General features: G+C 60.7%; 40 protein-coding genes and 1 tRNA gene (1 of these 41 running past the window's edge). 26 read left to right on the top strand and 15 right to left on the bottom strand.

Going from position 1 to position 41860, the window contains the following annotated elements; genetic code table 11:
* Positions 1 to 1025, top strand: a 1025-nt coding sequence (locus HMPREF2875_RS07955) for an HNH endonuclease signature motif containing protein (RefSeq protein WP_141754599.1), incomplete at its 5' end; no start/stop codon positions are given.
* Positions 1026 to 1316: 291 nt separating this feature from the next.
* Here HMPREF2875_RS07955 and HMPREF2875_RS07950 read toward each other — a convergent pair.
* Positions 1317 to 2657: a dicarboxylate/amino acid:cation symporter gene (locus tag HMPREF2875_RS07950; RefSeq protein ID WP_070671897.1), complete on the bottom strand. Its 1341-nt coding sequence runs from the start codon at positions 2655 to 2657 to the stop codon at positions 1317 to 1319.
* Positions 2658 to 2773: 116 nt separating this feature from the next.
* The gene (locus HMPREF2875_RS07945) at positions 2774 to 3844 is read right to left on the bottom strand and encodes a lipoate--protein ligase family protein (RefSeq protein ID WP_070671977.1); all 1071 of its coding nucleotides are present in this window, start codon (positions 3842 to 3844) and stop codon (positions 2774 to 2776) included.
* A gap of 480 nt (positions 3845 to 4324) precedes the next feature.
* Here HMPREF2875_RS07945 and HMPREF2875_RS07940 point away from each other — a divergent pair, with 480 nt between their 5' ends.
* The 4 genes from HMPREF2875_RS07940 (at position 4325) to nrfD (ending at position 10746) form a co-directional block, all read left to right on the top strand.
* Positions 4325 to 5230 (top strand): PRC and DUF2382 domain-containing protein, encoded by a 906-nt coding sequence (locus tag HMPREF2875_RS07940; RefSeq protein WP_070671895.1) that lies wholly within the window; start codon positions 4325 to 4327, stop codon positions 5228 to 5230.
* Positions 5231 to 5333: 103 nt separating this feature from the next.
* Positions 5334 to 8606 (top strand): formate dehydrogenase-N subunit alpha, encoded by a 3273-nt coding sequence (fdnG, locus tag HMPREF2875_RS07930; protein WP_246817072.1) that lies wholly within the window; start codon positions 5334 to 5336, stop codon positions 8604 to 8606.
* A 5-nt stretch (positions 8607 to 8611) separates the two neighbouring features.
* Positions 8612 to 9655 (top strand): 4Fe-4S dicluster domain-containing protein, encoded by a 1044-nt coding sequence (locus HMPREF2875_RS07925; protein WP_070671889.1) that lies wholly within the window; start codon positions 8612 to 8614, stop codon positions 9653 to 9655.
* Positions 9652 to 10746 carry an NrfD/PsrC family molybdoenzyme membrane anchor subunit gene (nrfD, locus tag HMPREF2875_RS07920; protein ID WP_070671887.1) on the top strand — a complete coding sequence of 365 codons (1095 nt, stop codon included), beginning with the start codon at positions 9652 to 9654 and terminating at the stop codon, positions 10744 to 10746. The genes HMPREF2875_RS07925 and nrfD overlap by 4 nt, the downstream gene beginning before the upstream one ends.
* Here the strand turns inward: nrfD and selD are convergent.
* Entirely contained in the window at positions 10736 to 11710 is a 975-nt protein-coding gene (gene selD / locus HMPREF2875_RS07915) for a selenide, water dikinase SelD (protein ID WP_070671886.1), read from the bottom strand. The genes nrfD and selD overlap by 11 nt on opposite strands.
* A 35-nt stretch (positions 11711 to 11745) precedes the next feature.
* Here selD and HMPREF2875_RS07910 point away from each other — a divergent pair.
* From HMPREF2875_RS07910 to HMPREF2875_RS07895, 4 genes are all read left to right on the top strand, one after another.
* A tRNA-Sec gene (locus HMPREF2875_RS07910) sits at positions 11746 to 11840 on the top strand.
* 21 nt (positions 11841 to 11861) lie between these two features.
* Positions 11862 to 13148, top strand: coding sequence for an L-seryl-tRNA(Sec) selenium transferase (gene selA, locus HMPREF2875_RS07905; RefSeq protein WP_070671884.1), 1287 nt, complete (start codon positions 11862 to 11864; stop codon positions 13146 to 13148).
* Positions 13149 to 14915 carry a selenocysteine-specific translation elongation factor gene (gene selB, locus HMPREF2875_RS07900; RefSeq protein WP_070671882.1) on the top strand — a complete coding sequence of 589 codons (1767 nt, stop codon included), beginning with the start codon at positions 13149 to 13151 and terminating at the stop codon, positions 14913 to 14915. It abuts the gene before it with no gap.
* A gap of 374 nt (positions 14916 to 15289) precedes the next feature.
* Positions 15290 to 15589: a HigA family addiction module antitoxin gene (locus HMPREF2875_RS07895; RefSeq protein ID WP_070671880.1), complete on the top strand. Its 300-nt coding sequence runs from the start codon at positions 15290 to 15292 to the stop codon at positions 15587 to 15589.
* Between the two features lie 208 nt (positions 15590 to 15797).
* Here HMPREF2875_RS07895 and HMPREF2875_RS07890 read toward each other — a convergent pair whose 3' ends face one another.
* The gene (locus tag HMPREF2875_RS07890) at positions 15798 to 16616 is read right to left on the bottom strand and encodes a hypothetical protein (RefSeq protein WP_070671878.1); all 819 of its coding nucleotides are present in this window, start codon (positions 16614 to 16616) and stop codon (positions 15798 to 15800) included.
* 125 nt (positions 16617 to 16741) lie between these two features.
* Between HMPREF2875_RS07890 and zupT the strand changes: the two genes are divergently transcribed.
* A complete protein-coding gene (zupT, locus tag HMPREF2875_RS07885) occupies positions 16742 to 17539 on the top strand; it encodes a zinc transporter ZupT (RefSeq protein ID WP_070671876.1) in 798 nt (265 codons plus the stop codon).
* Between the two features lie 3 nt (positions 17540 to 17542).
* Here zupT and HMPREF2875_RS07880 read toward each other — a convergent pair whose 3' ends face one another.
* The 3 genes from HMPREF2875_RS07880 to HMPREF2875_RS07870 are packed head-to-tail and all read right to left on the bottom strand — an operon-like array spanning position 17543 to position 19766.
* Complete coding sequence (locus HMPREF2875_RS07880; RefSeq protein WP_070671874.1) at positions 17543 to 18463, bottom strand: DUF808 domain-containing protein; 921 nt, start codon at positions 18461 to 18463, stop codon at positions 17543 to 17545.
* Between the two features lie 44 nt (positions 18464 to 18507).
* Positions 18508 to 19044 (bottom strand): ribonuclease FAU-1 family protein, encoded by a 537-nt coding sequence (locus HMPREF2875_RS07875; RefSeq protein WP_070671872.1) that lies wholly within the window; start codon positions 19042 to 19044, stop codon positions 18508 to 18510.
* Positions 19044 to 19766, bottom strand: coding sequence for an Rv1157c family protein (locus tag HMPREF2875_RS07870; RefSeq protein ID WP_070671870.1), 723 nt, complete (start codon positions 19764 to 19766; stop codon positions 19044 to 19046). Before HMPREF2875_RS07870 ends, HMPREF2875_RS07875 begins: the two co-directional genes overlap by 1 nt.
* Before the next feature lie 248 nt (positions 19767 to 20014).
* Between HMPREF2875_RS07870 and typA the strand changes: the two genes are divergently transcribed.
* The 8 genes from typA (at position 20015) to HMPREF2875_RS07830 (ending at position 27724) form a co-directional block, all read left to right on the top strand.
* A complete protein-coding gene (gene typA / locus HMPREF2875_RS07865; protein ID WP_070671867.1) occupies positions 20015 to 21925 on the top strand; it encodes a translational GTPase TypA in 1911 nt (636 codons plus the stop codon).
* 20 nt (positions 21926 to 21945) lie between these two features.
* Positions 21946 to 23547, top strand: a complete 1602-nt coding sequence (locus HMPREF2875_RS07860; protein ID WP_070671865.1) for an ABC transporter family substrate-binding protein — start codon at positions 21946 to 21948, stop codon at positions 23545 to 23547.
* Positions 23537 to 24406: a PIG-L family deacetylase gene (locus tag HMPREF2875_RS07855; protein ID WP_070671863.1), complete on the top strand. Its 870-nt coding sequence runs from the start codon at positions 23537 to 23539 to the stop codon at positions 24404 to 24406. The genes HMPREF2875_RS07860 and HMPREF2875_RS07855 overlap by 11 nt, the downstream gene beginning before the upstream one ends.
* Positions 24403 to 24795 (top strand): hypothetical protein, encoded by a 393-nt coding sequence (locus HMPREF2875_RS07850; protein ID WP_070671862.1) that lies wholly within the window; start codon positions 24403 to 24405, stop codon positions 24793 to 24795. The genes HMPREF2875_RS07855 and HMPREF2875_RS07850 overlap by 4 nt, the downstream gene beginning before the upstream one ends.
* 50 nt (positions 24796 to 24845) lie before the next feature.
* The gene (gene fdxA / locus HMPREF2875_RS07845) at positions 24846 to 25169 is read left to right on the top strand and encodes a ferredoxin (protein ID WP_005327491.1); all 324 of its coding nucleotides are present in this window, start codon (positions 24846 to 24848) and stop codon (positions 25167 to 25169) included.
* Positions 25170 to 25172: 3 nt separating this feature from the next.
* A complete protein-coding gene (gene dapC / locus HMPREF2875_RS07840) occupies positions 25173 to 26258 on the top strand; it encodes a succinyldiaminopimelate transaminase (RefSeq protein WP_070671860.1) in 1086 nt (361 codons plus the stop codon).
* Positions 26259 to 27083 (top strand): pseudouridine synthase, encoded by an 825-nt coding sequence (locus tag HMPREF2875_RS07835; RefSeq protein ID WP_070671857.1) that lies wholly within the window; start codon positions 26259 to 26261, stop codon positions 27081 to 27083. It begins immediately after the preceding gene.
* A 77-nt stretch (positions 27084 to 27160) separates the two neighbouring features.
* Positions 27161 to 27724, top strand: a complete 564-nt coding sequence (locus HMPREF2875_RS07830) for a GtrA family protein (protein WP_070671856.1) — start codon at positions 27161 to 27163, stop codon at positions 27722 to 27724.
* Positions 27725 to 28106: 382 nt separating this feature from the next.
* Here the strand turns inward: HMPREF2875_RS07830 and HMPREF2875_RS07825 are convergent, their stop codons facing one another.
* From HMPREF2875_RS07825 to HMPREF2875_RS07800, 6 genes are all read right to left on the bottom strand, one after another.
* Entirely contained in the window at positions 28107 to 28577 is a 471-nt protein-coding gene (locus HMPREF2875_RS07825) for a hypothetical protein (RefSeq protein ID WP_070671975.1), read from the bottom strand.
* Positions 28570 to 28779: a helix-turn-helix transcriptional regulator gene (locus tag HMPREF2875_RS13830; protein ID WP_070671854.1), complete on the bottom strand. Its 210-nt coding sequence runs from the start codon at positions 28777 to 28779 to the stop codon at positions 28570 to 28572. The genes HMPREF2875_RS07825 and HMPREF2875_RS13830 overlap by 8 nt, the downstream gene beginning before the upstream one ends.
* 57 nt (positions 28780 to 28836) lie before the next feature.
* Positions 28837 to 29694 carry a DUF559 domain-containing protein gene (locus HMPREF2875_RS07815; protein WP_070671852.1) on the bottom strand — a complete coding sequence of 286 codons (858 nt, stop codon included), beginning with the start codon at positions 29692 to 29694 and terminating at the stop codon, positions 28837 to 28839.
* A 495-nt stretch (positions 29695 to 30189) separates the two neighbouring features.
* The gene (locus HMPREF2875_RS07810) at positions 30190 to 31620 is read right to left on the bottom strand and encodes an amino acid permease (protein WP_070671850.1); all 1431 of its coding nucleotides are present in this window, start codon (positions 31618 to 31620) and stop codon (positions 30190 to 30192) included.
* Positions 31621 to 31707: 87 nt separating this feature from the next.
* On the bottom strand, positions 31708 to 32679 hold the full coding sequence (gene dapD / locus HMPREF2875_RS07805) for a 2,3,4,5-tetrahydropyridine-2,6-dicarboxylate N-succinyltransferase (protein ID WP_070671847.1): 972 nt from the start codon (positions 32677 to 32679) through the stop codon (positions 31708 to 31710).
* Positions 32680 to 32697: 18 nt separating this feature from the next.
* A complete protein-coding gene (locus HMPREF2875_RS07800) occupies positions 32698 to 34056 on the bottom strand; it encodes an amino acid permease (protein WP_070671846.1) in 1359 nt (452 codons plus the stop codon).
* Positions 34057 to 34146: 90 nt separating this feature from the next.
* Between HMPREF2875_RS07800 and dapE the strand changes: the two genes are divergently transcribed.
* The 7 genes from dapE to HMPREF2875_RS07765 are packed head-to-tail and all read left to right on the top strand — an operon-like array spanning position 34147 to position 39005.
* Positions 34147 to 35235, top strand: a complete 1089-nt coding sequence (dapE, locus tag HMPREF2875_RS07795) for a succinyl-diaminopimelate desuccinylase (protein ID WP_070671845.1) — start codon at positions 34147 to 34149, stop codon at positions 35233 to 35235.
* Between the two features lie 6 nt (positions 35236 to 35241).
* Positions 35242 to 36012, top strand: coding sequence for an LOG family protein (locus tag HMPREF2875_RS07790; protein WP_039674823.1), 771 nt, complete (start codon positions 35242 to 35244; stop codon positions 36010 to 36012).
* Positions 36013 to 36038: 26 nt separating this feature from the next.
* Complete coding sequence (gene folP / locus HMPREF2875_RS07785) at positions 36039 to 36851, top strand: dihydropteroate synthase (RefSeq protein ID WP_210388174.1); 813 nt, start codon at positions 36039 to 36041, stop codon at positions 36849 to 36851.
* Positions 36848 to 37579, top strand: coding sequence for a glucosyl-3-phosphoglycerate synthase (locus tag HMPREF2875_RS07780; protein ID WP_070671842.1), 732 nt, complete (start codon positions 36848 to 36850; stop codon positions 37577 to 37579). Before folP ends, HMPREF2875_RS07780 begins: the two co-directional genes overlap by 4 nt.
* A gap of 3 nt (positions 37580 to 37582) precedes the next feature.
* Positions 37583 to 37897: a DivIVA domain-containing protein gene (locus HMPREF2875_RS07775; protein WP_070671840.1), complete on the top strand. Its 315-nt coding sequence runs from the start codon at positions 37583 to 37585 to the stop codon at positions 37895 to 37897.
* A gap of 40 nt (positions 37898 to 37937) precedes the next feature.
* Positions 37938 to 38105: a DUF3117 domain-containing protein gene (locus HMPREF2875_RS07770; RefSeq protein ID WP_070671838.1), complete on the top strand. Its 168-nt coding sequence runs from the start codon at positions 37938 to 37940 to the stop codon at positions 38103 to 38105.
* Between the two features lie 9 nt (positions 38106 to 38114).
* Positions 38115 to 39005, top strand: a complete 891-nt coding sequence (locus HMPREF2875_RS07765) for a methyltransferase domain-containing protein (RefSeq protein ID WP_070671836.1) — start codon at positions 38115 to 38117, stop codon at positions 39003 to 39005.
* A gap of 21 nt (positions 39006 to 39026) precedes the next feature.
* Here HMPREF2875_RS07765 and HMPREF2875_RS07760 read toward each other — a convergent pair whose 3' ends face one another.
* Together HMPREF2875_RS07760 and glgA are read right to left on the bottom strand one after the other, a co-directional pair.
* Positions 39027 to 40484 (bottom strand): GH32 C-terminal domain-containing protein, encoded by a 1458-nt coding sequence (locus HMPREF2875_RS07760; protein WP_070671834.1) that lies wholly within the window; start codon positions 40482 to 40484, stop codon positions 39027 to 39029.
* Positions 40485 to 40495: 11 nt separating this feature from the next.
* The gene (glgA, locus tag HMPREF2875_RS07755) at positions 40496 to 41656 is read right to left on the bottom strand and encodes a glycogen synthase (protein WP_070671832.1); all 1161 of its coding nucleotides are present in this window, start codon (positions 41654 to 41656) and stop codon (positions 40496 to 40498) included.
* A gap of 142 nt (positions 41657 to 41798) precedes the next feature.
* Between glgA and glgC the strand changes: the two genes are divergently transcribed.
* On the top strand, positions 41799 to 41860 hold the beginning of the coding sequence (gene glgC, locus HMPREF2875_RS07750; protein ID WP_070671973.1) for a glucose-1-phosphate adenylyltransferase. It continues 1156 nt past the right edge of the window; 62 of the gene's 1218 nt are visible here — the first part of the coding sequence; its start codon is at positions 41799 to 41801; its stop codon lies off the right edge, out of view.

Raw genomic sequence — 41860 nt, 5'->3', positions numbered from 1 at the left:
ATGTGCTTGATATCGAATCCCTTATCGCTATTGACCAGCCCATGTCAGCTCTTGCCGGGCCTACTACTGCCACACTGGCGCTTATTGATGGCATGCTGGCTGACTATTTCACCCCCACCAAACCCAACCAGGCTTTTCCCACCCGCGCCCAAATTCGCCGCAAAGTCCGCGACCTGTGCAAAGCACTTGATGACACCATCGCCTATCGGGACACTCGCCCGAAAGATACCTACACGTTCTACTCCAATGGCACTACAGCGTGGCTTGAGCTTGGAGTCGATGAGAACACCGGCATTCAACTTGATGCCTTCATCCGTAAAACCGCCGCCCGAGAAGGCCTCAGCCTTACCGAGGCCATAAAGAAACTTCTCAGCGGTGATATCACCCCACCGGCAACTGTTATCCTCAATACTTATAGAGCTTGTGATGTTGACAATGCCCCAACCTATGTTGAGGGCTTTGGGTGGAAAGCCGCCCCCATGTCGCACGATAAACAACGCGACCTGTCTAAACCTAGTGAGGAAACTGATTCTTATCGCCCGGGTGTGGGCATGCGTAAAGAAGTCGAAGGACGAGACGGCACCTGCCGCATCGACGGATGTACTGAACCAGCCCACCACACCCAGCTTGATCACCGACACAACTATGCCGATGGTGGTGCCACTCATCCCAGTAACTTGGCGTGTTTGTGCCAGAAGCATCACAACATGAAAACTGATGGCACTCTTTACTACCTTCTGGACCCCAATAGCGGGGATATTATCTGGCTATTTCAAGACGGCACCTGGTGTATGACCGAGCCAGAAGGACCATTAGCGCCTAAGCAGAAACGCTGGGCCCAAACCGTTGGCCAACACATCACCACCACCCGCACACGCATAAGAGAAGAAGCCCAAAGACTCAAACAAGCCCTCGACGACTACCACCAACAACAAGAAGAAACCCAAGCAGCAGGAACCGAAGCAACAGAAGCCGCAGCCCAAAGCGGCGAAAACGCCGACACCACCGACGACATCCCCTTCTAAACTCCCAGCCGTCGAATAAAACGACGAAGACACCCCGAGAATCCATTCAATAACTCAGGACACGGAAAAAGACTCGTCGTCCCACACGACGACACAAAGATTTTGAGTATTAGCTCTATGGAGCAAAGCGCAAAATGAGCGCGTCGTTTGAAACGACGAAGGGGAGAGGGTGCACGATTCTGGAGGGAGATAGAAAGGAGCCTCCCTAACGGCCAAAGGTCGGCGCAAATTCTTGGGCGGAACTTTTGAGAGTTGGGGAGTTTAGACTGCCGGAGTATGCCCGGCGGGGGGTTAGGCAGAGATGCCTACGTGCTGCTTCTCGTCGTCATTCATGATGCTGGAGACACCGTTTTCGGCAGCGTCCCACGTGGCCTGGTCCTGAATCCCAGCGCGCTTGGCCACAATGGTGGCGCACAGGGATTGCCCGGTGACGTTGACGGCGGTGCGGCCCATATCGATGATGGGCTCGATGGCGAGCAGAAGGCCAACGCCGGCCAGCGGAAGGCCCAGGGTGGAAAGGGTCAGCGTGAGCATCACGGTCGCGCCGGTGGTGCCAGCGGTAGCGGCGGAACCGATGACGGAAACGAAGATGATGAGAAGGTACTGGGTCAGCGAAAGGTCAATGCCGTAGAACTGAGCAATGAAGATTGCCGCTATGGCCGGGTAGACGGAGGCACAGCCATCCATTTTGGTCGTCGCACCCAGCGGGATGGCGAAGGAAGCGTACTCGCGCGGCACGCCCATAGCCTTCTCAGTGAAGCGTTCAGTGACGGGCATGACACCCATGGAGGAGCGGGTGACAAAGCCGAGGGAGAACACCGGCCATACACGTTTGTAGAAGCCGATGACGGGAATGCGGTTATAGATGAGTACAGCTGGGTACACGACGACGATAACGAGAGCGAGTCCCACATACATTGCCAAGACAAACTTGCCCAAGGAGCTCATGGCATCCCAGCCGTAGGTGGCCACGGCCTTACCGATGAGGGCCGCGGTGCCGATGGGGGCGAGGCGAATGATCCACCACAGGACCACCTGGATGACCTTGAGGAAGGATTCGGTAAAGCGGAGGAAAGGATCGGCGGCCTTACCGGCCTTCACAGCGGCGATACCCAGCGCCAGGGAAATGACGAGGAGCTGGAGTGCGCCAAAGCTGAGGGAAACAGAGTCGTCGCTAAAGGACGCGGTGAGTCCGAAGAAGTTGGAGGGGACGAGCTGCTGAAGGAAAGCAGTCCAGGAACCGACGTGGGAAGGATCGGCGGCGGTGGAGGCGTCGACAGTCGTGCCCACACCCGGCTTCATCACGAGTGCTACCAGGATGCCGGCGAGAACCGAGAAGAAAGCCGTGATGGCAAACCAGACGAGGGTGGAGATGGCGAGCGAAGCAGCATTTGCCACCTTGCGCAGGTTCGCCACAGAGGTAACCACGGCGGCGAAGATAAGGGGCGGGACCATTACCTTGAGGAGCTGGACGTAGGCGCCGCCGATGCCGGAGAGGGTATCGGAGAGCCAGGAGGACTCCATGCCGGAAGCAATGAATCCGAGGATAAGGCCAATGATGAGGCCGGCGATGACTTGAGCGCCAAAGCCGGTGGCCCATGAGGGCAGAGTGCGGGAGGAAGTATCAGACACGAGAAATTCCTTCTAGACAGTGTTGTATAGAAAAGACCAATTGGTTCGCATGATGCGAACAGATCGGTTCGCTAGAGATATCAACACAGTACGCTGGATGTAAATTCCCACGCAACTTAAGGAATGCGCTTAGTCCAGGCTTCGGTGAGGAATTTGGTGTCGACGAGGCGGTGGGCGTCGGCAAGCGTGGCGTCGGAAAGCTCAGCGTCGATTGCGCCATAACGAGTGGCAAACTCGTGAACCATAGTGTCGATGATCTTCTCGCGCGGCACGCCGGTCTGTCGGCGCAGTGGATCGACGCGCTTCTTTGCGCTGGCCAGCCCCTTGGATGAGACCTTGACCTTGCCGATGCGCAAGACCTCCAGCATCTTGTCTGCATCAATGTCGTAGCTCATTGTGGTGTGGTGCAGCACCGCACCTTGGCGCCGCTTCTGGGCCGCGCCACCAATCTTGCCGCCGTCCGACGTGATGTCATTGATCGGCACATACCACGCATTCACGCCAAGCTTGCTCAGTGCGGCGAGTACCCACTGGTCGAGGTACTCATAGCTGGCCTCGTAAGAATAGCCGGCTACGAGGGACTCCGGCGCGTACAGGGAATATGTCACGCAGTTGCCGCCTTCCATAAACATGGCGCCACCGCCGGAGATGCGGCGCACGGGGATGATGCCGTGCTTGTCGACGCCCTCCTGATCCAGCTCATTGGCATAGGACTGGTACGAACCGAACACGACTGCTTTGTCTTCCCACTCCCAGAAGCGGAGCGTGGGTCCCCGTTTTCCTTCAGCAACTTCATTGAGAAGGACTTCGTCGAGAGCGACATTGACCGGAGTGGGAAGAACGCCGGGTCGCAAGATCTCCCATGAATGGTCGGTGAAATCGGTGCCATCGGACAACGCTCTCTTGACTGTCGTTGCGAGGTGCTGGGTGTCAAAGCCATGGAGAGCCACGGGCGCGTCGATGCGTTCCAAGGCGGCGTCGAGGCGGGATTGGATGTCGGCGGTGCTCGAGGCGGTGGTGAGGCCGACGAGGGCTGGGCTAAGGGCGTCGTAGGCTTCTTCGGGTTCAAGGAAGAAGTCGCCAGAGATTGTGGCGTTGGTAATGGCGTTAGCGGAATCTACGTCGATATCGACGACGAGGAGTTTGCCGCCGGGGACCTTGAGTTCAAAGTGTCTATGTGTGCTCATGATGTTCAGGGTACCTAGAGGGGTAGAAGTGTTCGTTTCCTGGTAGACCATTACGGGTAATTTCTGAGATTTAGGGGTACCGGTCGGGGATTGGAATTTCCTGTGGAGGGGGTAGGGGTTTGCGTGGAAAGTTGGTGTCATCGCCAGTGGGATAGAGGTGCAGGTTGCCTGACTGTCATGCGGGATAGCGATTGTCTGTCGCTTCGCTTTGATCAAAGGGGGTGCGCAAAACGGTCCACTATGGTGCATAAATGATTGCGTTATTCAATCGTTATAGGTTATGTGACCTGCGACAAAGGCGTGAAAACTCATCAAATTGGGTCACCGAGGTGGCGAGTTGTTGATTTGTCCGTATCGTGGAGTCCAGAGCAAACGAAAAAGCAAATCGCCACCCCCTACATCCTTAATATCGGGGGTGGCGCTCGACTGGAAAAGTTTGCCACCGATAGATAGACCAATTGTAGAAAGGTTTAAAGAACAATGGGTAAGAACATCAAGGATCTTTTCGACGCAACCGCATACGACAAGGCCGGCGAGAAGCTCGGCTCCGTCAAGGAGGTCTTCGTTGACGAGCAGACCGGCCAGCCGACCTTCGTTGAGGTCAACCACGGCCTGTTCGGCATGAACTCCAGCCTGGTTCCGCTTCGCGGCCACGACTTCAATGGTGATGACCTCAAGCTGGCGTTCTCCAAGGACCGTATCGAGGACGCTCCGGACTTCGACTCCGATAAGCCGCTGACCCCGGAGGCTCAGTCCGATATCTTTAAGCACTACAACCTGGAGAACGCTCAGGACGTCACCACCTACCGCGACGAGCGTACTGGTACCACCACCGGCGCTGGTGTTGCCGGTGCAGGTGCTGGTGTTGCAGGCGCTGGCGTTGCCGGTGCTGGCGCAGGTGCACACGCTAAGGACGAGACCGTTACCACTGACCGCGTTGAGACCGACCGCGCCGCTGCTACCGACACCACCGCAGGTGCTACCGCTGGCCACAACATCACCAACAACGACGGTGAGCTCATCCGTTCCGAGGAGCGCCTCGATGTAAACAAGGAGCGCGTTGCTACCGGTGAGGCACGTCTGCGCAAGTACGTCGTGACCGACACCGAGACCGTTGAGGTTCCGGTCGAGCGCGAAGAGGTTCGCGTCGAGCGTACCCCGATCTCTGAGGCTGACGCCGCTAACTTCACCGGCACCATCGGTGACAACACCACCGAAGAGGCTTCCGTCACCCTGCACGAGGAGCGCGTCAACGTCGAGAAGAAGACTGTCCCGGTGGAGAAGGTCAACCTGTCCAAGGAGACCATCCAGGACACTGAGACCCACACCGAGGAGCTGCGCAAGGAGCAGATTGATACCGACGGTATCACTGACACCCGCAAGTAAATTGGGATAAAGAAAAGGGCTTGAAGCTAGATGGCTTCAGGCCCTTTTTGTGATTATCGAGGGCGTCTAGCAAATCGGGGTAGAAGGAAGTAGATTTGAGGGCATGTCTCGATTTAGTCCGCTGAACTGGCCAGTCGTGCGCCAGATCCGTAACAAGGATGCCTTCGGTCGCGACGTGTCGACGCAGTCGGCACAAAGCGAGGAACTTCGCGGCCGCACTGTCGACGCGGACCGTGTGGTGCAATCGGTGTGCCCTTACTGCGCGGTGGGCTGCTCCCAGCGTGTCTACGTTAAGGATGATCGCGTCATCCAGATTGAGGGCGACCCAGATTCCCCGATTTCCCGTGGCCGTTTGTGCCCGAAGGGTTCTGCTTCCGAGCAGCTGATTAACTCTTCTTCGCGCGTCACCACGATTAAGTACCGTGCCCCTTATGCCACCGAGTGGCAAGAGCTCGATGAAGAGACCGCGATGAACATGATTGCGGATCGCTTTGTGGAATCGCGAAAGAGGCATTGGGAGGACGTCGATAAGCAGGGGCGTCCCCTCAACCGCACCATGGGCATCGCCGGACTGGGTGGTGCGACGCTGGACAATGAGGAGAATTACCTCATTAAGAAGTTGTTTACGGCAACCGGCGCGATTCAGGTCGAAAACCAGGCGCGCATATGACACTCCGCCACCGTTCCTAGTCTAGGAACGTCGTTTGGCCGCGGCGGCGCAACCCAACCGCTGCAGGATATGGCGAATGCGGACTGCATCGTCATTGAGGGTTCTAACATGGCTGAGTGCCACCCCGTGGGTTTCCAGTGGGTGGTTGAAGCCAAGAAACGTGGTGCACGCATTATCCACGTGGATCCGCGCTACACGCGCACATCTGCGTTTGCGAACCGTCACATCGGTATTCGCGGTGGAACGGACGTGGTACTGCTTGGTGCAATCATCAAGTACGTGCTGGATAATGACCTGTATTTCCACGATTACGTGGTGAATTACACGAATGCGGCGTCCATTATTTCCTCCGATTTCCAGGACACGGAAGACCTTGAGGGTCTGTTCTCTGGCTATGACTCGGAGACCGGCAAGTACGTCACCGATTCGTGGCAATACGTGCAAAAACCTGAGGGTTCCTCGTGGAATGTTGAGAAGGACCCGACCCTTCAGGACCCGAACTCCGTCTTCCAGATTCTCAAGCGCCATTACTCGCGCTATACCCCGGAGTTGGTGGAGGAAACCTGCGGTATTTCGCAGGAGGATTTCCACTACCTGGCTAACTCCATTGCGGAGAATTCCACGCCGGAACGCACGACCTGTTTTGCCTATGCACTGGGCTTTACCCAGCACACCTTAGGTGCACAATTCATCCGCACGGCGGCAATTCTGCAGCTGCTCATGGGCAACGTCGGCCGTCCGGGTTCGGGCATCATGGCGCTGCGTGGGCATGCCTCGATTCAGGGATCGACGGATATTCCAACGCTGTTCAACTCGTTGCCAGGCTACCTTCCCATGCCGCACGTGGACCAAGCGAACTGGAGCGAGTACCTCGATTCCTTCCGTAAAGAAGACCAGAAGGGCTTCTGGCAGATAGGTGAAAACTATGCCGTGTCTTTGATGAAGTCCTACTGGGGTGACGCCGCCACCGAGGAGAATGAATGGGGCTTTAACTTCATGCCGCGCCTGTCCGGTGCGCATTCGACGTACGAGACACTTCTCGCCATGCTGCGCCATGAGGTGGAGGGCTACTTCGTCTTTGGTCAGAACCCTGCGGTGGCACAGTCCAACGGAGGCATGCAGCGTCGCGGCCTAGCTTCGCTGAAGTGGCTGGTCGTGCGCGATTTCCAGGAGATTGAGACCGCATCCTTCTGGAAGGACTCCCCGGAAATCAAAAACGGTGAGCTCAAGACCGAGGAAATCGGCACGGAGGTCTTCCTCATGCCGGCAGCTACCCACGTGGAGAAGTCCGGTACCTTTACCCAGACTCAGCGCATGGTGCAGTGGCGCTTCCAGGCGACCCCACCGCCGGGCCAAGCACGCAGTGAGGCGTGGTTCTTCTACCACTTGGGTAAGAAGATTAGGGAGCGCCTCGCGGACTCCACTGACCCACGCGATCTGCCGATTAAGGCTGTGACGTGGGATTACACGGAGGACGAGCACGGCGACCCGAGCTCGGATGAGATCCTGCGTGAAATCAACGGCTACTACCTCGATGGGCCGAAGAAGGGCCAGCTCCTGCCGGCCTTCACAGAGATGCGTGCCGATGGCTCGACATCTGGAGGATGCTGGATTTACACTGGCGTGTACAAGGACGGTATTAACCATGCCGCGAAGAAGGTGCCGGGCTCCGAACAAAACGAGGTTGCACTCGACTGGGGCTGGGTCTGGCCGGCTAATCGCCGCATCCTGTACAACCGTGCCTCCGCGAAGCCTGACGGAACCCCGTGGTCGGAGCGCAAGAAGTACGTGTGGTGGGATGAAGCCCAAGGCAAGTGGGTCGGTGACGACGTACCGGACTTCCCAGCCACGAAGCGCCCAGACTATGTCGCGCCGGTGGATGCCGTAGGCCCAGATGCTCTTAACGGTGATGATCCGTTCATCATGCAGGCAGATGGATTGGGCTGGCTCTTCGCCCCGAAGGGATTGTCCGATGGTCCGCTGCCGACTCACTACGAGCCGCAGGAATCCCCGGTCACCAATGCGCTGTACAAGCAGCAGCAATCGCCAACACGCCTGACCATTAAGCGTAAGGACAACCTCTCACGCCCGGAGCCAGGGGAGTATGGCGCAGACGTGTTCCCGTTTGTGTTCTCCACGTACCGTTTGACGGAGATGTACACCTCGGGTGCAATGTCGCGCCGCCTGCCGTTCTTGGCGGAGCTGCAGCCAGGTCTGTTCTGCGAAGTGGATAAGGACTTGGCAGAAAAGCGTGGCTTGGTCAACGGCGAGTGGGCCACCATCGTGTCGCCGCGTGGCGTCATCGAAGCGCAGGTGCTGGTGACTGACCGCATGGAGATGCTCACCATCAATGGTGAAGAATTCCACCAGATTGGTCTGCCGTATCACTACGGAGAATCGGAGACTACCGATGTGGCTGGTGACGGCGCCAATGATCTGTTGGGCCTGACCCTGGAACCGAACGTGTTCATTCAGAACTCCAAGGTGGGTGCCTGCGATATTCAGCCGGGACGGCGCCCGCGTGGAGAAGCACGCGTCAAGCTGTTGCGGGAGTACCAAGAGCGGGCCAACCTGACGGTGGATTCGGGCAACCAGATACTCGACGTCGGTGATGAATTCACCACCGAAGGACAGGCAACCGAGGACAACACCGGCAATGATTCCACCGCAGGCAACGTGGCGGACTACGAAGGCAAGGAAGGATAGGCACCGTGGCTAATGCATTAACGGAAAAAGCCGACAAGCACGGCTACGAGTCCTACCAGCGCATGGCCTTCTTTACCGATACCTCCATTTGTATTGGATGTAAGGCCTGCGAGGTGGCGTGTAAAGAGTGGAATCGTAACCCAGTGGAGGGCTATGCGGTGACCGGTAACTCTTATGACAACACCGGTTCCTTAGGCGCAAACACGTGGCGACACGTGGCGTTTGTTGAGCAGAACAACGATCGCATTGAACAGGCACGTGAGGAAGGCCGCCAACTCATCTCGCTGGGGATGCCGACGAGTAAAGCACCGACGACGCCACCGGATACCGACGACTTCCGCTGGCTCATGTCGTCCGATGTGTGCAAGCACTGCACCAACGCGGGCTGCCTCGATGTCTGCCCGACGGGAGCGTTGTTCCGTTCGGAGTTCGGAACCGTCGTGGTGCAGGATGATGTGTGCAATGGCTGCGGTACCTGTGTGGCCGGCTGCCCCTTCGGCGTGATTGAGCGCCGTGATGATGGAGGCGTCACGCTTAAAGCAGATAAGACGGCCACCGTGGACTATGAGGTACCTGATCACGCGGGCGTGAATGTGTTGGCCAAGCTTAAGCAGCTCAAACCGCAGGGCCCAGACCACGTGCCGGGACAGTCCATGCCTATTAAGAATCTTGGCGTCGCCCAAAAATGCACCATGTGTTACGACCGCCTCAAGATTGGTGAGCAGCCCGCCTGCGCGAAGACGTGCCCTACGGATTCCATCCAGTTCGGCCCCTATGAGGAGATGCTTTCCGCAGCGCAGGAACGCGTTCGCGTGTTGCATGAGCAAGGGCTTACTGAGGCACGTCTGTATGGAGCGAATAGTGAGGATGGCGTCGGCGGTACCGGTTCCATCTTCCTGTTGCTCGACTCGCCTGAAGTCTATGGCCTGCCGCCGGATCCTCGCGTGCCCACGGCAGACTTGCCGCAGATGTACAAGACCGCGGTGAAGGCCATCGGAGGAATGGCGCTCGCCGTAGCAGGAGCATTCGCGTTGGGAGGCCGCAAATGAGCGAATTTGATGAGTACCGCCCGCCGCAAGAGCCGCGTCGCTTTCGTGGCAAGAAGAGCGGTAGGAAGCGCAAACGAGTAGGTGCTGGCGCCCAGGACGGCTCCAAAGAGCAGCGCATGGCGGAGGACTTCGAGTTCACTTCCTATTACGGCAAACCCGTGGTCAAGGCTCCGCCGTGGGAGTGGCCGATTGGCGGCTACTTTTTCCTTGGCGGCCTCGCGGGCGGTTCGGCCCTGTTAGCTGCAGGTGCGCAGGCGACTGGTAATAGGGAATTGCAACGTTCGACGAGGCTGACGGCCTTCTCGGCAGCGTCGGTAGGCTCGGTGTTCCTGATTCTGGACTTGGGCCGCCCGGAGCGCCTCCTCAACATGTTCCGCGTGTTCAAGGTGACCTCACCGATGTCTATCGGCTCGTGGATCCTGGGCAGCTTTGCCTCGGCCGCTGCACTCCCGGCGGTCGTGGAAGCTGATGAGCTGGTTGGAGGTGTGCTGCCTGCTAAGGTTCGGGGCCTCCTCGACAAGGCAGCTGGTCCTACAGGTGCGGTGGCCGGAGTACTTGGTGGCCCGCTGGCCGGATATACCGCCGTCTTGCTGGCGAATACGTCGAATCCAACGTGGAACGATGCAAAGAAGCACCTGCCCTATGTGTTCGTATCCTCGGCGTCGGCAGCCGCTTCGGGCGCTGCCATGGTGTTCACCCCGGTAGAGAGTGCCGCGCCCGCACGTGCCCTTGGCATGACGGCCGCTGCGAGCGACCTGGTGGCCACGCGGATTATGGAAGACAACATGGAGCCCGAGCCCAAGCGCCCGCTGCATGAGGGGATTCCAGGAAAGCTCATGAAGGCCTCCGAGGTGCTCATTGCAGCCGGCGGCGTGGGAGCCGCAGTAGCAGCACTGACGAAATCGCGGGCGGTATCGGTAGCTTCGGGCCTGGCCCTGATGGCAGGCTCAGCCTGCACACGTTTTGGCGTGCTTAACGCTGGACTGGAAGCTGTCAAGGATCCGTCGACGACCATCGGGCCGCAGAAGCGCCGCGCGGAGGCACGCCGCAGGGCAGAGGGCCTAAAGCGCTCGACGGTGACTAGCGGATAGTAATCCCGGAGCCCTCAACGGTCCAGCCGATAACCGGGTAGCCAGGAACCTCGCCGATAACGAGGAGGCCGCCCGAGGTCTGGGCGTCGGCGAGGAAAACCAAGTCCTCCTCGCTTAGATCAGTGTCGAGGTGGGGGCGTACCCAGTCCAGGTTGCGGCGCGAGCCGCCGGGGATAAATCCTTCTGCCAAGGCTTCCTTCGCGCCCTCAATGGCGGGAACGGCGGAAAACTCCAGCTCCGCTCCGATTCCGGAGGCGCGGCACATCTTGTACAGGTGGCCCAAGAGGCCGAAACCGGTGACGTCGGTGGCGGCACGCGCTCCAGCCGCCACCGCGGCTGCGGCCGCCTCACGGTTGAGCGTGGTCATGGAGTCCACCGCGGCCTGCGAGACTTCGCCGGTGGCTTTGTGCTTGTTGTTGAGGATGCCCACGCCTATTGGCTTGGTCAGGGTGATGGGAAGGCCGGCCTCGGCGGCGTCGTTGCGCAAAATCTTGTCTGGGTGGACGATGCCCGTGGCTGCCAAACCATAGGTGGGTTCCGGTGCGGTGATGGAGTGACCACCGGTGATGGAGATACCAGCTTGAGATGCCACGTCCATGCCGCCGCGCAGGACCTCGCGCAAGATGTCGAGACCAAGCACCTCGCGCGGCCAACCCACGAGGTTGATGGCGGTAATGGGGGTGCCGCCCATGGCGTAGACGTCGGAAAGCGCATTGGCAGCAGCCACGCGTCCCCAGTCGTAGGGGTCGTTGAGCATCGGTGTGAAGAAATCCGCGGTGGAGATGACCGCCAGGCCGTTGGGGATACGCACGGCGGAGGCATCGTCGCCGTCGTCAAGCCCGACCAGCACGTTGGGGTCTGCGGTGCCCACGAGTCCCTCCACGGCAGACTCGAGTTCGCCCGGGGGAATCTTGCAGGCACAACCCCCACCGGCGGCAAAGGACGTTAGTTCAATGTCAGTCATAAGTACTACTTTAGCCACGTGTAAGGTGAGCAGACGGAGGCGTACGTGTCCTGGTGGGCGCCCCGGTCTTCAAAACCGGTGAGGCCGAGCATCTCGGTCTGGCAGGTTCGATTCCTGTCCGTCTCCGCCATCCGTGCTGCTAGGAGGACCTATGACGACAGACCCCCGCCGCTTCATCCCGAAGATGGATGTGATCCTCCACTATCCGGCAGTGCAGGAAGCCCAGGAGCGCGTGGCACCGCACAGGGTTCGTGCGGTCATAGACGCCGTGCTTGACGACGTCCGCTCCGCCTCCCTCGCGCCCTCCCAGATCGAGGAGGAGCTGGCTTCAAGGCTGGAGGATGTACAGCCCTTTTCTTTGCGCCCGGTTATTAATGCCACGGGCGTTATCGTCCACACGAACCTGGGCCGCGCGCCGTTGCCGCCGGCAGCGGTGGATGCACTCGTGGCGGCGGCGTCCTATACGGACGTGGAGATGGACCTGGACAGTGGGCTGCGCTCTAGAGACAGGGGACGTGCAGCTACTGAGGCTGTACTAGCCGCATGCCCTGGTGCGGAGGATGCGCTTGTGGTGAACAACGGTGCTTCCGCGTTACTGTTGGCCACGGCGGCGCTGGCGCCCGGCAAGGAAGTTATCATCTCCCGCGGGGAGCTCATTGAGATTGGCGCGGGCTTCCGACTGCCGGAGCTTATCGAATCCACGGCTACGCGTCTGCACGAGGTAGGAGCGACGAACCGTACACACCTTGCAGATTATGAACGCGCCCTGGGGGAGAACACGGGCGCGATTCTCAAGGTGCATCCTTCGAACTTCCTCATAAGTGGCTTTACCTCTTCTGTGTCTGTGGAGCAGCTGCGTCAATTGACGGATCTGCCACTGATTGTGGATATCGGTTCGGGATTGCTCACACCGGATGAGGTGTTGCCGGAAGAACCGTCTGCCAGCGAGGCCCTGCGCGATGGCGCCGACGTGGTGCTGTTCTCTGGGGACAAGTTGCTCGGCGGTCCGCAGGCAGGCGTGCTCGTGGGCACGAAGGAAGCCATTGCTGCCTGCAAGAAACACCCGTTGGCGCGGGCGGTGCGCATTGACAAACTACGCCTTAATGCTGTGGAGGCGGCTATCTCGACCTCGGCCAACGCGGTGTACGAGGCGCTGCATATCTCTGCTGCTCGCCACAAGGAACGCACTGAGAAGATTGCCGCCGCGGTCGGAGCAGACGTCATCGAACACGACGGGCGCGTGGGCGGCGGCGGTGCCCCAGAGGTGCCGCTGCCCGGGTGGGCCGTGGCGTTGCCGGAGGACTTAGCACGTCCGCTGCGTCTGGGGGCCACACCTGTGGTGGCACGCGTGAGCCAAGGGCACTGCCTTGTGGACGTGAGGTGTGTGCCAGAGAGCCAGGATGCTGAGCTTATCGCGGCGATTCAGGCGGTGATGTAGGTGTTTGTCGTTGCTACCGCGGGCCACGTGGATCACGGCAAGTCTGGTTTGGTCAAAGCGCTGACCGGTATGGAGCCGGATCGGTGGGAAGAGGAACAGCGTCGCGGGCTCACTATTGACTTAGGCTTTGTGCGGACCAGGCTGGATTCTGGCGCGGACGTGGCCTTTGTGGATGTACCGGGCCACGAGAAATTCCTGGGCAACATGCTCGCCGGGGTGGGGCCGGCCCCCGTGGTGCTGTTCGTCGTCGCTGCCGACGAAGGCTGGCAGGCGCAGTCTACCGACCATCGCGATGCGCTGCGCGCGCTCGGTGTGCAGCATGGCATGGTGGCGCTGACCCGTGCCGATAAGGCGGATGAGACGCGCCGAGCAGAGGTTGCAGCACAGGTCCGGGCAGAGCTGGCTGGCACACGGCTAGCTGATGCCCCCGTGATTGAGGTCTCGGCGAAGACAGGGGAGGGCGTCGATAAGCTACGTGCGTCTTTGGATGCACTCCTTGCAGGCACGCCAGTGCCGGATAAGGATGCCCGGGTGCGGCTGTGGGTAGACCGTGCGTTTAGCGTCAAAGGCGCGGGCACCGTAGTGACGGGAACGCTGGCGGCGGGCACGATAGCGGTGGGCGATGAGCTCATGCTGCGGGACCGAAAGGTCGCGGTCCGAGGACTGCAGAGTGAGAATGCTTCTGCGTCCTCAGTGGGGCCGGTCTCCCGCGTGGCGGTGAACCTCCGCGGGGTAGATGCGGAGGAGATTCACCGTGGCGATGCGCTGCTCAGTCCTGGCGCATGGCGCGTACTTGAGACAGTGGATGTGCGGCGCACGTTTGGTACTGATATGGCGGAGCTGCCTCGAAACCTCGTGGTCCACACTGGCACTGCTGGTGTCGGCGCGCGGTTGCGGCCTTTAGGCGGCGAGTTCGCGCGGTTGACTCTTGATACTCCGTTACCGTTGACTCTGCTCGATAGGTTTGTCGTGCGTAGCCCCGGTGGGCGGCATGTGGTGGCCGGAGTAGAGGTCGTGGACGTGCACCCCGTTTCGCTTTCTCGGCGCGGGGACGCGAAGAAACGTGCAGAGCAGTTGGCGCAGGTAATTCCGCAGGATCCGGCCGACTGGCTCAAGCGCAGCGGCTACGACCGCGTGGATAACCTCATCCGCGACGGATTTTCTGTATCGGAACGGCCCGCAGGAATCATTGAGTTTCGGGACTGGTGGATTTCCGCTGGCCAGGTGTCTCTCTGGAAGCGGGAGTTGCTGCGCGCGGTGACGGAACATGCAGCGGCGAACCCGCTTGCGCCGGGGCTGCCGCGGCCAGCTGCCATGGATGCTTTGCAGCTCACTGAACCCGCGCTCTTGGGACTAGCGGTGGCTGCGGCTAAGGTCGAATCGGTCGACGGCGTGCTCCGCCTGCCTGGTCAGGGCGTGGATTTGGGGCCAGCCGAGAAGGGTGTGGCCGAGCTCGAGCGTCGCTTGCGCGATGAGCCTTTTGCAGCACCGGAAGCTGAAGACCTTAAGGACCTAGGTCTGGGTGCCAAAGAGCTTGCTGCAGCTGAGCGTGCTGGGCGTTTGCTCCGACTGCAGGGAGGAGTGGTGTTGCTGCCCTCCGCGCCCCGTGAGGCACAGGCCGTGGTCTCCAAGCTGGAGCAGCCCTTTACGCTTTCGGCTGCGCGCAAAGCCCTTGAGACGACGCGCCGGGTTGCCATCCCGCTGTTGGAACACCTCGATTCGATCGGTGTGACTCGCCTGGTGGACGGGCAGAGGGCGGTGCGCTAAGTATTGGTCGGGGGCTTCTTAGCAGTAGGGCGTGGTGCTGGGAGCCATACCACGGTACCCGGGGAAGCAATGGTGCGGTACTAGGAGCAAAGGAACCAAAGTAGGGGAACCATTTGTGGGGTGGTTTTGGAGAAAGCCCAGTTCGGAGCATGAGGATAAGTGCATAAGGTACTTGTTAAAAGGTGCCTTTGGTCTGCCATTGCCATGAGGGGATGTGTACAGAATTGAGTGTGCGGTTTAGGTTTAGGGAACGGTACGATTTAACGAGAAGGAACGTTGAGCATTCAAGTCAATCAACAATGGAGGATTACTTTTCGCTGGACCGAAGCGGGCCCGGCGGATGTGGCAATAGAGGATTATCACTAAGGAGCGGCATGAGTACCAAGTTGTATCCACCTATTCATCCTGGAGAAGTGCTCAACGAAGACTTCATTAAGGCATTTGGGATTACCCAGCATAAGCTAGCTATGGCCATTGGAGTCCCACCGCGCAGGATTAACGAGATCGTCCACGGCAAGCGCGGAATTACGGCAGACACTGCGCTGCGCTTAGGAAGGTATTTCGGGGTAGAACCGCAGTTCTGGGTGAACTTGCAAGGACGATACGAGCTCGAACTAGCAGAGGATTCAATAGCTGAAGAAGTTAGCAGTATTGAGCCGCTCGAAGTGGCCTGAGTACAAGATTCAGTAACGCGAACGGTTCGACTGCACGCGGCCGCCGGAGTGTGAGAACCCCGCACTGGCAAAGGGACCAAAGTAGGGGAACCTTTTGTGGGGAGTTTTCGGAGAAAGCCCAGGTCGAAGCATGAACATAAGTGCATAAGGTATTTGTTAAAAGGTGCCTTTGTCCCCTTGGTGGTAGGCGAGTGCGGCTTGGCGGGGGCTAAGAGTTCGGGGAGATGAAGGTGCGCGAGCCGGTGGGCAGCGGGGACGCAAGAGGGTCAGCCGGGGCGGTGACCTCCCAGTCGGCGGTGAGGTCGAGAACGGGCGGAATGGCCGGACGATCGGGGGAAAGCGGCAGCGGGGGAATCGCAGGGGAAAAGAGCGCGCTGGTATCGAGGGGCAGGTCAACGGCCAAGCGGCCGGCAGCGGCATAAGCGCGGGCGGCGAGAGTTATGTCGGAAGAGGCGGCTGCCTCGAAGGCGGCGGCGAGGGCGGGAGCGTCGCTTAGGGATGTGCATGGGCCTAAGACGAGGTCACCGTGGGTAGCGAGCACTGTGTCGTCGAGGAGGACAAGGGAAACGATGAGCTGTTGGGTGCCCATCTCGCGGAGTTGGTAGGCGGTGAGCTGGCCGGCGGAGACGTCGATAAGCGCGCCGTGTCCGCCGGCGACCAGGGCGGTGCCTTCCGGCTGGTTGTTTGCGGGAATCATCCAGGGATCGAGGCCGAGGGCGACTGCCACGTCGACAGCACCATCGATGATTTCGACCGTCGCATGCGTCGACGGCGTCAGGCCGGCCGAACGCAGACGAGCCAGTGAGGGATACTCCGCGGACTCCTCGCCATCGAGCGCTCCCAAGAAGCCAAAAGGCGAGCGGATGCGCCAGCCACGGGTGGTGGGGTCGGGGATGAGGGAGACGTCGACAAGCACAGGCTCCGATGCCAACCCCGGGATGCTCAACGCGGTGCCGAGGCTGACGTGGTCGAGGACCGCCACGTGCTCAACACCGAAGTAAGAGGGGGCCAGCGGATACAGCGCCATGGTTGTGCGAAGTCACCTCGTGTTGTTGGGAGAATGGTGGACTGTTTCAATCTTACGCAGAGGGGAGAATCACCTCTGTGGCGGCGTCCACGGACGATGACTCAGAAGCGCTATAGTTTCCCACTATGGAACTAGCCACCGTCGCTTTCGCATTCGGTCTCGTGCTTTTTTCTGGCTTGTCGACGTCCATCGGGGGCGCGTTGGCCGTCGGAAAGCGCGAGCCAGGACCGGGGTTTATGGCGACCGCCTTGGGGCTGTCAGCGGGAGTGATGCTCTACGTGTCCTTTATGGAGATTCTCCCGGAAGGCATTGCCAAACTGGGGGAGGCCTACGGCACTGAAAAGGCTGCCACATGGGCGGGGATTATTGCCTTCTTTGTTGGCATTGCTGTCATCGCCATCATTGACCGCGCCGTGCCGGAGGAAATCAACCCGCACGAGCCGGCGACGACGGAAGAGGAAGCGCGCCGCAGGAGACTCATGAAGACGGGAGTTTTTACCGCCTTCGCGCTGGCGTTGCATAACTTCCCTGAGGGGTTTGCCACGTTCCTCTCTGGGCTTGAGGCACCCGAAATTGCGATTCCGATTGCTGTGGCGATTGCTATTCACAATATTCCGGAGGGCATTGCCGTGGCGGTGCCTCTGCGCGCGGCGACGGGTTCGCGAAAGAAAGCCTTCTGGTGGGCCACCATCTCGGGTCTCGCGGAGCCTGTCGGTGCGCTCATTGGCTTTGCTATTCTTATGCCCTTTATTGGGCCGGTGACGATGGGCTTTAGCTTCGCCGCCATCGCCGGCATCATGGTCTTCATCTCCCTCGATGAGCTCTTGCCCACCGCGGAGGAGACCGGTAAGCATCACTTCGCCATTTACGGGCTCATCGCCGGTATGGCCATCATGGCGGTGTCGCTGTTGCTGTTTATGTAGGCGCTACTTCACGCGCTCCGCGGTGGCCTTGACCGCCATGATGACGGTGGCCACGACGGTGCCCAGAATGAGGCCGAAGACCATGGACATGCCGGTATCTGCCAGCCACGTCAGTGCGCCATTGCTGATGTTTTCGGTGACGCTGTGGATGAAGCCGTAGGGCTGCTCCGCACCGAACTCATGCAAGCCCTTAATGACGATGTGTCCACCGACCCACAGCATCGCGGCGGTACCGATGACGCCGATGATGTCGAGGACCACGGGCATGCCCTTGACCAGGGCGGTGCCGAGCGCGGACTCGCCGTTGTTGCGCTCCAGTAGGCCCATGCCGATGTCATCCATCTTCACCAGCACGGCGACCGCGCCATAGACGCCGAGGGTCAGGATGATGCCGACGATGATGAGGGAGGCGAGACGCATCCAGAAAGGCTGGTCAATGACCTCGTTGAGGGAGATGACCATGATTTCCGCAGAGAGAATTAGGTCGGTCGTAATAGCGGAGCGCACCAGGGAATCTTCGGCGTCTGCGCCTTCTTCCCGGACGGGTTTCTTTTCCTCCTCACCGCGGTGGAAGAGGAAGTGGATAATCTTTTCCGCGCCCTCGAAGCAAAGGTACGTACCACCGCACATGAGAATCGGGGTGAGGGCCCACGGAGCAATCCAGGAGAGGATCAGCGCGATGGGCAAAATGATGATGAGCTTGTTGATGAGCGAGCCCTTGGTGATGCGCCAAATCATGGGCAGCTCGCGCTGCGGTTTTACGCCATCAACGAATTGTGGGGTCACAGCAGCATCGTCGACGACCACACCAACGGATTTCATGGATGTCTTGCCTGCCAGTGCTGCCACGTCATCAACGCTGGAGGCAGCGGAGCGGGCGATGAGGGCGATGTCGTCAAGCAGGGCGAACAGGCCACCGGCCATGGTTTACATCCTTTTGAGGTAGGGAGAGAAATGCTTTCCCTAGGTTACTCGGCCGGTACGAGTTCCACATTCTCAGCCCACGTGAGCTCCATGCCCAACGTGCGCAGCCAGTTCATGGCGTCATCGCCATAGCGCGTAATACCTTCGACGGCCGTGAGGGTACGCTCCATGGCGCGCTCGGCCTCCTCGGCGCTGATGAGTCCTGTGGAGGTGGCGGCGGCGAGCTCGTCGATATCGAGCACGTCGACCGGTTCGCCGGAGGTGGAGACCAGGTCAACATACAGATCGCGCGTGGTCCACACGTCGCCGTCGACATCAATATCGGCGACATCAAAGTAGAAGTCCTGCTCCACCTCTACACCCTCGCGGAAGTGGAAGATGCTGGCACGCAGGCCGAGTTCCGGCAGGAGCCACGATTCGAGGTAGCCAAAGCGCGGGTGGTTGGCGCCGCGGGCCATGTAGAGGCCGAAATCGGTGACGCGGTAGGTGTCTACCTCCCGCAAAAATCCCTTGGGGTCAACGTTCGTGTTGTCCGCCGTATTAAAGGTCTCCTGCTTGACTGGATGAAGATCAGTACTCATTAGTTCACCTCGAGGAAGGCCGCGGTGGGTGGGAAAGAACATGAGGAGTCAGCAGTGTTGACCGAACCAGACAGGATAGCCACGACCGTGCCCTTACCAGTGCTGGCGCGGCCAGAAACCGTGGTGGGACCATCGGCGTTGATGCCGTTGTTGAACAGTGGGGTGGTGCCAAACTGGAGGGTATCCAGGTTGAACCACTGCACGTTCATCGAGCCCTGCTGCTCGGCGGCAGTTGGCGTGCCCAGAGCGGTGAAAAGGAAGACGGTTTCGCCTTCACCGGCGCCAGGCGCGGGGATATCGGTAGGGCCGGGCACAGCGATGGCCGAACCGACCGAATCGCCCTGCCCGCCGATGCACTGCGCGGAGACCGTAGGCCAGTAAAACTGGCGGAAGGCGGGGTTGTTGCCCTCCGGCATGGCGACGCCACCTTCACCTTCTTCACCTGCGGTGAAAGTAAGTGCGGTGAGGATGACGCTACGAGCATCCTGGGGGAGCCATGGCTGTGCAGCGAAAGCGCGGACGCGTTCCTGAGTCTCCGGGGTGGGGCGGCCGAGGCCGTCCAGTGGGCTGCTGCTGTGGGCGGTAGCGGCCAAGGAGGAGAGATCTGGTGCGTCAGCATGCGCAGGGGTGACGCTGAGCAGGCCCAGCATCACGGCAGCAGTGATTCCGGCAAGGCCGCGGTGGGCGGCGCTACCGGTGGAGTGCTGTTCGTCGAGAGCCATAGACTTCCTTGTGCATCGAGACGGCACGCGCAAACAACATTAGTCACACGAGCCACAAAAGTATCTGCTGACACAATATTCACTTTTTCGGCGTAGTCAACTCGAAACGAGCTCTACTGTGAGGTATGTCGGTACTCGATATGAATTCGTTACACAAGGGGCGCAATGCTGCATCGATGTGGGGGAGCGAGTATATTTGAGGGCCGTTCACACTGCTAACGCATCATGCTTGAAGGAGCACCCCACACGTGAGTAATACTGAGTTCCGTAACGTAGCCATCGTCGCACACGTTGACCACGGTAAAACCACCCTCGTCAACGGCATGCTGGAGCAGTCCGGCGCTTTCGGCGACCATGGCGAACACTCGGATCGTGTCATGGACTCCAACGATCAGGAGCGCGAGCGCGGCATCACCATTTTGGCTAAAAACACCGCTATTCACCGCAAGGGCTTGGGCAAGGATGGCGGAGATCTCATCATCAACGTCATCGATACCCCGGGCCACGCCGACTTCGGTGGCGAGGTTGAGCGCGGTATCTCCATGGTGGACGGCGTCGTGCTGCTTGTCGACGCCTCCGAAGGCCCCCTCCCGCAGACCCGCTTCGTCCTCACCAAGGCCCTCGAGGCGAAGCTTCCGGTGATCATCTGCGTCAACAAGACCGACCGCCCTGATGCCCGCATCGATGAGGTTGTCAGCGAGGCTCAGGATCTTCTGCTGGAGATCGCTGCCGGCCTCGAAGACGAGGAAGCAGCTGCCGCCGCTGAGGAGCTGCTGGACCTGCCGGTGCTCTACGCCTCCGGCCGCGAGGGCAAGGCCTCCACCGAGAACCCGGGCGACGGCAACGTTCCGAATGCCGAGGACCTGCAGGCGCTTTTCGACGTCATCTACGACGTCCTCCCCGAGCCCTCCGCCTCCGTCGACGGCCCGCTGCAGGCCCATGTGACCAACCTGGACTCCGATGACTTCCTGGGCCGTATTGCTCTGCTGCGCATCTACTCCGGCACCATCAAGAAGGGCCAGCAGGTGGCCTGGATTCACTACGATGATGAAGGTGAGATGCATACCAAGACCGTCAAGGTGGCAGAGCTTTTGCGCACCGTCGGCTTCCAGCGCCAGCCCGATACCGAGGCTATCGCCGGTGACATCGTTGCGATCTCCGGTATTTCCGACATCATGATTGGTGACACCATCGCCGACGTGGAGGACCCGAAGCCGCTGCCGCGCATCAAGGTTGATGAGCCGGCCATCTCCATGACCATTGGCGTTAACACTTCTCCTATGGCTGGTCAGGGCGGCGGCGACAAGCTCACTGCCCGCATGGTCAAGGCCCGTCTGGACCAGGAGCTCATCGGTAACGTGTCCATCAAGGTGCTGCCGACCGACCGCCCGGATGCCTGGGAGGTTCAGGGCCGCGGCGAGATGGCTCTGTCCGTGCTTATTGAGAACATGCGTCGCGAAGGTTTCGAGTTGACCGTCGGCAAGCCGCAGGTGGTCACCCAGGTTATCGATGGCAAGACCATGGAGCCCTACGAGATGCTCACCATCGATTCCCCCTCCGAGCACCAGGGTGCTATCACCCAGCTGCTGGCTGGCCGCAAGGGCCAGATGCAGTCCATGGACGTGCGCGAGGGCGACTGGGTCCGCATGGTCTTCCGCATCCCTGCCCGTGGCCTCATTGGTTTCCGCACGCAGTTCCTGACCGAGACCCGCGGTGCCGGTATCGCTAACTCCATCTCCGATGGTCTCGACGTCTGGGCTGGCGAAATCAAGGCCCGCCCAACCGGCTCGCTCGTGGCTGACCGCTCCGGCCAGATCACTGCCTACGCTCTGCAGCAGCTGGCTGACCGCGGCGATTTCTTCGTCGAGCCGGGCATGGAGGCCTACGAAGGCATGGTCGTTGGTGCTAACAACCGTGATGAAGATATGGACATCAACATCACAAAGGAAAAGAAGCTCACCAACATGCGCTCCGCCACCGCCGATGCCACCGTCACCCTGGCCAAGGCGAAGACCCTGTCCCTCGATGAGGCACTCGAGTTCTGTGGCAACGACGAGTGCGTCGAGGTTGGCCCGAAGGTCCTGCGCGTGCGCAAGGTCGAACTGTCCGCGACCGACCGCAAGCGCGCCGCCGCTCGCGCGAAGCAGCTCAACAAGTAAAGCGTTGAAGGTGTGGTGGCGTGGTCCGTTTCCCCCGGTTGCTGGCCGCGTACGTGCTGGTCAGTGCGCTGAGCGCCTGCCAGGTCAATCCTGGCCCACCGCCCGTCGTCGAGGCGGACGAGCAAAGTTCTTCGCCCACCGAGTCGACTACGGAAAGCTCCACCCCAGAGGAGGTTCCGGAGGAAGACGAGCTGCCTGAGCGCAGCACAGTGGCCATCGGCGTGGACCCACTGCGCGGCGGCCTCAATCCGCACCTCATAGCGAATAACTCTGAATTGGTGAGCCAGATTGCGGAGCTCGTCCTTCCCTCCGCTTTCCACGGCGATGAGATGGATACGGACGTGCTGGAATCGGCAGAAGAGATTGATGCCTCAGGTAACGTCGCCATGCGCGTGCGCTACACCATTGCCGGGCCTGCACAGTGGTCGGACGGCACGCCTATCAGCGGCTCGGATTTCCACTACCTGTGGTCACAGATTACCCGCACACCTGGGGTAAATTCGGCGTCGGGGTATCAGGCGATATCGGCAGTGAGGACGTCGGGAAGCGGCCGCGTTGTAACGGTGGACTTTAAGCAGCGCGTCGAAGACTGGCACAAGCTTTTCGCCCATTTGCTGCCCTCACATTTGCTGGTGGACAAGGAGTTTGCCTCCGTTCTCTCGGAGGGCATTCCGGCTTCGGCTGGGCGCTACATGGTGGCCGGCATGGACCGCAGTCGCGGCGTCATCACTCTTAATCGCAATGACCGCTTCTGGGGTGAGGATCCGGCGACCATTGACGTCATCCAGCTCCGCGCCCTTCGAGATACCACCCAGGCTGTGAATATGCTGCGCTCGCACCAGATTGGGTTTGCGGACTTTACTCCGCAGCAGACCAGTCTGGAGAGTCTGAGCCTGCTCAACAACGTTAACACCGGGGTAGTGACGCGCCCACGCCAGTTGCGCGTGCAGATGTCCACTCTCGAGGAGGCTTTGCCGGAAGAAGCCCAACGCCGCGCTCTGGCGTCTTTGCTCGACACCGAGCAGATCGCGCGTCTGGCCACCGGCCGCTCCTCCAACTTAGAGCCCGGCCACAATCCCTTTAGCGACCCCGTCGAGCTCTTCCCGTTACGCGAGCGCGCTGGCCGCAAGCCACTGCGCATCGCCGTCGATCCGCTCAACCCCACTGCGCTGGCGGCTGCGAATACCATCGCAGACCTGTTGCAGTCGAAGGCTATCGACGTTGAGATTGTCTCCGAACGCCTCAGCACCATCACCACGGAGCTGCTTCCCGCCGGCAAGGTGGACGTGGTCCTGGCCTGGGACGAGAATGGGAAAGATTCGTTGAGTATGGCGGACTTCTTCACCTGTGCGACGTCGAGTAGCCCCGCAGGTGAGCTCAGCGGTTTCTGCCCCGAGCAGGCCGAGGAAACTGCGGCGGACATCCTCGATGGTTCCCTTGACTCCATGGCTGCCCAGGAGCGGGTGAAGCAGCTTAATGCGGAGCACGTGCTCTTTGTTCCTCTGCTGAATGAGGTGCGAATTCACGCCTTGGGCAAAGGTATCGTGGGGCGCGGACAAAGCATCGAGGACTGGGATTCAGGCCTCGTCAGCGCACCGCAGTGGAGGATAGATGATGATTAATGATCTCACCGGCTACCGCGTCGTAGCCGTGCATGCACACCCGGATGACGAGGTGCTCTTCACCGGCGGCACCTTAGCGGATATGGCTGCCCGCGGCGCCGACGTCACCGTCATTACCGCGACATTGGGCGAGGAAGGCGAGGTCATCGGCGAGCCCTACCAGTCGCTGGCGGAAAGCGATCGCCTCGGCGGCTTCCGTGCCTGGGAGTTGAAACGTGCTCTTGACGCTTTGGGAGTTCACGGCATCCAGCTCGGCGGGTTCGGACACTTCCGCGATTCTGGCATGGCGGGTTCACCCGCACACGAGAACCCGCAGGCGCTGGTCAACCGCGTCGATGAGGCCGCATCCCTGCTCAAGGCTCACCTGGAGCGTTTGCAGCCGCATGCCGTGCTTACCTATGGCCCCGATGGCGGCTATGGCCACCCAGACCACATTGCGGTGCACCGCGCGGTGCATGCGGCCGCGGCGCCCGAGCAGCGCATCTGGTGGGCCATTTTCGAGCGCGCTGCCCACTACCGCGCGCTGGAGTCCCTCACCCCGCCGGAGGGCTGGAGCCTGCCGGACAAGGCCTACCTGGACAACTTCACCACCGAAGGTTTCGACGTGGCCTATGCGCTTTCCGACGCCCCCCTCGCCTCCAAACGCGCCGCCATGCTTGCCCACGCCACACAAATCTGGCTGGCTGATGGCTCGCTCACCCCCGTCAATCCGCAGGCCGCCCAGGCTGGACTCAGTAACCCCGCTGAAGTACCCGCTGCCTACGCGCTGTCCAACCTGCTCACCATGCCGCTGCTGCGCCACGAGTATTACCAACTAGGTCAGGGGACTGCACAGGATACGTTGCTGGGGGAGAAGTGAACGAGCGCGCCATCCGCACAGATTTCTCTCGCGGCGAGCAAATAGGTGGCCTCGTGTGGCTGGTGTTGGGAGCACTATGCTCGCTGACCCTCGAGGTGGTGTACCTCACCGCACGCGTGCCGTGGTTCGACGGAACCAGCGTTCCTTTCCCCATCACCGTCCTTATCGCCTTCTGGTTTAACGGGGTGCTCACGCGCACAGCGCGGCTGTGGAGTGAGAATCCCTACATCGCAGGGTTGCCGGGATTCGCGTGGGCGGGCGGATTCTTCGCATTCCTGCTGGGAGGAGCCATCGGTGATGGTTCCTTGCTGGCCAATAATATTCTTAGCCTACTGCTGTTGACGGCGGGAATCGCGGGTAGCGTTTGGCCATTTTTTAAGCCGGAGTAGCATACTGTTATTCGTAGAAAACCCGTGACACACAGGAGTTTGAACCCCTTATGACTTACACCATCGCGCAGCCTTGCGTCGACGTGATGGACCGCGGCTGCGTTGAAGAGTGCCCGGTCGACTGCATCTACGAGGGCAAGCGCATGCTCTACATCCACCCGGACGAGTGCGTGGACTGTGGCGCCTGCGAGCCTGCTTGCCCGGTCGAAGCCATTTTCTACGAGGACGATGTTCCGGATGAGTGGCTCGACTACAACGACGCCAACGCTGCCTTCTTCGATGATCTTGGTTCCCCGGGCGGCGCGGCTGCGCTGGGACCGCAGGACTTCGATGTCCCGATGATTGCCGCACTCCCGCCCCAGAACCAGGAGTAGACCATGAGCCGCACGCCGCTCGGAGATGCTCTTCCGGATTTCCCCTGGAACTCCTTGGCTGATGCCAAGAAGAAGGCCCAGACCCACCCGGATGGAATCGTGGACCTCTCTGTAGGCAACCCAGTTGATCCAGTCGCACCCGGTGTGCAGCTAGCTCTTTCTTCCGTAGCGGAAGCTCCTGGCTACCCACAGACGCAGGGCACCCCGGAGCTGCGGGAGGCCATCGCGAAGGCTTTGGAACGCCGCTACCACATGCAGGTGGATGCGGTATTGCCGGTCATCGGCACCAAGGAAGCCATCGCGTGGCTGCCCACCTTGTTGGGCATGCGCGGCCAGACCGTGGCCTTCCCCTCGGTGGCATACCCCACCTACGAGGTCGGTGCCCTTCTGGCCGGCGCCAATCCCCTTCGCGCAGACGAGGACTTCCAGGATGCCTCGCTCGTGTTCATCAACTCGCCGTCGAATCCGACGGGCAAGGTGTTGGGCGTCGAGAAGCTGCGCGAAATCGTCGCTTGGGCGCGTGCGAACAATGCCATCGTGGCCTCCGACGAGTGCTACATGAGCCTCGGCTGGGATGACGCCAACCCGCCCGTCTCCATCCTTGATCCGCGCGTGACCGACGGTGACAGCACCGGGCTTATCGCTATGCATTCGTTGTCCAAGACCGCGAACATGGCGTCCTACCGCGCCGGTTTCCTTGCCGGCGATGCCGAACTCATCACCGAGCTGCTGGAGCTGCGCAAGCACGCAGGGCTCATCGTTCCGGGCCCCATCCAGGCCGCCATGGTCGCCGCGCTTGACGACGACCTCTCCGAAGCCCTCCAACGCCAGCGCTACGCCGCCCGCCGCGCCAAGCTCATGCGCGCGCTTAGCGATGCTGGTTTCACCATCGAGCACTCGGAGGCTGGCATGTACCTTTGGGCTACGCGTGGTGAGAATTGCCGGGCGACCGTCGATTGGCTGGCAGAACGCGGCATCCTCGTCGCCCCCGGTGATTTTTATGGTCCCGCCGGCGAACAGTACGTGCGCATTGGTCTCAACGGCACTGATGAGCGCATCGCCGCAGCTGTGGCCCGCTTGGCTGCGTAAATGGCCTTTCGCCCACCAGCGCGCGAAGGTATTAGCCCGCGCAAGGTGATGCTTACTGGCATCGTGCCTGCTTCTCCTACCTACTGGGCAGGGGAGGCGGGCGATTCCGCGTTTTCGTCCGGGACCCGCTTGGAGCCAGGCACTCTACTTCCTGGGCCCACGTTGGCGTGGTATCACCCTTCTATCCCGCGTGAAGAACCCATTCCTTTTGACTACCGGGTGGTGTATGAGGACGGGGACCTGATAATCGTCGATAAGCCGCACTTCTTACCCACGACGTCGAATGGGCGCATCGTGCGTGAAACCCTGCAGACTCGGCTGCGCGCGGATTTCGGGGAGGACGAGATTGTTCCGCTGCACCGTCTGGATAGGCTGACTGCGGGGCTAGTGTTGTGCTCGCGAAATCCCCGCACACGGTCTAGCTACCAGCGTCTTTTTCAGGAGCGCGCGGTGCTGAAGCACTATCAAGCTCGAGTGGCCACTCCCTTTTCTTTTGACGGTACGGTCCGCCTAGGCATGCGGCGCGTGCGCGGTGAGCGCCAAGTGCGCGTGGATCCTTTCGGGACGCTCACGGAGACTCGCGTGCGCGCGCAGGACACGCTTGTCGACGTCTGGCCTCTCACCGGCCATACCCACCAAATTCGCGTGATGCTCAATCACCTGGGCCATCCGATTCTGGGGGACGATACCTATCCCGTCGACCGCGGGCTGGCGCTTTACGATTTTTCTTCACCGCTGCAGCTTGCGCACGTCGCGATGCGCTTTCCTGACCCCATCAGTGGCCAAGAACGTGCGTTTAAGCGCATGCACGGCGCGCGTTTTTAGTTTGTACTAGGCGAGGGACTAAACTCGTACGAAGTTTTATTCATCTATATTGAGCATTCTGCATGAAGGGTGGGTCCATGGCGGACTTGAGCTTTGCTCGCTTTGCCTCGAACCTTGGCCAGTTCATCAAGTTCGGACTGGTAGGCGGTTCGGGCACGCTGGTCAACATTGCGACCTCCATCGTGGCCGCGAAGTGCGGCCTGGCATGGTTTGGTGCCACCCCGCATGATGCGATGTTCAATCTCTTTGGCACCCAGTTCCACGTGCGCTGGTTCATGCTCTTTTCCACCATCGCCTTCCTCGTGGCCAATACGTGGAACTACCAGCTCAACCGCATGTGGACCTTCAAGTCCGTGAACAAGGTGTCGTGGTTGCGCGGATTCTTGCCATTCCTCATCACCGGATTTGGCGCCTATTTGGTAACTCTCGCGGTGCAATACTTGCTCATGAATCCGACCTCGCCGCTGCAGCTTCCGCCTCATATCTTCGATGACACCACCGGCTTCCGCACGATGTACTACTGGGCGAATGCCATTTCCATCGTCGTGGCCATGCCCATCAATTTTGTGTTCAACAAGCTGTGGACTTTCCGCTCCAAGCCTAAACAGCCAGTAGTAGTCCACGAGACTGAGCCTGCTTAAGCCTCGTTGCCACTTCTCGATACAGCTTCACCGCCTCGCGGCCTTTTTGCTGCCTCGCCACCCTTCACCCCTTCTGCTTTTAAGCCTCGCCACCCTTCACGCTCACAGGCGTTCGGATGCGGGGACTTTGTGCTACTCCCGTGAGCGCGAAGGTCGGGGCCTCCACCCATCTCTCCCTTCACGCTCACGGGAAACACTCATTCTGCGAGGATCTTGCATTCGGTGAGCGCCAAGGGCAGGTAGTACAAGAAGAGCAGCCACCACCAGAACAGCAGCCACCACCAGAACAGCAGCCGACACCCTTCGCGCTCACCGGAATGAGAAAACAGCAACACCCGTCTTCCGCGGTGAGCGCGAAGGGCGGGTGGGGAAGTCTACGCGGCTAGTCCTCGAGCTCGGCGTCGAGGCGAGCCTGGTCGCGACGATGCTGGCGACGTCGGATGAAAGGCGTCAGGATTACCACCGTGATGACACCAGCTCCAGCGCCAATGAGGTAGGCAGCGGGCTCAGGTGCATAGGCGTTAAACGCAATACCGGTGAACATAACTGCGAGCGGGATGAGGTACAGGACCATGGCGAGCCAATTGCGGCCAACGAACGGGATGGCGACGCGGCGGCGCAGCCACACCGTGCTGATGATATTTCCGATAACTGAAGGCACGAGGGCAAGGAGGCAAAGCAAACTCATCTTACCTGGGAGCACCCACGCGAAAATAGCGGCAACAACGAGCTCAAGGAACTGGATTTGAGGTGCAGCAATGGTGCAGGCTTTGTAGAAAGTCTCGCGCTCGTATTCGTCGTGGGATGCGCGTTCGATTTCTCGAAGTGAGTAGTTGGCAATTGCATTAATCATGTTGATCATCTCCAAAAATTTCTTCGACGGTTTTTCCAAGTTCACGGCAGATGTCTAGGGCAAGATGCACTGAAGGGGAATAGTTGCCGCGTTCAATGTTTGCGATGGTCTGGCGGGAGACGCCTGCTCTTTCGGCGAGTTCTGCCTGTGATAGCTCGAGCCAGCGTCGCCACTTGCGGACCATGTTTGGGTGGTCAGGCATCGAACCTCCTTTACGGTGTGTCGCACTTACATGACTCAGTGTAAAGAATAATTGACACTAAGGCAACCGTTGTAGGCATAAATGCCACATCCAATAGGGCTGAGTCACACACGAGGGCAGTTGCGGTTTTCGCCCTTTGAGCAGCTCAAGCGTCGCTTTAATGAGGTCGAGCGCATCATCGAGGTGGTAGCGGATATCGTCGGCAGTAAAGCGCAAAACTGTGTAACCATGAGCGACAGCCGCATTTTGTTTCGACCGATCAGCCTGAAAAACCTCACTGCTTTTGTGGTACTGCCAGCCATCAACTTCGATGATGAGTTTGTCAATGAGAAAATCAAAGCGATACCCCGCGATGAGCACATTGTGTTCCGGGTAAATTCCTTTCGCCCGCAAACTCCGGCTGAGCTCGCGCTCCGACCGGCTATCCGTGCCTATCGGCGTGTTGCGAATCGCTTCCTTTAGCCTTCGGGGCACTCGCCGCATCCTCTGCTGGTCTTTGTCTAAGCGCCCGGGCCCGTCCTTGCCGCGATAATGCTTCTCCAGCAAAGGGCCGCTCGCGCCAGCTATTCGACGCGCCGACCATAACGCCTCGACAACGGGCAAGCCTCCAACCTTGGTTATTGCGCGAAGCCGCGAATGCGTCACGCGAAAAGTCTTCCCCTTAAGAGTTCGCGGCCCCTCGGCTTCCAGCGGAAACGTCAGCTGTCGCCCAAGGAAAATCTCTTGCGCAGTCTTGCCGGTGAAATGAATGTTGCTCAACCCGTGCACCAAAGCCCGCGCGACCGCCAGCGGCGTCCACTCGTCGGTGTAAATCCCTCGATGCACACGGAAGAGCGTGCGCTCACGGAGCCTTTGCCTGATAGCTTCTTTGCTGAGTCCCTGTGCGCGCAATTCTGCGGTTGTCCATGTTCTCATAGCACCGAAAATAAGCAGTGCTTAGCGACGCCCCCATCACCCCAACCTCAGCCTGTGGACAACTAGCCTCCACGAGCGGCCCCCAGGGCTCGATTCGTGTTCTCCTGTGGATAACTTCCCTTCGCGCTCACCGGCGGGTGGCGGAGTGTGGTAGTGGAGGCCGGTTGTGAGCGCGAAGGGCTGAGGAAAGGCCACCGACCCGTCCCCAGCCAACAAACACCGCCCCTCGCGCTCACGGGGAGAGTTGAAGTGGCGCTCTGGTGGTCGCTGGTGAGCGCGAAGGGATGGGGAAGGGCGCGGGGTGGTGCGAGATTAGCTCACAACGCCCTTTGCGCTCACGGGGCGAGTCGAAGCGGCGCTCTGGTGGTCGCTGGTGAGCGCGAAGGGAGGGTTGGGGGAAGGGAGAATTGGGGAGAGAACGGCAGGGGGAGAGGAGAGATGGGGAGAGAACGGCAGTGAAAGAGATAGTAGTGGAGAGAAGAGAGGAGCTTGAGCTTAGCGCGTTTCTAGCTCAGCAGTGGTAGGCAGCGGGAGGCGAGCCGTTGGGGCGATGCCGCGGGCCTTTGCGTTGATAACGCCGGCGACGGCGAGCACCGCGAACATGGAAGCGGCGGAGAGGAGTTGGATGCGGGCGGAGGCGTCGGTAAGCATGAGCACCGCAATGGCAGCAAAAAGCGCCAGAGCGAACCACGTGAGGTAGGGGTAGGCCCACATACGCACGGGCAACGGGTGGATGGCCTCGAGCTGGCGGCGCAACCGCAATTGGCTGACTGCAATGAAGACCCACACGATGAGCAGCGAGGCGCCGGCTGCGTTGAGCATGAAGGACAAAAGCCAGCCGGTATCGGCGTAGTTGAGCACGACCATGACCACGGACAGCGCCACGGAGAGAGCAATGGCGGTTGTGGGAACGCCGCGACGATCGGTAGTAGCGAAGAGTTTGGGAGCCTCGCCGCGGGAGGCCAGTGAATGCATCATGCGCGAAGAGGCGTAAATCTGCGCGTTGAAGGCGGAGAGCAGCGCGAGGACGATGACGACCTCCATGATGAGCGCAGCGGCGGGGATGCCGGCGCGGTCGAGCACCATGGTGAAGGGCGATTCGGCAGCGGACTGCGCGGAGCCCAACGAGGAGTAAGGCAGGAGGAAGGTGATGACGAGGACGGACCCGAGGTAGAACACCGAAATGCGCGTAATCGTGGTGCGTACGGCGTTGACGAGGGACTTCTCGGGGTCCTCGGACTCGGCAGCTGCGATGGCGACGACCTCAATGCCGCCGAAGGCGAAGGCTACAGCAAGCAGGCCGGCGGCGACGCCGCCGAGGCCGTTAGGCATGAAGCCGTCTTCGAGGAAGACCGACGTGCCGATGAATGGGTGGCCGGGCAGGAGGCCGAAGACGAGGAGCGCGCCGATGATGAGGAAGAGGACAATGACGGCGACCTTGATGAAGGCGAACCAGTACTCGAACTCGCCAAACATGCGCACACGCAGCAGGTTAATGAGGCCGAAGAGCGCGACACAGATGGCAGCAGGGATCCACGGTGGGCAGTCGAACCACGCACCGATGAAACCTGCGGCGCCGGTGATTTCGGCGCCAAGAACAGCGACGGTGGCCAGCCAATAAATCCAGCCTTGAGTAAAACCAGCCCAACGACCAATGCCGTGCTCCGCGTATTCGGAGAAAGAGCCGGAGGCGGGGATGACCGTGCCCATTTCACCAAGCATCTGCATGACGAGGATGGCAAGGAAACCAGCGATGAGATAGGCCAAAAGGACAGCCGGGCCGGCGGCAGAAATGCCCACGCCGGTACCCAAGAAAAGGCCCGCGCCAATGGTGGAGCCCAGCCCCATCATGGTGAGATGGCGGACCTTGAGGCCGCTGCCGAGCGAGCGAGGAGAGGAATCGTTTTGAGCAGTCACCTCTAGCATTCTAGGCAGTCGGAGGCAGCCTTGGGGCCGCCGGGGTATAAAAAGACCTCCGCGGGCAGAAACCCGGGGAGGTCAAACAAACAGCGCTTAGTTCTTGTGCAGGTCCTCGTTGAGGGCCACGGCATCGGACTTCCAGTCCACTGCCTCGACAGAGCCGGACACGGAGTTGCGGCGCAGCAACACGCCCGAGACACCAGAGAGCTGGGAGCCCTTAACAGTGTCGCCCTCAGCAACGTCGAGCGCCTGCGCGATCTTGCCAAAGACGGCGATCTTGGTGCCGGCGGTGACGTAGAGGCCGGCTTCGACAACGGAGTCGTCGCCAAGCGAAATGCCAATGCCGGAGTTAGCGCCGAGCAGGCAGCGCTCACCGATGGAGATTACCTCCTTGCCGCCGCCGGACAAAGTGCCCATGATGGAGGCGCCGCCCCCGATATCGGAGCCATCGCCCACGACGACGCCCGCAGAAATTCGGCCCTCGACCATGGAAGCGCCCAAGGTGCCGGCGTTGAAGTTCACGAAGCCCTCGTGCATCACAGTGGTGCCCTCAGCCAAGTGAGCGCCCAGGCGGACGCGGTCGGCGTCACCAATGCGCACGCCAGACGGGACGACGTAGTCCACCATGCGTGGGAACTTGTCCACGGAGTAGACCACGACCGGGCCGCGGGAGGCGAGGCGGCCGCGGACCATCTGGAAATCAGCAACCGCGCAGGGGCCGTAGTTGGTCCACACCACGTTGGCCAGCTTGCCAAAGATTCCGTCCACGTTCAGGCCGTGCGGCTTGACTGCGCGGTGGGAAAGCAGGTGAAGGCGCAGGTAAGCGTCGTACGTATCGGCTGGGGCCTCGTCCAGATCCTTGATGGAGGTTTCCACCGCAATGCGGGCCACGCCGCGCTCTTCATCCGGACCAACGAGTTCGGCGAACTGCTGCGGAGTCTCCTCCAAGCGCTTGGTGCCGCTGGCATCTACAGGGGTATCGAGGTGGACTGCTGGGAACCAGACGTCCAAGACGGTGCCGTCGTGGGTAATGGTTGCCAGGCCACGTGCGGAAGCAGTAGTCATAGCGTCACACCCTAGCAGCTACGCGCCTGAGTGTCGCTTCTTCCTACCCGGGAGTAGGTAGAAGATCACAATGAGCCCGGCCGTGAGGATGAGGACGGCAATGACTTGGTTGCGGGCGGAGGCGTCGAAAAGCATGAGCAGAGTCAGGCCCACCAGGGCCAGCACGGTCAGCCACGGCAGCCACGGATAACCCGGAACGCGCAGCGTGGTGAGTTCACCATTGGCCTTGAGCTGAGGATGCAGCTTGATGTAGGAGGCCACGATGAAGCACCAGATCACCAAGAGGCAACCGCCCACCGCGTTAAAGAGGAAGGCCAGCAGCCCCGGCGGATTCCAATACTGCAGCACCACTGATGCGAAGGCGAAGATAATGGACAGCAGCACCGCGAAGACTGGGGAGCCGGAGGTGTTGGTCTTCAAGAAGACGTGGTGCGCGCTGTGGTCCTTGGCCATGTCGTAGACCAGACGGGAGGTGGCGTAAATCTGCGCGTTGAAGGCAGAGAGCAGCGCAAGGGCGATAATGGCCTCCATAAAGCCGGCGGCGAAAGGAATCTGCGCGGCAGCCAAGACGAGCGTGAAGGGCGAGTCGGCTGCGACGTCAGCATCCTGGATGGAGCTAAAAGGCAGAGCCATTGTGATGACGAGGATGGAGCCGATGTAGAAGACCATGATGCGCACGATGATGGCGCGGACCGCCGTGGCCACGTTGTGGGCAGGATCCTCGGATTCGGCTGCGGCAATCGTCACCAGCTCAATGCCGCCGAAAGCAAAGGCCACGGCGAGTAGTCCGGCAGCAAATCCCGGTCCGCCGTTGGGCAGGAAGTTCTCCGTAAAGTTGTGGCCGGCCACGGAGAGGTCCATGCCGGGCAGAATACCTAGTGCCATGAGCACACCGACGCCAAGGAAGGCGACAATGGTGCCTACTTTGATGATGGCAAACCAGAATTCAAACTCGCCAAAGCCGCCCACGGCCGCAAAATTGACCACCGCAAAGAAAACCACGGCCACCAGGGCCGGAATCCACGGATCCACACCAAACCAGTTGGAAACGATGGCCGCAGCACCGGTGATTTCAGCGCCCATGACCATGACGAGCATGAACCAATAAATCCAGCCCAGAGTAAATCGCGCCCAGGGCCCAAAAGCCTGGCCCGCATAGGTAGAGAAGGCTCCCAGGGAGGGGCGGGCAGAGGCCATTTCTCCGAGCATCCACATCACCAAGGCGATGAGTACGCCAGCCACCGCATAGGAGACGAGGATAGACGTGCCGGAGACCTGGATTCCCAGTCCTACGCCGAGGAAGAGACCCGCGCCTACCGCTGAGCCGAGGCCCATCATGGTGAGGTGTCGGGTTTTGAGTTGTGTGGCCGCAGCCATGTGAGATCACCTTTAACAACGTTGATTATTTGCAACGGGAAGTACTTTACGCAATGCACTAACTGACGGGGAACGCTAGCATGGCGGGTTGTGACTTTAAATCTCTTCGCCGACCCCATTGAGCTCACCAAGGCACTGGTGGATATCCCCAGTCCCTCTCACCACGAGGAGGCTATTGCCACTGCCGTCGAGGAGGCCCTGCGCGGCCTAGACCAGAGCAAGGTCGAGGTTGAGCGCTACGGCAACACTGTCTGTGCCCGCACCAATCGCGGTCTGAAGACTCGCGTCGTGCTCGCGGGCCACATCGACACCGTGCCGCTGGCCGATAACGTGCCTCACTCCATGTCGGAGGATGGCACCACTATGTATGGCTGCGGCACCGTGGACATGAAGTCCGGAATGGCCGTCTACCTCAACGCCTTTGCGCAACTCTATGACTCAGAGGAGCTCAAGCACGATCTCACCGTCATCGCCTACGAGGGCGAGGAGGTGGCCACCGAGTTCAACGGCTTGGGCCATCTGCAGAAGGATCACCCGGAGTGGTTGCAGGGAGACCTCGCGCTGCTGGGCGAGCCCTCCGGCGCCATGATTGAGGCCGGCTGTCAGGGCACCATCCGCCTGCGCGTGACAGCACATGGCACCCGTGCGCATTCGGCCCGTGCGTGGCTGGGCTCCAATGCCGCGCACACCTTGGCCCCGGTGATGATGAACGTGGCCAACTACCAGCCGCGTGACGTGGAGATTGATGGCTGCACCTACAAGGAAGGCCTCAATATCGTGCACCTGGAATCCGGCGTGGCTACCAACACGATTCCGGATGAGGCCTGGATGTTCGTCAACTTCCGCTTCGCGCCTGACCGCACCGCGGAGGAGGCGTTGGCGCACATGAAGGAGATCATCGGCGAGCACGAGAACGTCAGCATTGACGTCGATGACATCGCCAGTGCCGCCATGCCAGGCCTGGGCCAGCCGGCGGCACGTGCGCTTGTCGACGCCGTCGGGGGCAACGTCCGCGCCAAGTACGGCTGGACCGACGTCGCCCGCTTCTCCGAGATGGGAACCCCAGCCGTTAACTTTGGATCCGGTGATCCGGGCTTTGCTCATAAGAAGGACGAACAAGTCCCCGTCGAGCAGATTACCGAGGTTTCTCACGCTCTCTTGAACTACCTGAAGGGATAATCCACCATGACCCCCGAGCAAATCCGCACTCTCCGCGGCCCACTGCTCGTCCGCACCGCCGGCGAGCAGTCCTCCACCTTTGACCAGCGCCTTCTGCAATCCGGCGCGGATCACGAGTGGCAGCATGCAGATCCGTGGCGCGTCCTGCGCATCCAGGGCGAATTCGTCGACGGTTTCGACGCCCTGGCCAAGCTCCCGAAGGCCGTGACCGTCTTCGGATCGGCGCGTTCGCGCGAGGAGGATCCGATCTACCAACTTGGTGTTAACGTCGGCAAGCGCCTGGCGGAGGCCCAGTACGCCGTCATTACCGGTGGTGGCCCCGGCATCATGGAAGCGGCCAACCGCGGCGCGCACGAGGCTGGTGGGCTTTCGGTGGGCTTGGGCATCGAGCTGCCGCACGAGCAGGGCCTGAACCCGTACGTCGACTTGGGCTTGAACTTCCGCTACTTCTTCGCACGCAAAACCATGTTCCTCAAATACTCCCAGGCCTTCATCTGCCTGCCCGGCGGTATGGGCACGATGGATGAATTCTTCGAGGTCATGTGCATGGTTCAGACCGGCAAGGTGACCAACTATCCCATCGTGCTTATGGGCACCGACTACTGGTCCGGCCTGGTGGAGTGGATGAAGAACACGCTGGCAGATGGAGGTTTCATTAGCCCGGAGGACTTGGATCTCTTCCTCGTGACCGATGATCCGGATGAGGCACTGGCCCACATCGTGGCGGCACACAAGGTGATGTCGGATAAGCGCATCCGGGAGCAGGAGGGCAAGTGAGCCCCCACCATGGTCTGGCCCAGGTTATGGCGATTGTGAACCGCACGCCGGATTCCTTCTATGACAAGGGCGCTACCTTCAAGCTGGACCCCGCAGTGGAGCGAGGGGAGCAGGCGCTTGCCGACGGCGCCTCCATCATCGACATCGGCGGCGTCAAGGCCGGGCCGGGTGAACATGTCGACGCCACCGAGGAAATCGAGCGCGTCGTGCCTACCATCGCGGAGTTGCATCGCCGCCACCCGGAGGCGCTGATTTCAGTAGACACGTGGCGCGCAGAGGTTGCCGAAGCCGCGATTGCGGCCGGAGCTGGTCTGGTCAACGACACGTGGGCTGGGTGGGACCCAGAACTCATCGAGGTAGCCGGGGAGAAGAAGGTGGGCTACGTGTGCTCGCATACAGGTGGTGTGACACCGCGTACCCGCCCGCACCGCGTGCACTTCGATGATGTCGTAGCGGACGTTATCTCAGAAACCACGCGGCTGGCCGAGCGCGCCGCCGACCTCGGGTGCCCTGAGGAACTGACCTTCATCGACCCTACGCATGATTTTGGCAAAAACACCTTTCACGGACTGGAGCTGCTGCGCCGCATCGACGAGCTCGTAGCAACCGGATGGCCAGTGCTCATGGCCTTGTCCAACAAGGATTTTGTGGGCGAGACCCTTAACCGCGCCGTGGACCAACGAGTGGCGGGCACGCTGGCGGCGACGGCCTGGTCGGCCGCGCGTGGTGTTGCGGCATTCCGTGTCCACGAAGTGGGGCCGACACTCGACGTCATCCGCATGACCGCTGCCATCCAGGGCGAGATGCAGCCCCTGGCGACAACCCGCGGGTTGGCATGAAAGTTTCTGTAGTTATCCCTGCGCTCAACGAGGAGCGCACCGTGGCGCACGTCGTGCATGCATGCTTGGCCGATGAACCCCACGAGGTGCTCGTCATCGATGCGGATTCGAGCGATGACACTGCCGCTGAGGCACAGGCGGCAGGAGCGCAGGTGCTCAACTGGCGGGAGATCCTGCCTGCGGAGCCCCGACCCGGCAAGGGCGAATCCCTCTGGCGCGGTGTGGCGGCAGCTGAGGGCGACATCGTCGTCTTCATCGATGCCGACCTCGAATCCGCCGCTCCCGGAATGGTCTCCGCGCTTACCGAGCCATTCATCGATCCGCACATCCAGATGGTCAAGGCGCGCTATCAGCGCAGCTTTGAGGGAAAGCCCACCGGTGGTGGCCGCGTGACCGTGCTAACCGCCAAGCCGCTGCTGCGCCAGTTCTTCCCAGAGCTCGCACACATTGACCAACCACTCGGCGGCGAATACGCCTTAAGGCGCGCGGCCGCCATGGAACTGCCGTTCGTGGAAGGGTACGGGGTAGAAGCGGGGCTGCTGGTGGACGTCGCCAAGCGCTATGGCCCCTATGCCCTCGCCGAGGTGGACCTGGGTACCCGCGCGCACCGCAACCGTCCGCTGGAGGAGCTGGCGCCGATGGCGGACGTGGTGGCGCGCACAATCCTCTCACGCGCCGGTGTCATTGGGGCGGTGCCGCAGCGACCACCACTGATGGGTAGGATTTAGCGCATGATGTCCTGGATTTTGCTCATCGTTGTCCTCGTTGCGCTCATCATCATCGGTTCGTGGGCGTGGGGCAGCATTGTCGGCCGCGGCACCGTTATGGATACCCCAGACGAAGCCGTCGATGTTGACGCCGAAAATCTCCGCGCCCTGGAGGAGAGCCGCTTCGATGACCTGCGCTTTGACGTGGTTCCGCGTGGCTACCGCCAAGATCAAGTCGACGCGCTCATTGCTGCCGTGGAACGCCGTCTTTCTGCTCCGCACGGCTCGTCTGCTGTGCCGGCGAGCGTAAACGCGCCGCGTGAATCTGAAAAGGGCTAGACTAGAAGGACGTTATAACAATAGTCGAAGGAGACTCACTATGGCAGCGATGAAGCCACGTACTACTGGTGGAGAGATGGAAGCAGTAGAGGAGTCCCGCAAGATCGTCATGCGCATTCCTTCTGACGGGGGTGGCCGCATCGTCATCGAGCTCAGCAAAGAGGAAGCAGCGCAGCTCGGTTCACTCCTCGTCGCAGTTTCTAGCTAGTCTAGGAACATGCTTTCACATATCATCGATATTCTGGCCGATCCCGCCGATGGCAGCGCCCTCACGGGCGCGGATGACTTTGCTCGCCTCGTCTCGGAGACCGGCCATTCCTATGATGTGGCCAAGCAGGGCTATGTCACGTTGGCAGCCGGTGCTGGTCTGAAGCACCAAGGCGATGATGCAGCCATGGTGACGGCCCGTGAATCCTACCTAGCCATGGGCCACTTTGCACCCTTTGTGGAGGCAGTTACTGGCGCTGTGCAGGACGCCCTGGAAACCCAGGAGGAGGCCAGCCATGCCGCAGGTCTGGACGAACATACCGCTCCCGCCCTGCTCGAGGTGGGCGCCGGAACTGGTTACTATCTAGCTCACACCCTGGACTCTATTGAAGGTGCGCGCGGAGTCGGCCTCGACATTTCCACGCATGCCGCCAAGCACCTGGCCAAGTCCCACGAACGCGTCGGCGCCGTGGTGGCGGATGTGTGGGAGCGCCTGCCTATTCGCGATAACTCGATTCACGCCATCTCTGTGGTCTTTGCCCCGCGTAACCCGGCGGAATTCCAGCGAGTCCTGGCTCCCGGCGGCGAGGTCATCGTTCTGACTCCGCAGGCCGGCCACCTGGATGAGCTGCGTGAGCCGCTCGGCATCCTGGGGGTGGAAGAAGGCAAGGTGGAGCGCCTCTACTCCCAAGCGGAGGGCTTCCTCGAGCAGTCCGCTGACCCGGTAGATATTTCTTTCCCCATTACCTTGGACAAGGCGTCTATTGCCGCCCAGGTAGGCATGAGCCCGTCGGCGCGCCACATTAGCCCGGAGGAGCTGGCAGAGCGCATGGCCGCTCTGCCGCAGTCCCTGACTGTGACGGCGCATGCGCGCCTGGACCGACTGCGTTCGGCGTCCTAGACGCCGAACGAGCGAATCACATTAAGAGCGCTTGGAACCCTTGCGGTTCCAGGACTGCTCAATAACGGCCTCACCGTCTGTGTCGACCTCGATGGCGGAGCAGCCGCCCTCGAAGTAGACGCGGGAGCTCATGGCAACGAGGCCACCATCGACGAAGACCTCCACGCTCGCGCCATCCTGAATGATGGTGAGCGTGTCGGAGTCTCCTTCCGCCAGTGGGGCCACGGCCGGAGCAGAATCCTTGAAGTAGTGATCGAAGGCCTTGGACATCGAACGGTCCAGGCTAATCTCATCACCAGTGTGGCGAATTACGGCGGCCGGGTCACCGGAGCCATCACGCAGCGTCACAGTAACGCTGGAATTCTCCGGAACCTCAAGCACGCCGGTCCAGGATTGCGCGTAGTCAGACAGCTTCACTGCATCCGGCAAGCCCTGCGCAGGGGTCTGGTACAGCACCCCGCCCTGCAGGGTCACCGCGCGTGGCAGCGAGAGACTGTTTGCCCAGCCTTCGGCCTCCCACGTCGGGTGCTTCGAGGCATCATCACCGCGGCCATTGCCGTTAAGCAGTCCCAGAATAACCGCGCGGTCATAACGGCGCTCCTGGGCAATCGTGCCCGTGGTGGTGTTGGTATTGCGCGGACGGGAGAAATCGTGGCCGAAGTCCACGCGCTGGAATCCCTTGGCCACGGTGAACTCGGTACCATCGAGGCGGCCCACGATGTAGCCGGATACGTCACGGCCGGCGCGCTCCAAAGTGACGAAGAGGACGTCGTAGATTTCTCCGTCTACTTCATCGCGCAGGCGCACCAGACGCGGTGAGACCACCGGCGGAATGGGGGAGGTTGCCGGAACCTCGCCCTCATTAAACCCTGGGTCACCGTTGAAACTCAGCTTGCCCAGAACCGACCATGACTCACCATTAGGGCTTTCGAGGATAACCGGAACGGGGGCATCAGCATCACCGGTCAGGGCCAGCATGAGCCAGCCATCGTGGCCCTCCTCGCGGTCCTCCTTGGCCCAATCGGGCACCACAGACGGCGAGCGGAAGCGGTCGAAGTCAGTGTGTGCTCCTACGGCCTCACCGAAGCGAACCACGTCTGGGTCCAAGGCAGTTGGGTCATCAGAGACGACACATTCGTCGGCGTAGTCGGTATAGCGCGCCAAACGCACGCTGGTGCCCACGGACGTCACGGACGTGAAGTACAGGTTGAGAGCATCCTGGCCTTCCGCTACGGAGCCGGCGCGCAGGGACAGCTCGCCGCCGACGGGGGCTAGGACATCATCGCAGTCCAGCCACGCAAACGGCGTTTCCTCGGAGAAGGTGTGGCCCCAGCGGGCCGGCTGGCCGGGCTCAGGGCGGTATTGATGGAACAAGTGCCACGTATCGCCATCGCGGACAATGCCCGCAGGGGCATCGAGGATACCGGAATCGGGGACGAAATGAATTTCTGGTCGGTGTTGTTGTTGGGGTTGCGTCACGGCAGTCCTTCCTACATCAACGAGCGGTAAATGTCCACGGTCTGCTGCGCGATGGTGGCCCAAGAGAACTCACGAATAGCGCGCTCACGCCCGGCGGTGCCGAAGCGTTGTGCCAGCTCAGCGTCCGCAGCTACACGGTTGACCGCAGCAGCAATATCGGCCTCGAACGCGGCTTCATCGGCAGCGTCAAAGTGCACGAGGACACCCGTCTCGCCGTCGACGACGACCTCCGGGATGCCGCCAACATCGGAAGCCACGACGGCCGTACCGCAGGCCATAGCCTCGAGGTTGACAATGCCCAGCGGCTCATAAATGGAGGGACATACGAACACATCTGCACCGGAGTACACCTGTTTAATCTCTTCGCGGGAGAGCATCTCCTTGACCCAAAACACACCATCGCGCTGCGCACGGAGCTCTTCGACGAGAGCCTCGGTCTCTGCGGCAATCTCCGGGGTATCCGGGGCGCCTGCACACAGCACGAGCTGGATATCCTCATCGAAACTCTGCGCGGCCTTAAGAAGGTGCTTGACACCCTTCTGCCGGGTAATACGGCCCACGAAGGCGGCGATGGGGCGCTGCTTATCGACGCCCAACTTGTCCAGCACCGGCGCCTCACCCGGCTGCCAGATGTCAGTGTCGATGCCGTTGAGGACGACGTGGACCTTGTCGGCAGAAATACGCGGGTAGGCCTCCAGGATGGAATCTTTCATTCCGGCTGAGACCGCGATGACCGCATCGGCGTATTCCATGGCATTTTTCTCTGACCAGGAGGATATTTCATAGCCTCCGCCGAGCTGCTCGCGCTTCCACGGGCGGTGCGGCTCCAAGGAGTGTGCGGTGACAACGTGCGGGATGCCATGCAGGCGGCCAGCGAGGTGGCCACCCAAGCCGGTGTACCACGTGTGGGAATGGGCGACGTCGATGTCGGAAGCAGCGTTAGCCATGCGCAGTCCCGTGGACAGGGTCTGAAGCGCAGCGTTTGCCTCAGTGTCCTTCAGCTCGGGGTCGACTCCATGCACAAAGACGTCCTCTTCATCGCGCGGGGACCCCATGCAGTGAACAGAAACGTCAATGATGTCACGCATAAATCGGGTCAGCTCCGCAACGTGAACACCAGCTCCGCCGTAGATTTCCGGCGGGTACTCCTTAGAAAAAACTCCGGCTCTCATACCTGCCCAGAATACGGATCTTCCCCCGCGCGCGCAGAAGGGCAGTAGTAGGGCAGACGTGAGTCTGTGCGACCCCGATGGCGGGGGTGAAAACTGCATCTTTTCCCTGCAGAATGTGGAAAAACTCGTTAGATTGGGTGTCGTGAGAAGCCTTCCTAACGTCCTTGCCATTGTCCTCGCCGGCGGCGAGGGAAAGCGCCTCTT

Source organism: Corynebacterium sp. HMSC078H07 (assembly GCF_001812805.1).
Classification (GTDB): Bacteria; Actinomycetota; Actinomycetes; order Mycobacteriales; family Mycobacteriaceae; genus Corynebacterium.
The sequence above is the reverse complement of the archived record's forward strand: the minus strand, read 5'-3'. Positions and strand labels throughout refer to the sequence as shown.

Coding starts and splice junctions, on each gene's coding strand:
- HMPREF2875_RS07945 (WP_070671977.1), bottom strand. CDS start 3,844: ATGAGCACACATAGACACTTTGAACTCAAGGTCCCCGGCGGCAAACTC.
- HMPREF2875_RS07940 (WP_070671895.1), top strand. CDS start 4,325: ATGGGTAAGAACATCAAGGATCTTTTCGACGCAACCGCATACGACAAG.
- nrfD (WP_070671887.1), top strand. CDS start 9,652: ATGAGCGAATTTGATGAGTACCGCCCGCCGCAAGAGCCGCGTCGCTTT.
- selD (WP_070671886.1), bottom strand. CDS start 11,710: ATGACTGACATTGAACTAACGTCCTTTGCCGCCGGTGGGGGTTGTGCC.
- selA (WP_070671884.1), top strand. CDS start 11,862: ATGACGACAGACCCCCGCCGCTTCATCCCGAAGATGGATGTGATCCTC.
- HMPREF2875_RS07895 (WP_070671880.1), top strand. CDS start 15,290: ATGAGTACCAAGTTGTATCCACCTATTCATCCTGGAGAAGTGCTCAAC.
- HMPREF2875_RS07890 (WP_070671878.1), bottom strand. CDS start 16,616: ATGGCGCTGTATCCGCTGGCCCCCTCTTACTTCGGTGTTGAGCACGTG.
- zupT (WP_070671876.1), top strand. CDS start 16,742: ATGGAACTAGCCACCGTCGCTTTCGCATTCGGTCTCGTGCTTTTTTCT.
- HMPREF2875_RS07880 (WP_070671874.1), bottom strand. CDS start 18,463: ATGGCCGGTGGCCTGTTCGCCCTGCTTGACGACATCGCCCTCATCGCC.
- HMPREF2875_RS07875 (WP_070671872.1), bottom strand. CDS start 19,044: ATGAGTACTGATCTTCATCCAGTCAAGCAGGAGACCTTTAATACGGCG.
- HMPREF2875_RS07870 (WP_070671870.1), bottom strand. CDS start 19,766: ATGGCTCTCGACGAACAGCACTCCACCGGTAGCGCCGCCCACCGCGGC.
- HMPREF2875_RS07855 (WP_070671863.1), top strand. CDS start 23,537: ATGATGATTAATGATCTCACCGGCTACCGCGTCGTAGCCGTGCATGCA.
- fdxA (WP_005327491.1), top strand. CDS start 24,846: ATGACTTACACCATCGCGCAGCCTTGCGTCGACGTGATGGACCGCGGC.
- dapC (WP_070671860.1), top strand. CDS start 25,173: ATGAGCCGCACGCCGCTCGGAGATGCTCTTCCGGATTTCCCCTGGAAC.
- HMPREF2875_RS07835 (WP_070671857.1), top strand. CDS start 26,259: ATGGCCTTTCGCCCACCAGCGCGCGAAGGTATTAGCCCGCGCAAGGTG.
- HMPREF2875_RS07830 (WP_070671856.1), top strand. CDS start 27,161: ATGGCGGACTTGAGCTTTGCTCGCTTTGCCTCGAACCTTGGCCAGTTC.
- HMPREF2875_RS07825 (WP_070671975.1), bottom strand. CDS start 28,577: ATGATTAATGCAATTGCCAACTACTCACTTCGAGAAATCGAACGCGCA.
- HMPREF2875_RS13830 (WP_070671854.1), bottom strand. CDS start 28,779: ATGCCTGACCACCCAAACATGGTCCGCAAGTGGCGACGCTGGCTCGAG.
- HMPREF2875_RS07815 (WP_070671852.1), bottom strand. CDS start 29,694: ATGAGAACATGGACAACCGCAGAATTGCGCGCACAGGGACTCAGCAAA.
- HMPREF2875_RS07810 (WP_070671850.1), bottom strand. CDS start 31,620: ATGCTAGAGGTGACTGCTCAAAACGATTCCTCTCCTCGCTCGCTCGGC.
- dapD (WP_070671847.1), bottom strand. CDS start 32,679: ATGACTACTGCTTCCGCACGTGGCCTGGCAACCATTACCCACGACGGC.
- HMPREF2875_RS07800 (WP_070671846.1), bottom strand. CDS start 34,056: ATGGCTGCGGCCACACAACTCAAAACCCGACACCTCACCATGATGGGC.
- HMPREF2875_RS07790 (WP_039674823.1), top strand. CDS start 35,242: ATGACCCCCGAGCAAATCCGCACTCTCCGCGGCCCACTGCTCGTCCGC.
- folP (WP_210388174.1), top strand. CDS start 36,039: ATGGCGATTGTGAACCGCACGCCGGATTCCTTCTATGACAAGGGCGCT.
- HMPREF2875_RS07780 (WP_070671842.1), top strand. CDS start 36,848: ATGAAAGTTTCTGTAGTTATCCCTGCGCTCAACGAGGAGCGCACCGTG.
- HMPREF2875_RS07775 (WP_070671840.1), top strand. CDS start 37,583: ATGATGTCCTGGATTTTGCTCATCGTTGTCCTCGTTGCGCTCATCATC.
- HMPREF2875_RS07770 (WP_070671838.1), top strand. CDS start 37,938: ATGGCAGCGATGAAGCCACGTACTACTGGTGGAGAGATGGAAGCAGTA.
- HMPREF2875_RS07765 (WP_070671836.1), top strand. CDS start 38,115: ATGCTTTCACATATCATCGATATTCTGGCCGATCCCGCCGATGGCAGC.
- glgA (WP_070671832.1), bottom strand. CDS start 41,656: ATGAGAGCCGGAGTTTTTTCTAAGGAGTACCCGCCGGAAATCTACGGC.